The organism is Roseobacter sp. AzwK-3b (genome assembly GCF_000170875.1).
In the GTDB taxonomy this organism is placed as follows: domain Bacteria; phylum Pseudomonadota; class Alphaproteobacteria; order Rhodobacterales; family Rhodobacteraceae; genus Roseovarius; species Roseovarius litoreus.
On the sequence record NZ_ABCR01000009.1, the window covers coordinates 1 to 56093 of the forward strand.

Sequence of the window (56093 nt, forward strand, 5' to 3'; positions counted from 1 at the left end):
GGATGCACGTTCACATCCACCAGCATGGGATCGCACTCGACAAACAGCGCCGCCGCCGGGTGCCGATCCCGGCTCAGCACATCCATATACGCCGCGCGCAGCGCGCCGATCATCATCCGGTCGCGCACCGGCCTGCCATTCACGAACAGGTATTGCGCCACCGCCGATCCCCGTGAATAGGTGGGCAGCGCGGCATAGCCCGTCATCCGCAGCCCGTCGTGCGTGGCGTCGATCCTCAGAGCGTTATCCGCGAAATCGCTGCCCAATATCCGCCCCAGCCGGCCATGCAGCGCATCGAACATATCGCCCGTTTCGGCATAGGCGCGAAACACCATCCGCCCCTGGCCGCCGCCCGACACATCGCGCAGGGTAAAGCCCACGAAGGGATCGGCCATCGCCAGCCGTCTCACGATATCGCCGATGGCCTGGGCCTCGGCCCGATCCGAGCGCATGAATTTCAGCCGCGCAGGCGGGGCAGAGCCCCCTAATCCACGATCTCCGCGGTCTCGACGACCGCATGCATGAGTACATCCGTTCCCGCCGCGGCCCAGTCCCTGGAAATCTCTTCGGCCTCGTTATGGCTCAGCCCGCCGACACAGGGACACATGACCATGGCCGTCGGGGCCACGCGATTGATCCAGCATGCGTCATGCCCCGCACCTGAGACAATGTTCATATGGCTGTATCCCAGCCGTTCGGCAGCGTTGCGCACGGCCTCGACGCAACTTTCGTCGAATTCCACCGGGTCGAAACCGCCCGCCTTCTCGAAGGCCACCTCCAGTCCCATGGCCTCGCAGATTTCCGTTGCCGCCGCTTTCAGACGTGTTTCCATGTCCTGAATGACGGCAAGGTCCGGTGACCGGAAATCGACGGTGAAAACCGCCTTGCCGGGGATCACGTTGCGCGAGTTGGGGAAGACGTCGATGTGACCCGCGGCGCCGACCGCATGGGGCGCGTGGCTCAGCGCGATCTCTTCCACCTTCTCAAGCACCCGCGCCATGCCAAGACCGGCGTTGCGGCGCATCGGCATTGGTGTCGATCCGGTATGCGCATCCTTGCCGGTGATCGTGACTTGCGTCCAGCTCAGGCCCTGCCCATGGGTGACCACGCCGATATCCTTGCCTTGCGCTTCGAGGATCGGTCCCTGTTCGATATGCAGCTCGAAAAACGCATGCATCTTGCGCGCGCCCACCGGCTCTTCGCCGCGCCAGCCGATGCGGTCCAATTCGTCGCCGAAGCGCTTGCCTTCGGCATCGCGGCGGTCCTCGGCCCAGTCCTGCTCATGCACGCCTGCGAACACCCCCGAGGCCAGCATGGCCGGGGCAAATCGCGTGCCTTCCTCATTGGTCCAGTTGGTCACCACGATGGGGTGTTTTGTCCGGATGCCCAGATCATTCAGGGTCCGGATCACCTCCAACCCTCCCAGCACGCCCAGCACGCCGTCATATTTTCCGCCCGTCGGCTGGGTGTCGAGATGGCTGCCCACATAGACCGGCAGCGCCTCGGGGTCGGTGCCCTCGCGCCGCGCGAACATATTGCCCAGGCTGTCCAGCCCCATGGTACAGCCTGCGGCCTCGCACCAGCTCTGGAACAGCGCGCGGCCCTCGGCATCGGCATCGGTCAGGGTCTGACGGTTGTTTCCTCCCGCCACGCCGGGACCGATGCGCGCCATCTCCATCAGGCTGTCCCACAGCCGGTCGCCATTGATCCTGAGGTTCTCGCCGGGTGCGGCCATGATGCATGTCTCCCTGTGTCATCCTGGATACGGGCCTTGTCGCAGGCCTCTTGCCAAGGGTCTTATCCTGACCATATGGTCAGGTTGATCGCATCACACGTTGACCAACCGGTCAAGAAATTTCTGGAACCTGCCCGGCATGACCCCGTCCGCCCGACCCTCCAGCAAAAAAGACATTCGCCGCGAGAATGAAAAGCTCATTCTTGAGGCAGCGGAAAAAGTCTTTGCAGAGGCGGGGTTTGGCGGCGCCACAATGCAGTTGATCGCCGATATGGCCGGTCTGCCCAAGGCCAATCTGCATTATTATTTCCCAACCAAGGAATCTCTCTACCGGCGCGTGGTGCAGAATATCTTTCACGATTGGCTCATGGCGGCGGATGTCTTCGATGCTGCTCCCGGTCCGGTCGAGGGCTTGGGCGCCTATATCGACGCCAAGATGGAAATCAGCCGCCGGCATCCCGCCGGCTCCAAGGTCTGGGCCTCCGAGGTGATGCACCGCGCGCCGGTCATCCAGGACTATCTGGAAACCACCCTCGTCGCATGGACCGAGGGGCGCATGGCCGTGATCCGGCGCTGGATCGACGAGGGCAAGATGGACCCGATCGATCCGCGCCATTTGCTGTATATGCTCTGGGCGACCACGCAGCATTATGCCGATTTCGGCCATCAGATCGAAACCCTGAATGGCGGGCAGCCTCTGTCCGATCGCCAGTGGGAGGCGGCAAAACAATCCGTCAAGACGGTGATCCTCAAGGGAATTGGCGCGCTCCCCGAAGGCTGATCGGGGCATGACGGGCCTTTCGTCTTTGCCGGAAATGCCGCAAGCTGCGTGGGGGTGACAGGGGCAGGGGACCGCATGACCGATATGAACGCAGCGAAAAAGCCGACGCGCATTCAGCTGCGCAACCGCAAACGTATTCTCGATGCGGCGCTGGATGTGTTCTCGCAGCACGGCTATCGCGGTGCGACGCTGGATCAGATCGCCGCCGAGGCGGGGCTGTCCAAGCCCAACATCCTCTATTATTTCGAGGGCAAGGAAGACATCCATGTCACGCTGCTCAACAAGCTGATGGACGCCTGGCTGGACCCGCTGCGCCATATCGACCCGGCAGGCGACCCGCTCGAGGAAATCCTGCGCTATGTGCACCGCAAGCTTGAGATGAGCCGCGAATTTCCTCGTGAAAGCAGGCTCTTCGCCAATGAGGTGCTGCAGGGCGCGCCGCGCATGGGGCCGCATCTGCAAACCGGTCTCAAAGAGTTGGTGGATGACACTGCGCGCGTGATCGAAGACTGGATCGCCCAAGGCCGGCTGGCGCCGGTCGATCCGCGTCACCTGATTTTTTCGATCTGGGCCACGACCCAGCATTATGCGGATTTTGACGCGCAGGTGCAGGTGCTGATGGAGGGCCGGGATGTGCACAAGGGCGCATCCGAGTTTCTCGATACGCTGTATCGACGGATGCTTGCGCCTTAAGCGGTTTTTAACCGTTGTCGGTCAAGCTTGTCCGATGCAGATCGTGACCCGCCATACCAATCCCGATATCTGGATCGATCAGATGTTTTCCGCGCAGGCGGCCCGTAAGGGCGGCGTTGTGCGCCGATCTTTGGCCTGGGTCGATCGCGAGGTCGGACGCGACCGTTTCATGCAGGAGGTGCGCCGCCGCGGCTTTCACCTGATTGAAACTGCGGATCAGTTCCTTGTGGTCTGCCACAATGGACCGATCCGCATCCTGTTTTGATACAGAATCAAAAGGGAGAAAATTCGCAGAATTTTCTCCCTTGATGATTTTTCGCGAAAAATCTCACTCGGCGGCGCATTTCATCGGGTTGTTGGGATGCGTCGTCCAGTTGGCATGGCTGTCCGACACGGTCAGCCCGGTGCGTGGATCGACCTCGCCAGCCGCCAGCCGCTCCATCGTGATGCAGCCATCCACCGGACAGACATTCACACACAGATTGCACGCCACGCATTCGGCGTCGATCACCTCGAACACGCGATCCTCGGACATCGAAATCGCCTGATGGCTGGTATCCTCGCAAGCCGCATAGCAGCGACCGCATTTGATGCAGGCGTCCTGATCGATCCGTGCCTTGGTGACATAGTTGAGGTTCAGATCCTGCCAGTTCACGACATTCGGCACCGCACGCCCCACCAGCTCGTCAATCGAGGCGAAGCCCTTTTCGTCCATATATTGCGACAACCCCGAGATCATCTCCTGAACGATCTTGAACCCATAGGTCATCGCCGCCGTGCAGACCTGCACATTGCCCGCGCCAAGCGCCATGAACTCGGCCGCGTCGCGCCATGTGGTGACCCCGCCGATCCCTGAAATGGGCAGGCCCCGGAGGTTCGGATCACGGGCGATCTCGGCCACCATGTTGAGCGCGATCGGTTTGACCGCCGGGCCGCAATACCCGCCATGTGCGCCTTGCCCGTCGATCATCGGCTCTGGCGAGAACAAATCCAGATCGACCGAGGTGATCGAATTGATCGTGTTGATGAGGCTCACCGCATCCGCGCCCCCATCCTTGGCGGCCTGCGCGGGCTTGCGGATGTCGGCGATATTCGGCGTCAGTTTCACGATCACCGGCAGGTCCGAGTGTTTCTTGCACCATTCGGTCACCTGCTGGACATATTCGGGAACCTGCCCCACGGCGCTGCCCATGCCGCGCTCACTCATCCCGTGCGGGCAGCCGAAATTCAACTCGACCCCGTCGCAGCCGGTTTCGATCACCCGCTCCAGGATCGATTTCCAACTGTCCTCGTTCACCGGCACCATCAGGCTCGCGATCAAGGCGCGGTCCGGATAGTCGCGCTTCACGCGGGTCATCTCATCCAGATTGGTCTGGAGTGGCCGGTCGGTGATCAACTCGATATTGTTAAGCCCCAGAAGCCGCCGGTCCGCGCCCCAGATCGCCCCATAGCGCGGCCCGTTCACATTGACGACGGGCGGGCCGTCCTCGCCCAGTGTTTTCCACACCACGCCGCCCCATCCCGCCTCAAAGGCGCGGCGCACGTTGTATTCCTTGTCCGTGGGCGGCGCCGAGGCCAGCCAGAACGGGTTGGGTGACTTGATGCCGACAAAGGTCGTTTCGAGATTGGCCATCTTGCTGATCTCCCTGTGATCCGGTGCGTTTCAGCCCATCAGGCTGGCATGAATGTCTTCTGCGGCGTCGCGGCCTTGCGCCACCGCCGTCACGGTCAGGTCATCGCCGCCCGCAGCACAGTCGCCCCCGGCCCAGACCCCGTCCAGACTGGTGCGGCCTGCGCCGCTGACCTTGATCTTGCGACCCTCTAGCTCCGGCAGATCGCCGCCTTCAAGCGTCTGGCCGATCGCCTTGAACACCTGATCGGCGGCCAGACGGAAGGTCTGGCCCGTCGGGGTCAGATCGTTGTCGGTATATTCGAACTCGATCTCGCGGACTGCGCCATTGCCATGGATCGCCACGGGCTGCGCATTGGTGATGATCCGCACCCCTTTCGAGGCCGCCAGATCCTGCTCATAGGGGCTGGCGTTCATCCGGTCGCGGCCCCGCCGGTAGACAAGACTGACGTTCAGTGCGCCCAGCAGTTTCGCCTGTACGGCGGCATCCACCGCCGTCATGCCCCCGCCGATCACCACCACGTCGCGGCCTACGGGCAGGCTGGTCAGATCGCTGGTCTGCCGCAACTCTGCGATGAAATCCACCGCGTTGGCGATGCCGTCCTTGTCCTCGGCCTCCAGCCCAAGCGCGTTAACGCCGCCCAGACCAATACCGAGGAACACCGCGTCATGCGCGGCCTTGACCTCGGCCAGCGTCATGTCGCGCCCAAGACGTTTGCCGGTCTCGACCGTGATGCCACCGATCTTGAGCAGCCACTCCACTTCGCGCTCGGCAAAACCCTCCACGGTCTTGTAGGCGGCGATGCCGTATTCATTCAGCCCGCCGGGCTTGTCGCGCCCGTCATACATGGTCACGTCGTGGCCCTTCATCGCCAGCCGATGCGCACAGGCCAGTCCTGCCGGCCCCGCGCCCACCACCGCGATCCGCTTGCCCGTGGGCGCGGCACGGGTAAACGGATGTGTCCCCGCCTCCATCAGCGTATCGGTCGCATAGCGCTGCAATTGCCCGATCAGCACCGGCTTGCCCTCGGCAGCCTCGCGCACACAGGCCTGTTCGCACAGCGTTTCGGTGGGACAGACGCGCGCGCACATGCCGCCGAGGATATTCTGGCTCAGGATCGTTTCGGCGGCCGCCTCGGGTGTGCCGGTCGCGATCTGCCGGATGAACAGTGGTATGTCGATCTCGGTGGGGCAGGCGGCGATGCAGGGTGCGTCATGGCAGAAATAGCAGCGATCCGCCGCGACATGCGCCTCATGCCCCTGCAGCCTTGGATGCAGGTCCGAGAAATTCTCGGCATAGGCCTTGGCGTCAAGCCTGCCCGCGACGATACCGGGGGTCAGCGAAGTGTCACTCAAAGGAACCTCCACAAGTTGGTGTGTATTTTCCTCAGTATTCCACGATTTAGTTTTTTATCAAACGGTAAAAATATAGCGAAAAAGGTATTGGAATCCCAATGGCTTGGCTTGCCAATCGGCGTGGGTGTGCACAGGATGGGCTTGCCTTCGGCCTCGGCCCTCGGCCCTGTCAGCGCGATTTTTCGTGGTCGAACCGCTGGCGCGCGATGGCCTCGTTGCGCTCGGCCTTCTGCTGATCGGCCAGCGCCTTTTCGACATAGTTCATATGCGCGATCACCGCGTCTCGGGCGCCTGTGGCGTCGCGCGCCTGCAATGCGCTGTTGATCTGGCGGTGCTGATCCAGCAGCGCGCCGCGCGTGGTGCGCTGCTTGAACATGACCTGACGATTATAAAACACGCCCTCCTGCAACAGCTGATACATCGAGCGCATCATATGCAGCATGACCACGTTGTGACTGGCCTCGATGATGCCCATGTGAAATTCGGCATCCAGACGGGCTTCATCCTTGGGGTTGGGCTTGTCATGCGCCATTTCCATCTTTTCGAACACCGTCTGGATCACCTTGAGATCGGTATCCGATGCCAGCCGCGCGGCCCGTTCCGCCGCCAGCCCCTCCATGTCGCGGCGAAAGGCGATGTAATCGAACACCGCCTCGTCATGACCCGCGAAGAGGCGAATCAGCGCCGGGGAAAACGCACTGCCCAGAACATCGGCCACGAAGATGCCCGCACCAGCGCGCGTGCTCAGAAGCCCCTTGTCCTGCAATTCGGCCACTGCCTCGCGCAGCGACGGGCGCGAGACGCCAAGCCGCTCGGCCAGTTCGCGTTCGGATGGCAGGCGCTCGCCGGGGCGCAGGATGCCGCGAAGAATCAGCTTTTCGATCTGGCGCGTGACCGCGGTCGACAGTTTTTCTGGCGTGACTCTTTCGAATGGCATGGGGCTGTCCTGAACCAACTGGTCAGATCATATGACCGGATCATTCATGCGGCAAGCGTCGCGGTGGTCAGGTTTTCGACAACCGCCAGCGCCCGATCTGTTCGGGCAGAAACGCCTCGACCGCCGCGGTCGCGATGACCAGGGTCTCGCCGGTTTCGGGGTTGGTCACGTTCTGCCCGCCCTTGACCGCGCGCACCTCGGCCCTGCCGCGCGGCAGCCCCTGCGCCAGAGCCGTCGTGTCCAGCCGGTCGGGGTTCTGCACGCCCACGGTGACCTGTACCCGCATCTGGCCATGCTCCAGACCCGTCGTCTCGAAGATCGGCAGGGTGGAATGGCGGATCGCGTCCTCGATGGCCCGCGCTGCGGCCTTCTGGTAATCCATGCCGTGCAGATCGTTGCCCATGCCCATCTCGATGATCACACGCCGCTCAGTCATCTGCCCGCTCCATGTCGAAACTCACCGAGATCGCGGCATTGGCGATGACCGTGGGGTTGCCGTCGCCATCGGGGCGCGGGATATCCAGCCCGCCATGGGCGGCCCTGACGCTGATTTGTCCATAGGGAAAGACCCTGGCCACCGCCGCGCAATCGACCGCGTCGGGGTCTTGTACCGCGATGTCCACGTCGATCATCATCGCCGATTTGTCGAAGCCATAAAGCTCGGCCATGTTGATCGAGTTGCGCCACAGCGCATCCTGCACGGCGCGCGTTGCGGCCTGCGTGTAATCGCGCCGGCGCAGGGACGTGCCCATGCCGAATTCTGTCAATACGCGGTGCTTGGTCATGTCACCCCCCTTGGCGATTGCCCTGACTGATTGCCCGTTTCGCCTGCCCTCGTCAATGCGAGGCAAACAGCGCCACAGCCCCCACCACGATCAGGCTCAGTGCCCAGACAACATCCAGATTGAACCAGCTTTTCTTCAAAAAGGCCAAGCCCAGCCAATAATAGACGCCCACCGCGATCAGCCCCCCGGATGCCGCCATCGCCAGCGTATGCGCCAGCGCCACAAGCCCTGCGCGCAGTGCGTCGCTGCCCATCAGGCGGGCGGCGGCGACATGCCCGGCCTCTTGGGCCGCCGCATCGCACAGGCCCAGATAGATCGGCACCAGCATCAGCCCCGCGCCATGCGCCATCGCCGCCAGGAACGACCACAGCATCAGCCGCGAGGGGGGCACCCGCGCCAGAAACCTCGGATGCCGTCTGTTGATCAGCAGATAGACCCCAAGTCCGATCACCAGAACCGCCGCGCCGATGCGCAATTCGCGCTGCCACTCGACCAGCGTCACCATCACCGAGAACGGAAACAGCACCATCGCCATCGCCAGCAGATGCCCCGCCGCCAAGGCCAGCAGCGCCTTGTAAAGCGCCCCCGCCCCGCGCTCCATAAGAGCTGCGGACACCGCCAGCGGCCAGCCCATGCCGGGATTGATGCCGTGATATATCCCCGAGGCGACAACGGCCCACCAAAGGGCCGTTGCCGTGCTTGCGTCCTCCACGCCTCAGACGGACGGGTAGCAGAAGCTGTCGGTCGAGCAGTCCCCGCCTTCAAGGCGGATCTGATGTGCGCGATAGCCCTCGGGGAACTCCACCCAGAAGTCCTTGTCCAGTGTCAGCCCTCCATCGGCGCCCACATCGGCCTTGACCATCGCCGCCCCGCGCTCGCCGGGATAGAACTGATCGTCCCATGTCGAATAAAGCGAATTGGTCCAATAGACCCGCTTGCCGTCGCGGCTGATCTCGACCATCTGAGGCCCATAGCCGAACGCCTTGCCGTTGGGGTGCTTGGTGCCCTTCACGATCCCGCCAAGCTCCACCTTGCCGGCCAGCTTGGGCGCCATCGGATCGCTGACGTCGTATTGATGCATCTCGCCCGTGCCCCAGCAGGCCACGTACAGGAACCTGTCATCAAGGCTCAGGTCGATATCGGTGACCAGCGGCGGCACCGCCTCGAACCCCTTGAGCAACTCCGGCAGGTCATCGGCGGCGGCGGGCTGGGGCGGGATGGTCACGGTTTTCTTGGCCTCGAAGGTGCCGTCCTCCTTGCGCCACCAGGTCCAGATCGACCCTTCGAGATTGGTTGTGTCCACGACCACGCCACAGAACCCGTATTCCTTTGCCGGGTCATGCGCCGGGCGAATTTCGAGCGCCATCTGATGATTCTCGCCGAGATCGATGGTCTGCACGTTCTTGCGTGCCCGCAGGTCCCAGAAATGGATGCTGTGGCCGTATTTGTTGGACAGCAGGTCCTCGGGCACGATGCCGTTCTCGTATTGCGGCGGAAGGCCCCATTCGGAACTGACCATGTAATTGCGCGGCAGGTTCCACCAGAAATCATACTGCTTGTCCTGCGCGCCCCGGTCCATCTCGTAGCGCCCGAGGATCTCGAAAGTTTCGCAATCCATGATGAAGATGCCCGGTGGGCCATCGGTGCCGTCCGGGCCACCGCCGCCCAGTGTGCTGACATAGATGCCCTCCGGGCCGCAATGGATGGTGTGAGGGCGCGAATAGCCGGTCTTGGCAAAGACCTCTTCGGGTTCGATGATCTTGTGGATCTTGGCCTTGAGCGGCTCTTTCACATCGATGATGTAGATCCGGCTGGACCGGATGCCGGGAATAATCAGGTAGCGCCGTTCCAGAAAGGCATGACCACTCAGCGGCGACAGCGACGAAGAACAGGCGTTCCAACCGAAATGGTGAAACTCGTCGCCCGTATTGGGCATGATGACCTGATGCACGATCTGGCCATAGGTCTTGGATGTGGGGTCCACATCGACAACCGCCAGCCCGTCGGGTCGGCTTCCGTCAGGGCTCAGCATCAAGGTGAAGGCCAGCGTTTCGGCGGGCGCCTCCATGGCCAGTTTCGGTGTGGCGTGGAATGTCGGATCCGGGCGTAAATTCATTGTTGTTTCCTCCCTCTGATGACGCGTGTCGGCGCAATGACCGCGACGCGTCCAAGGGAAATCCTGCCACGGATTTTCGAATCCACCAACGGTTTCCGGATCGTCGCCCTGTCAGGAAGCGGAAAACCGGCTTCATTTACCTGAAGTTTCAGGAATTTTTTCTTAGAATTCGACGCCGATCTGGGCCTTTATTCCGGATCGGAACGGGTGCTTGATCAGCTCCATCTCGGTCACCAGGTCCGCGATCTCGATCAGGTCGTCCTTGGCGTTGCGGCCCGTCAGCACGACATGTGTCATATGTGGCTTTTCCTCGGCCAGAAACTGCACCACTTCGTTGATATCCAGATAATCATAGCGCAGCGCGATGTTGATCTCGTCCAGCAGCACCATCTTGTGGCTCTCGTCGCGGATCAGCTCCTTGGCCTTTTCCCATGCCGCCTGTGCCATTTCGATGTCGCGGTCGCGGTCCTGCGTCTCCCAGGTGAAGCCCTCGCCCATGGTGTGAAACGCGCAGATATCGCCGAATTTCGACAGGATCAGATCGCGCTCACCGGTGCTCATGCCGCCCTTGATGAACTGCACGACCGCGCATTTCATGTCATGCGCGATACAGCGGAAGATCATCCCGAACGCAGCCGAGGATTTGCCCTTGCCCTTTCCTGTGTGGACGATGATCAGGCCCTTTTCATCGGTCTTGGTGGCCATGATCTTGTCGCGGGCGGCTTTCTTCTTGGCCATCTTGGCGGCGTGGCGGTCGCTGTCATCGGTCATCTGGCGCGCGTCTCCCTATTGGAACAGGCCCAAGACATAAGGCGCAATGAGGGCGGTAAGCAAGGCATTCAGCCCCATTCCGATCCCCGCAAAGGCGCCCGCCGTCTCATTCACCTGAAACGCGCGCGCCGTGCCGATGCCATGCGCCGCCGTGCCCACCGCGAAACCGCGCGCGCGCCAGTCGGTGATGCGCAGCGCGTTCATCAGCGGCGTCACCACCACCGCCCCGATGATCCCGGTCAGGATCACCAGAGCTGCGGTCAATGTCGGCAACCCGCCCAGCTGTTCCGCGATGCCGATGGCCACCGGTGCCGTCGTCGATTTCGGCGCAATCGATGCCAGCGTCGCTCCCTCGATCCCAAGCGCCGAGGCGATCCACAAAGCCGACGCCACCGCCGTCACCGACCCCACGATCAGCGCGCCCGCCATCGGCAGCAGCGCCCGACGTACATGGTGCAGGTTCGCATAGAGCGGCCCCGCCAGCGCCACGGTCGCCGGTCCCAGCATGAAATGCACGAATTGCGCGCCCTCGAAATAGGTGGCGTAGGGCGTCGCCGTCGCCCACAGCACCCCCGCCAGCACCAGCATCGCCACCAGCACCGGATTGACCACCGGATTTTGCCCGCTGGCCCGATAGGCCGCATCCCCCAGCAGATAGGCCACCAGCGTCGCTGTCAGCCACAAAAGCGGTCCCTCTCGCAGATAGGACCAGATCTCGGGGAACTCGGTCATGCGCTGTCCTTTCCGCCATCGCCGGTCAGCCGTGCCAGACCCACGAAGGTCAGCGCGCCGGCGGCCAGCGCCAGCACCGTGCTGCCCACCAGCGCCGCCAGCAGGGCAGGGCCGGACTGTCCAAGCGCCTCGGCATGACTGATGACGCCCACACCCGCTGGCACGAACAGCAAGGACAGATGCTTCAGGATGCCTTGCGACGTGGGCAGAACCCGCTCGGCCAGCTTGGGCCGGATCAGGAACCCCGCCAACAGCAGCGCCATTCCGATCACCGGCCCCGGCACCGGCAGGGCAAGCGCGCGGGCCAGCACCTCACCGGCCAGCTGAAACCCCAGTATGATTGCGATATTCAGGATCATGCGCGCCCCTTCTCTGTCTTGGCTGCGGCAAGCATAATTTGGCCCGCCTCCCTTGCAGTGCCGCTTGTCAATCGGCCCTTCGTCAAGCCCTTAACCCTTCCTTAACCCGATTTGGATCAAGCTTCGGCCATGTATCTGATCCGCGTCATCGCTGTCCCGGGCCTGTTGGCCCTTGCCGCGTGCAATACGCCCGGTCCCGCCTTTCGCGGGATCGATCCGGTGCGTGTCACCGTGGCGCAAAGCACCTTCGATGTGCGTGTCGATGGGCTGCGGGCTCAGGCGATTCGCCTCAACATGGAATGGGCGCCGCGCCGCGATGCGGTGGCGCCGCGTGCGGTTGCGGCCATCGAACAGGTCAGCGGCTGCAGCGTCAGCCGTCTTGACGGCGACCAGGCGGTGATCGTCGCGCGGCTGGACTGCGGCGGTGGCGCCCCTCCTGCCTTGCCGGACCCGACCAGCCTCGATTGCGAAGTCGTCTTCGTCGGTGGCACCGAAGCCGACCTTTTCTGCGACCCGATACGCTGAGCGCCTGCGGGTCCCGCGACACCGTCCGTCAGGACGCAGGAGCACCACCGCCCCGCAAGGCCTCGATCCGCGCCCGCGCCGAGTTCGAGCGCGGCATCCAAAGCCCGCGCTCGATCGCCTCGGCCAGCCGTTCCGCGATCTCCCGCAGGGCGGGCGCGTTGTGCTCGGCGATGAAATCGCGCGTGTCCTCATCCTCGACAAAGGCCGCCTCGACCAGATCGAAATGATGGCTGCGCACCGCGCCTGTGGTGGCCGCGAAGGCAAACAGATAATCCACCGTCGCCGCGATCTCGAACGCGCCCTTGTAGCCGTGTCGCTTCACGCCCTCGATCCATTTCGGATTGACCACGCGTGATCGCACCACGCGCCCGATCTCGTCCTCCAGCGTGCGGATCACCGGGCGTTCGGGCCGCGAATGATCGTTGTGATAGATCGGCCGATCCTGCCCCTGCAGCGTGCTGACGGCGGCCGCGGCCCCGCCCTCGAACTGGTAGTAATCGTCGCTGTCCAGCAGGTCATGCTCTCGGTTGTCCTGGTTCTGCACGATCGCCTCGGTCTGCCGCAGCCGCGCCTCGAACCCCTCGCGGTCGGGCCGGCCCTCTTCGGCGGCGCCGTATGCATAGCTGCCCCAAGTCAGATAAGCCTCCGCCAGATCGGCCTTGCCCGCCCAGAGCCGCTCGTCGATCAGCGCCTGCAGCCCCGCGCCATAGGCGCCGGGCTTGGCGCCATAGACGCGCGCGGTCATGCCCTCGCTGCGCGCGCGGGCAGCGGCGGGGTTCAGATCCTCAGGCTCGTCCATCTCCATCACGGCGCGCGCGGCACTGTCGAAAAGCGCGATCAGCTGCGGAAAGGCGTCCCGGAAAAACCCCGAAATGCGCAGCGTCACATCCACCCTTGGCCGTCCCAGCACCCCTTGCGGCAAGACCTCGAAGCCGGTGACGCGGCGATTGGCGCTGTCCCATCGGGGCTTCACGCCCATCAGCGCCATGGCCTGCGCGATGTCATCACCGCCCGTGCGCATGTTCGCCGTGCCCCAGGCGGTCAGCAGCATCGTGCGCGGCCAGTCCCCATGTGTCTGAAGGTGCTTTTCAATCAGCAGGTTGGCTGATTTCCACCCCAAGGCCCAGGCCGTCGGTGTCGGCACCGCGCGGCTGTCCACGCTATAGAAATTCCGCCCCGTCGGCAGGGTGTCGAGCCGGCCGCGCGTCGGCGCACCCGATGGGCCGGGCGCCACAAAGCGCCCCGCCAGCGCGGTCAGCAGCCCGCGCCCCTCCTCCGGCCCGCAGGCGCGCAGGGCAGGGCGCACATGCGTCTCCACATGCGCCATCACCGCGCCGCTTTGCGGCCCTTGCGGGCGCGCCTCGCCCTCCATAATCCGTGCCGCCAGCGCCTCCAGCCGTTCCACCGTATCGCCCGCGCTGCGCCATGCGCCCTCGGCCAGCCCTGCCAGCACCTCGGGCCGCGGCTCGTCCCACGCTGCTGCCATATCGCAGTCCAGCGGATCGAAGCCCAGCTCCAGATCCTCCGCCAGCGCCCGGATGATCGAGGCATCTCCGCCCTTGCCCTGCCCACGTGGCACCCGCAGCAGGGCAATCATCAGGTCCCGCTCCAGCCGCCCCTCGGGCGACTGGCCGAACACATGCAGCCCGTCGCGGATCTGCGCCTCTTTCAACTCGCACAGATAGGCGTCGAGCCGGGCCAGATCGCCGTCCTCGTCCTCGCCGGTCAGGCCCACATCCTTGTCGAGCCCCGTGGCGGCACTCAGGCTCAGGATCTCGCGCCGCAGATGGGCGATCCGTCGCGGATCGACGCCCGCCGCCTCGTAATATTCATCGACCAGCGCCTCCAGATCGCGCAGCGGCCCATAGGTTTCCGCGCGGGTCAGCGGCGGGGTCAGGTGATCCACGATCACCGCCTGCGCGCGCCGCTTGGCCTGCGTGCCCTCGCCGGGATCGTTGACGATGAACGGATAGACATGCGGCATTGGCCCCAGCACCGCCTCGGGCCAGCACCCCGCCGACAGCGCCACGGCCTTGCCCGGCAGCCATTCCAGATTGCCATGCTTGCCCATATGCACGATCGCCTGCGCGCCGAACCGGTGCCGCAGCCAGATATAGAACGCCAGATAGTTATGCGGCGGCACCAGATCAGGGGAATGATAGGTGTCGGTCGGATCGATATTGTAGCCGCGCGCCGGTTGCACGCCCACCACGACATTGCCGAATTCCAGCACCGACAGCGCGAAATGCCCGTCCTCCCTTGCGCCGGGGATGAAGAACGGATCGGCCTCGGGTGGGCCCCAGCGGGTTTCCATCGCCTCGCGCAAGGCCCATGGCAATTGGCCATAGGCGTGTCGGTACTCGGCCAAGGGCAGACGCACGCCCCCCCGGCGCTCGGCCCGGTCGGTCAGCCAGTTGGTCGGCCCCGCCATCACCGCGCGCATCAGCGCGTGGCTGTCCTCGGGGGCGTCCGTCACCCGGTATCCGGCCTCCTCCAGAAGGCGCAGCACATGCACCGTGCCCGCAGGTGTATCAAGCCCCACGCCATTGGCCAGCCGCCCGTCCTTGTTGGGGTAATTCGCCAGCACCAGCGCCACCTTGCGCTCTGCCTCTGGTGTGGTGCGCAAACTGGCCCAGTTGCGCGCCAGCTCGGCCACGAACTCCACCCGGTCGCCCTGCGCGCGGTAGGTCGCGATCGGGCATTCCGTCGCCTCATCGAAGAACGCCTCGCCCTTGAAACTGACCGCCCGGCTCAGGATCCGGCCATCCACCTCGGGCAAGGCCACGTTCATCGCGATGTCGCGCGCCGATAGCCCGCTCAAGCCCTCGGCCCATGCCTCTTCGCTCGATCCCGCCAGCACCACCTGAAACACCGGCGCCGCCTCTGCCGCCGCCATCGTCAGCGGGTTTGCCGGGCCGCTGTCGCCCTCATGCGGCGATCCTACCGCGAACGAGGTGCAGTTCAGGATCACCGACGGCGGCGCTTGGGTGAACAGATGCTCCAGCGTCGCCACCGATACCGGATCCTTGAGCGAGGCGACGAACACCGGCAACGGGTTCAGCCCCGCGCGCAACAGCGATTTCACCAGACGGTTGATCGGATTGAGCCCCGCGCCCTGCACCAGCGCCCGGTAAAACACCAGCGGCACCACCGGCGCGCCTGTGCTCCAATTGGCCTGCGCCGCCGTCAGATCGGCGACACCGGCACCGGGCCAATAGACGCCGGCCCGCAGTAGGGGCCGCGCCGCCTCGGGCTTCGGCCCGTCCTCCAGCATCGCCTTTGCATAGCTCAGGAAATTGGCCGCGTTCTCCGGCCCGCCTTCCACCAGATAGCCCCAAAGCGCATCGTAATCTTCATCCTCTACCGTCGACAGGTCGCGCAGCTCGGCATCGGGCTTGTCATCGCCGGGCAACAGCGCCAGCGGCACCCCCGCTTCGGCGCAGCGGGCGGCATATTGCTCGGCGCCGTATTTCCAGTAGCCCACGCCGCCAAGCACCCGCGCGATCAGCAGCCGCGAGCGTGTGGCGCATTGATCCAGATGCAGATCGACCGACATCGGATGTTGCAGATGTGTCAGGTTGGCCAGCCGCAGACCGGGAGGTGCTGCCATCTCGGCGCGCGCCGTGCTCAATGCCGCCAATTCGGTATCGGCGGCCGAGATGAAAATCACATCTGCCGGGCTTTGGCCCAGATCGACCGGTTCCTTGCCATCGTCGATCGAGCCGGGTGTGGCAGCGAGCAGATGCATCTGTCTTGGGCCTTTCTGTTGCGGCGGTCGCTCCGCCTGTCTGGTGGCATGCAGACCGGGATCGGATCAGCACGCGCTCAGGTGTTTTTCCATGAACACGCTTGTGGTGTTGGGCCTGTAGTCGCCGAAAATCCCGCAGGGCGCAAACCCGTGCCGCTCGTAAAGCCGCATCGCGTCATCAAGCCCCTCGCCGGTTTCCAGCCGGATCATCGGCAGAGCGCGCGCGCGCGCCTCATCCTCGATCCGCCGCAGCAGCGCCGCGCCCACACCCTGTCCCCGGGCCTCCGGTGCAGTGAACATCGCCTTCACCTCGCCATAGCCGGGCCGGATCGCCAGCGCACCGACCCCAAGGATCGCCGTGGCGCGATTGGCCCGCGCGGTGAAGAACGCCACATCCTCGCCGCACAGATCGTCGATGGGCAAGCCATAGCACTCCTCGACCGGAAAGAGCGCATGCATCAAAGCATGGCTCGCCTCCAGCAGGGCGCGCGGGCCGGGCGCGCGCGGATCACCCGGCTCGACGATCAGCATCAGGCCGACAGCGCCTGTTCGATCGCGGCTCGGTCAAGCCCTGCCTGACCGATCACCACCAGCCGCGTTTCGCGGGCCTCCGTGCCGAAGGGGCGGTCGAAATAGCTGTCCACCCGTGGCCCCACCGCCTGCAGTGTCAGGCGCATCGGCTTGCCCTCGACCGCGGCAAAACCCTTGAGGCGCAGGATATCATACGCGCGGATCACCTCGGCCACCTGTGCTGCGAAACGGGTCGGATCGGCAATCTCGGGACGGGTCACGACAAAGGATTCGAACGCGTCGTGATCGTGGTCATGGTGATGATGGTCATCGTGCTCATGATCGTGATCGTGATCGTCGTGATGATCGTCATGATCGTCGTCATGCGCGTGGTGATGGTGGATCTCGTGGCGCGCCTCCATATCGGTCTCGGCGCCCACACCCTGACCCAGCAGAACATCCAGCGGCAGTGCCCCCATCGTGGCCTTGATCACCTGCACCCCGTCGCGGCTGTCGCGGCGCAGCTTGTCGACCAGACCGGCCGCCTCGGCCTCGTCAAGAAGATCGGCCTTGTTCACCACGATCATGTCGGCGCAAGCCACCTGATCGGCGAACAGCTCGGACAGCGGCGTCTCATGGTCCAGGTTCTCGTCCTGTGCGCGCTGCGCATCCACGGCGGCCACGTCATGCGCAAAGCGTCCCTCGGTCACGGCCTTGCCATCGACCACCGTCACCACCCCATCCACCGTCACGCGGGTGGAAATCTCGGGCCAGTTGAACGCCCGCACCAAGGGTTGCGGCAGGGCCAGCCCGCTGGTCTCGATCACTATGTGATCGGGCGCATTCTCGCGGTCCAGCAGCTTTTGCATGGTGGGGATGAAATCATCGGCCACGGTGCAGCAGATGCAGCCGTTGCTCAATTCCATCACATCCTCTTCGGCGCAGCCCTCGATGCCGCAGCCCTTGAGAATGCCGCCATCGACGCCAAGATCGCCGAATTCATTGATGATAAGCGCGATGCGCTTGCCGTTGGCGTTCTCCAGCATGTGCCGGATCAGGGTGGTCTTGCCGGCCCCAAGGAAACCGGTCACGACCGTTGCGGGGATCTTGGCGGGCATCAGGGTCTCTCCTTGATAAATGGACATGCGCGATCTGCGTTCAGTCGATCACCACGGGTATCGTGGCCTCGATGGGCTGGCCGTTGCGGGCCAGCTGTGAATGGTCGTTCGCGTTCAGCGTGACGCGGATTTCATGTGTCCCTTGCGGCAGCGCCAGAAGCTGCACCCAAGGGTTGTAGGCGCGGGGCATCTTGACCCCGTTGACATAGACATGCGCGTGGCCGTGACCCGGCACATGCGGGCCGTTCACCCCCTCCGGATCAAAGATGAAGCCGGTCACACCGATATGGAGGTTCCGGCTTTGCGGCCCGTCGGGATGAATGCTCAGCGTCAATACCGGCGCCACGTCCCCCTCTTCGGTGAGGGTCTTGTGATCGTGGCTGCCATCCTGTCCATGATCGTGGGCCGCGTGGTCATGTGCGATATCCGCCGCCGCCGAAGGCATGGTCTGGGGTTGTGATGCAGCCCCCAGCACAAAGCCCAGCCCGACCCCCAGAAACAGACCTGTCGCCAAAAGGATCACGCTCCGCGGCATGGCTCTCTCATCAAACGGGTCCGGGTGGGTGCGGACCGATCAAGGCCCGCACCCGCCCGTGGCACATCCTTGTCAGCCGGCGATCATGCCCACCAGCGGGCCTTCCGCGATCTCGAGGCACAGGAACACGCCGACACCGGCAATCATCGCGCCGACAAGGCGCGCATTCACCGACGCGGCCTCGGTCGCGCCAAGCAGCTTTTCAGCCGCCCAGCCCGCGGCGATTGCGACGGCATACTGGATCACGCCCAGACCGATCAGGTATCCGCTCAGCACGGCGGCGTTCACGCCGCCTTCCTGTGCTGCGATGCTGTCGCCAAAGGCCGAGCCGTGGAACAGGCCGAACGCCGCGAACAGCGCAACCGCCGTGCCTGCGCCCAAGCTGCGCCCCGACAGCACGATGCCGCCAACCGCCAGCAGCGAAACCGCGATCATCGCTTCCTTCACCGGCATGGCGATCCCGGCATACATCAGGCCGCAGCCCGCCAGCATGGCGGCGACATAGGCTGCCGGCGCCATCAGGCGACGTGTGGTGAACAGCGCCGCAATGCCCATGGCGATCACGAAAAACAGATGGTCAAAGCCCAGAACCGGATGCCCGACGCCCGACATCAGGCCCTGCACGAACGTGTCCATGGGCTGTCCGGCCAACGGGTGATGCGCCAAGGCAGGTGTCGCGGCAAGCGTTGCGGCGGCGATGGTGATGTATTTCTTCATGTCTGTCCCCTTCGGGTCTTTGCTGAAGGGGGGTAGCGTCCGAAGGTCCGCCAGACGCACTGCGCCTGTCTCGGTCCCTCAACGGCACACCCCGTCCGTTGTTTGTGGGCCGGGCGCGAACGCCCGTTGTATGGCCGGTCTCCTGGCTCGCGGGTCACTACGGGCATCGGCCTTCCCGGGACACGCCCAGTGGCAAAGTGATGCCCGCTCTCCGCACACAGTCGCGGGGGCGGCTGACGATTGGGCGCCCGACATGGGTCCGCCATCACGTCATTCCCTGATTCATCCCTGATGCTTTGCACCATTAGTGGGAACCATACGCTATCCGGTATGACCGCGCGGGTCATTTCCGTCAAGAACGATTCCGACCGCTGCCGGCCCATCCGCGCCATGCGCCGCCGCGCGCGGCCCGCTTCCCGATCCCTGTCGCCCTCGGGCGGAAATCTGCCATTCGAGGCATATATCTTGTGGATAACTGCCTCTTGCCACCCATATGGTGGGGTTTGCCGTTGACAGACGCGCCAACCGCCCTCCACACTTTACCCCATATCGCGGAATCATCCCCCGAGGTGCCCTTGCAGTTCACCAAGCTCAGACTGACCGGCTTCAAAAGCTTCGTCGACCCGACCGACCTGCATATCAAGCATGGTCTGACCGGGGTGGTGGGGCCGAATGGCTGCGGCAAGTCGAACCTGCTCGAGGCGCTGCGCTGGGTGATGGGCGAAAACCGCCCCACGGCCATGCGTGGCGGCGGGATGGAGGATGTGATCTTCGCCGGCGCCGCTTCGCGCTCGGCGCGCAACTTCGCCGAAGTGTCGATCCATATCGACAATTCCGACCGTCTCGCGCCCTCGGGCTTCAACGACAGCGATCACCTCGAAATCGTCCGTCGCATCACCCGCGACGTGGGCAGCGCCTACAAGGTCAACGGCAAGGACGTGCGCGCGCGCGATGTGCAGATGCTGTTTGCCGATGCCTCGACCGGCGCGCATTCTCCCGCTCTGGTGCGTCAGGGCCAGATCTCCGAGCTGATCAACGCCAAGCCGAAATCCCGCCGCCGCATCCTCGAAGAGGCCGCGGGCATCTCGGGCCTCTACCAGCGCCGCCACGAGGCCGAACTCAAACTGCGCGGCGCCGAACAGAACCTCGCGCGCGTCGATGACGTGATCGAACAGCTCGCCAATCAGCTTGCACAGCTTGCCCGGCAGGCCCGCCAGGCCGCCCGCTACCGCGCCATCGGTGACGAATTGCGCCTCGCCGAGGGCCTTTTGCTCTATCGCCGCTGGAAAGAAGCCGATGAGACCCGCGCCCGCGCCGAGCAGGAACTCCGCGAGCGCACCTCCGCCGCCGCTCAGGCCGAATCCGCCGCCCGTGCCGCCGCCAAGGCCCGCGCCGCCGCCGATGACGCTCTGCCGCCCCGCCGCGAGGAAGAGGCGATTGCCGCCGCGATCCTCCAGCGCCTTCAGGTCCATCGCGACACGCTCAACGAGCAAGAGGAAAACGCCCGCGCCCGGATCGAAACCCTGCAGGGCCGGATCGAGCAACTGACCCGTGACATGGAGCGTGAAGCCGGGCTCAACCGCGACGCGGGCGAAACCATAGACCGGCTCGAATGGGAAGCCCGCGAACTGGCCAAGGCCGGCGAGGGCCATCAGGACCGCCTCGCCGCCGCCGCCGAGGATGCCCGTGACGCTGCGCAAATCCTGCAGGACCGTGAAACCCATCTCAGCGAACTGACCGAGGATGTGGCCCGCCTTGCCGCCCGCCACCAATCGGCGCAGCGGTTCCTGTCCGACAGCCGCAAGACGCTCGAGAAAAGCGAAACCGAAGCCGCCCGCGCCCGCGATGCCGCAGGCACCGCCCGCGAAGCGCTCTCGCAGGCCGCCCGCGATTTCGAAACCGCCCAAGCCGCCGAGTCCAAGGCCGTCGCCAAGGCTGCCGCCGCCGAAGAGGCGCTCAATGCCGCCGACGACGCCCGCTCCGAAACCCAGAGCCGCGAAGCGACCGCCCGCTCGGAACGCTCCGAGGCCGAGGGCGAGCTGAACGCGCTCTCCGCCGAAGTGACCGCGCTGGCGCGGCTCGTGCAGCGCGACACCGCCGAAGGCGGCCAGATCCTCGATCTGCTGCAGGTGGCACCCGGTTATGAAAAGGCGCTCGGCGCGGCTCTGGCCGACGATCTTCGCGCGCCCCAGGTCGATGCCGATGGCCCCTCAGGCTGGGCCGTCCTTCCCGGCTATCCGCAGTCTCAGACCCTTCCCGATGGCGTCACGGCCCTCTCGGCGCATGTCAACGTGCCCGAAGTTCTGGTGCGCCGCATGTCCCAGATCGGCCTTGTCGACCCCGAGGATGGTCCCCGCCTGCAACCCCTGCTCAAGCCCGGTCAGCGCCTTGTGACCACCGAGGGCGATCTGTGGCGGTGGGACGGGTTCCGCGCCTGGGCCGAGGATGCGCCCTCCGCCGCCGCCTTGCGCCTCCAGCAGCTCAACCGTCTGGAAGAGCTCAAGCAGCAGATGGCCCATGCCTCCGCCCGCGCCGAAGGCGCCGTGCAAGCCCATGAAACCCTCCGCCAGCGCCTTGCCGATCTGACCGAGGCCGACAGACAAGCCCGCGAGGCCCGCCGCGCCGCCGATGCCGCGATGACACAGGCCAACCGCGCCCTCAGCCGCGCCGAGGCCGATCGCAACCTCGCCGACTCCAAGCTCGAATCCTTGGGCCTTGCCGTCACCCGCCACGAGGAAGAGGCGCTTGCCGCCCGCACCCAACTGGCCGAGGCCGAAAAAGGCGTCAAGGATCTGGGCGATCTCGATGCCGCCCGCGCCGAGGTCGAAGATGTCAAGATGACGGTCGAAGCCGCGCGCATGACCATGATGGCCAAGCGCTCCGCCCATGACGAACTGCGCCGCGAAGGCGAAGCGCGCATCCGGCGCTCGCAGGAAGTCACCAAGGAAATCAGCGGCTGGCGCCACCGTCTGGACACCGCCGAAAAGCGCAGCGCCGAACTGGCCGAACGCAAGGAGGCCGCGCAGGCCGAGCTGACCGAAGCCTCAGCCCGCCCCGAGGAACTGGCCGCCAAACGCGCCGAACTGGGCAGCGAGATCGACAAGGCCGAAGCGCGCCGCGCCGCCGCCGCCGATGCACTCTCCGTCGCCGAAGGTGCGGCCCGCGACGCCATCGCCGCCGAACGCGAGGCCGAACGGCAGGCCTCCGAGGCCCGCGAGGCGCGCGCCCGTTCTGAGGCCCGCGCCGACGCCGCCCGCGAAGGCGTCGCCTATGCCGCCGAACGCATCGCCGAGGATCAGGACACCACACCCGACAAGCTGCTGGAACAGCTCGGGGCCGATCCTGACAGCATGCCCGCCTCGGATGCGATCGAAGCCGATGTGAACCGCCTCAAACGTCAGCGCGACGCGCTCGGCGCCGTGAACCTGCGCGCCGAAGAGGATGCCCGCGAGGTGCAGCAGGAACACGACACCCTCGTTGCCGAGAAAGACGATCTCGAACAGGCGATCCGTGAATTACGCAACGGCATCGCCGGTCTCAATCGCGAAGGGCGCGAACGCCTTCTGACGGCCTTCGAGCAGGTCAATTCCAACTTCGCCATGCTCTTCACCCACCTCTTTGGTGGCGGTGAGGCGAATCTGGTGATGGTCGAAAGCGATGACCCGCTCGATGCCGGGCTCGAGATCATGTGCCAGCCGCCGGGCAAGAAACTGGCCACGCTCTCGCTTTTGTCGGGGGGTGAACAGACCCTCACGGCGCTGGCGCTGATCTTCGCGGTGTTCCTCGCCAATCCCGCCCCGATCTGCGTGCTGGACGAGGTCGACGCCCCGCTTGATGACGCCAATGTGGGCCGCTTCTGCGATCTCTTGGACGAAATGTGCCGCCGCACCGAAACCCGCTTTCTCATTATAACGCACCACGCCGTCACCATGAGCCGCATGGACCGCCTCTTTGGCGTGACGATGGCCGAACAAGGCGTCAGCCAGCTGGTCTCGGTCGATCTCCAGAAGGCCGAGGCGATGGTCGCCTGACCGCAGGATCACCGCCTGTCATTTGCAAAATTTACCTTTCCTTCACTTCCGTGATGTTCCGTAATGTTGCTGCAATCCTTTGCAGCGAAAGGAGGTGGTGGACCTGACCGAAAAAAACTTTCGTAAATGGATGGTGGCCATTGCAGCGGGATCGCTGTTGATCGCCATCATCCGGCTTTGGATAGGGCGATGACCCCTTGAAAAAGTCAGGCCCGGCAGAGTAGCAGCTCTGCCGGGCCATCTGGTTCAGTGGTGAAACTGACCAAACTTTCGTATACCCAGCATCCTGTACAAACCTTACCAAAAAGTAAACCCGTCCCCGCGCCCTTGCTTCGTCACGGCGCACCGGGGCGCGTTAAGCGTTTCTTCACCGCCTTGTGCCCCCCTCATGGGGCTGCAATCCGTTGCAGTGGAATGAGGTGATCGATCTGAAGGAAACCACTTTCTGAAAATGGATGGTCTGGCTTGCGGCAGGCTCGCTGCTGGTGGCGATCATCCGTCTTTGGATAGGGTAATCCACCCTTGAAAAAGAAAAGGCCCTGCGGAGCAGCAACTCCGCAGGGCCACGTTTTCGGTGATGATCCGAAACACTTTCCGCATGAGTAATATCCTGCACAAACCTTGCCAAAAAGTAAACCCGTCCCCGCGCCCTTGGTTAACCGCCTTCTGCGGCCCAACCGGCTGTCTTTCCCGTGCCACATCCGCCCGGTCTTCCATCCGGATAATCTCGACAAGAAGAGCCTCTCGGGCTAGCACCTTGACCTATCGCACCCATGCCGGAGACTGCGCCCCGATGACCCTTCTGATCCGCCTTGTCGCGCTACTGGCCCTGCCGTTGCTCGCCGCCTGTGCCGCGCATCCCAACGGCCCGCCCCCCGGCACGCCGCAGGACACGGCGCGTCTTGAACAGGCCATCCTCGCCATGGGGCCCGGCATCGACCCCGTCGAGGCCAGCCGCGCCGCGCAGATCGCCTATGACCACACCCATCAGCTTGCCCAAAGCTATCAGATCACCGATCCGCCGCTCGTCCATAACACCAAGGTCAATATGGGTCTCAAGCCGCGCGGCCTGTGCTGGCACTGGGCCAAGGATATCGAAGAGCGGCTCAACCGCGAAAACTTCGCCACGCTCCAGATGCACCGCGCCATCGCCAATGCCGACAATATCCGGCTCGAGCATTCCACCGCCATCATCAGCCGCGCGGGCCACAGCATGTATGACGGCCTTGTTCTCGACCCGTGGCGCAAGGGGGGCGTGCTGTTCTGGGCGCGCCTGCCTGACGACACCCGCTACGACTGGTATCCTCGCAACGAGGTTCTGGCCGCCAAGCTGGGCCATGACCGCGCGCAGGCGCTGCTGGCGACGATCGGCGAAACCATCGACACGCCGCGCGTCACCGCGCCCCCGATCAACTGACCGGACCGCTTCAAAGCCGGTTCAGCAAGTCCCGCGTCGGCCAGGCATCGGCGGGCAGGCCCAGCTCCTGCTGGACATCCTGCACCGCGGCGCGTGTGCCCGCGCCGAGGATCCCGTCGATCCCGCCCACATCATACCCGCGCGCCGCCAGCTTACGCTGCAGCGCTTTCATGTCCTCGCCAGACAGTCCTTCGGCGGGATTGCCCGCCTCGAACACCGGCGCACCCTGCAGCCGATTGGCGAAATAGGCGGCGGTCATCACATAGACAAAGCTCTGGTTCCACTCGAAATAGACGCGGAAATTCGGATAGGCCAGAAAGGCCGGACCGCCGCGCCCCTGTGGCAGCAACAGGCTCGCCTGCAGGCCCCCCGCAATCTCGCCATGCCTCGGGCGCAGGCCCATCGCCGCCCAGTCGGCCCCCGGCATTTGCGTGCGCAGCCCGCTCTGCGACCAGTCCATGTCGCCCGGCACCGTCACCTCCTGCAACCACGGCTCATTGGGCCGCCAGCCAAGCGCGCTCAGCATCCGTGCGCCCGACAACAGCGCATCCTCGGGCGAGCTGGTCAGGCTCACATGCCCGTCCCCATCCCCGTCCGAGCCGTGCTCGATGATGTCGCGCGGCAGCATCTGCACCATGCCGATCTCACCGGCCCAGGCGCCTGTGGTCGTCGCCGGGTCCAGATCGCCGTTTTCAAATAGCTCCAGCGCCGCAAAGACCTGCGGCCGGAACAGCTCCGGGCGCCGGCAATCATGCGCCAGCGTGACCAGCGCGTTGACCGTGTTGTAATCGCCCTGAAACGCGCCGTAATCCGTCTCGAACGCCCAGAAGGCCAGCAGCACACCCCGGTCGATCCCGTAATCGCGCTCGATCCTGTCGAAGATCGCATCATGCCGCTGCGCCAGATCGCGACCCTTGGTCATGCGGTTCTGACTGATCAGCCTCCGGGCGAAATCCGTGAAGGGCATCTGGAACACCCCCTGCCTCCGGTCCGCCTGAAGAACCGCAGGATCCTGCCGGACCCCGGCAAAGAACCTCTCGACCGTAGCGGGCGCATGGCCGCGCGCCACCGCCTCTTGCTTCATCGCTCCGACGAAACCGGCAAAACTGCCGCCGCACTCCTCGGCGCTCAGCGGCCCCGCAGTCAGGGCCAGAACACAGATCAGGGGCAAGATACGCATGACAGGACTTTCCTTTAACCGACACGGCACACCCTAAGCCAACCGGATACGCCCGCAAACACTCGAGAACATCACAAAACCGACAGGCCGCTCAGCCCGCGATCACCCCGATCACCACAACCAGCGCCAGCGCCGCCGCCCATGTCCGCCACAGGGCGGCACAGGCCGCCTCGATGCTCGGCGCGCCGATCTCTTTCTCACCAAAACCGTGCACATAGTCGAAATGCTGCAACCGCCCGTCATAGGATCGCGGTCCCGACAACGCCACATTGAGCGCGCGCGCCATCGCCGCCTCGGGCCAGCCTGCATTGGGCGAGCGGTGCTTTCGGGCATCCGCCGCAATCCCGCTCCAGTCTGCCCGCACGCCCGATAGCCCGCCATGCGTCACCGCGATCAGCACCGTGGTCAGCCGCGCGGGGATCACGTTCAGCACATCGTCCAGCCTTGCTGCCGCCCAGCCGAACGCCTCGTGGCGCGGCGTGCGGTAGCCGATCATCGAATCGGCGGTGTTGGTGATCTTGTACAAAAGCAGCCCCGGCAGCCCCGCCACCAGAAACCAGAAGGCCGGCGCGATCACCCCGTCGCTCAGGTTCTCGGCCGCCGATTCGATGGCCGCGCGGGCGACATCGGCTTCGCCCATCTCCGCCGTGTCGCGCCCCACGATCATCGCCACCGCGCGCTTGCCCTCACCCAGCGACAGCCGCAGCCCATCGGCCACCGCGCGCACATGATCCACCAGCGATCTTTGCGCCAGCAGCACCGCCGCCACCAGCACCTCCACGGGCCAGCCCGCCAGCCCCAGCACCCAGCCCAGCACCATGGCACCGCCCGCAAGCGTTGCCATCGCCGCGATGCCCTTGGCGCGCCGCGCAGGCCCGCCGTTCAGCCGCGCATCCAGCCAGCCCACCGCGCGCCCCATCAGGACCGCCGGATGCGGCGCCCGCGCCCACAGCCAGCGCGGCTCGCCCAGCAGTGCGTCCAGAACCATCGCCAGCGCCAGCACGAGTGCCGTGCTCATAGCGCCGCCTCCACTTGTGGCCATTGGTCCGGTCCGGGCAGACCAAGGCGCAGCCACCTGTCCGAATAGGGAAACACCCGGCTCCAGATGTGATGCCGCGCCAGCCGCTCCTGCCAGCCTGCGGCGTCGCCCACATCATAGAGCCGAAACAGCGCGCAGCCGCCGACAAGCTCTGCCCCGGCCTCCGTCACCAGCCGATCGAGACGCGCCGCATCCTCGGTCAGCCGCATGCGCGTGTCCTGAGCCCAAGCCCTGTCGCACAGCGCCGCGCGCCCGATCCGAAGCGCCGGGCCAGACACCGGCCACGGCCCCAGCAGCGTCTCCAGCCGGGCGATCAGCTCCGGATCGCCAATCGCGAACCCCAGCCTCAGCCCCGCCAGACCCCAGAACTTGCCAAAGCTTTTCAGCACGACGACACCGGGCCTTGCCGCATGGCCGATCAGCGACCGCTCGGGTGCGACATCGGCGAAACTTTCATCCACCACCATCAGCCCCGCATCGAGGCTTGCCGCGTCATGCCAAAGCCCAGTGGGATTGTTGGGATGCACGATCACCCGTGCCTGCGCTGCCGACCCATCGGTGTCGATCACCTCCCAGCCATGCGCGGCAAAACCGGCGGCATGTTCGTTATAGGTCGGTCCCGGAACATGCACCCGGCCTGCCGTCATCAACCCCGGCAGCCGCGCAATCAGCGCCGAGGCGCCGGGTGCCGCCAGCACAGCCGCCCCCTCGGGCACATCCCAGAAATCGCGGGCCGCCGCGATCAGCGCCTCCTGCGCGCCCCGGTCGGGCAGGGCGGTCCAGACGTCGTTCGGCAGATCGGGCAGCGGATAGGGCACCGGGTTGATCCCGGTCGAGAGATCGACCCAAGCCTCCCGCGTGCCACCATGGCGCGCCACGGCCGCATCCAGACCTCCGCCATGATCGCGCGGGGTCGTCACGCCGGTCAGTCTCCGGTGTGCGGCAGCGGCGGGTGGCGGGTCACGAAATGGCCCTTCACCCCTTGGGGCCACTGCTTGAACGGCACCTGCCCGGTTTCGCTTTGCGCGTGCAGCTCGGCATAATCGACGATCGCCGCCGCGGCCTCGTCATCCGGGGTGAAGCGGCCCAGCGTATAGGCCAGCTTGCCCTCGGCCTGAACAGCCACGTTGCAGCCATGCCCGCAGCCCATCAGGCACGACACCCGCCGGGTCCTTACATTGCGCCCTTCGGCGTGGCGCTCGACCCTCTCGGCCAGGTCTTCGCCATGACTGCGCGAATGTGTCGCCTCGTCCCAATCGTCGCGCTTGCAGGTGTCGCAGATCGTGATCCAGGTGGTCATGTCATGCCTCTTTTGCGGTTCGGTGCCTTTCAAACCCGGATTCGGGCGCGGTGACAAGCGGGGTTTGGCCTCTACCGGCCTCCTCCACGCCCGCGTTAACGATTTGTTAATACTTTGGGCAAGACAAGAGGGGGGACCGCGTCGCACATACCCGCGGGGCAGGGGGAAAAATGCAGATTCTGATCGTCGAAAGCGATCCGGCGCTCGGCGCGCTCTGGCAGCGCCATATGCAACGGCAAGGCATGGCCGTGCGCCTTGAAACCAGCCAGTCAGGTGCTGCATCGGCGCTTGGCGCGCGGCGCTTCGATGTCATCATCCTCGATCTGATGCTGGATCAGGGCAGCGCGCTCGCGGTGTCTGACCTGGCCAGCTACCGCCATCCCGACACGCGGGTGATCTTCGTCACCAACAGCGCCTTTTTCTCGGATGGCTCGATCTTTGCGATCAGCAAGAACGCCTGCGCCTTCCTGCAATCCGACACCCCGCCCGAAGATCTGACGGCGATGGTCGAACATTACGGGCGTTTTGCCTGAGCCTTGCTGCGTCGCGCGCGCTCTCAGCCCGCTTTCGTCACGATTTCCGAATGGCGCTCCAGCGTACGATGCACCGGGCAACGATCCGCGATCTCGAGGAGCCTGTCGCGCTGCGCGTCATCCAGATCACCCTTCAGACGCACCACCCTCGTGAACCGGTCCGCCTTGGCCTCGCTGCGGGCATTGGCATCCTGCGCATGGACCTTGTCATGGCTCACATCGACGCTCACATGCGTCAGCGGCCAGCCCTTGCGCCGCGCATACATCCGTATCGTCATCGACGTGCAGGCCCCCAGCCCCGCCGCCAGAAACCCATAGGGCGACATGCCCCGGTCGGTCCCGCCATAGGCTTCGGGCTCGTCGGCCTGCACATGGTGCCGCGGGCCGGACTGGATATCCTGCAGGAACCCGCCCGGATCCGCCTCGGTCACGCGCACGATCCCCTCGGGCGCGCCGGGCGGCGGGGCAGGGGCCTTGAGCTCGAGATAGCGGGTGGCCCAGGCGGCGATCACCGAGGCGGCATATTCGGCATCCTGTGCTTCCGAGATCAGGTGATCGGCATCGTCCAGCGTGACAAAGCTCTTGGGGTGGCGGGCGGCCATGAAGATCTCGGTGGCATTGTCGATGCCCACCACCGTGTCGCGCGGCGCGTGCAAGACCAGAAGCGCGCGGTGCAGATGCGCGATCTCGTCGGTCAGGCTCTCGGCCTTGACGCTCTCCACGAACTCGCGCCCGATCGTCACCTTTCGCCCGCCCAGATCCACATCGGCGCGGCCCTCGCTGTCGATCTGCTCCAGCGCATCGTGGAAATTATGCATCACATGGCCCGGATCATAGGGCGCGCCGATGGTGACCACCGCGGTGACACTGTCGATCCGCCTTGCCGCGGCCAGAACGGCGGCCCCGCCAAGCGAATGCCCGATCAGCAGCCCCGGCGCCATGCCACGCGCCGCCAGCGCCTTGGCGGCCAGCTCCAGATCGGTGATGTTCGAGGTGAAGGAGGTATTGGCGAATTCGCCCTGCGAATGGCCGAGGCCCGTGAAATCGAAGCGCAGCACGGCGATCCCGGCCCCGGCCAGACGCGCCGCGATCCGGCGCGCGGCGGGAATGTCCTTGGAGCAGGTGAAGCAATGCGCCAGTACGGCGGTCGCCAGATGCGGCCCTTCGGGAAGGTCGAGCCGCGCGGCCAAAGCCTCGCCGGAATGGCCGGTGAAGGTGAAACGCTCGGTCGGCATGGCGCATCCTTTCGTGCTCTTTCCCCTCAACCTAGGTCCTGCCACCGCCCGCTGCCAGCCATGTGACGGATCCGTCACGCAGTGGTGAAGTCTCGCTTTATCCGACAGGGGCGCGTCTTCGTCGCGCGCGGCGGCGCGTTCGGCACCGCGTGATCCGCCGCGGCAGGGCTGCCCCTTGCCGATCCTGCCGGATCGTCGCGGCGATCCGGGGTGCTGGGGCAGGGCGGTGTCGCGAAGGGCCATTGTCACAGGAATTTGTCCAAAACGTCACATGACGGTCGACATGGCCCTGTCGTGTGAAACCCCATGGATCAACACCACTCGGAGAGATTTTCATGCGCTTGATATCCGCCACGTCCACCGCCATGGCCCTTGCCCTTTGCGCCAGCGCTTCGCTTGCCGCGGACGGCCTTGGTTATGGGCCGCGCCCTGCCTATCTGATCGACCGGATGGCCGATGGCCCGCTCAAGGACAAGCTCGCGTCCTGCATGGGCCAGACGCCCGAGCGTTCGGATTTTTCCATCGGACATCGTGGCGCGCCGCTCATGTTTCCCGAACATACGGTCGAATCCAACCGTGCCGCCGCGCGCATGGGGGCGGGCATCCTTGAATGCGATGTGACCTTCACCGCCGATCATGAACTGGTCTGCCGCCATGCGCAGAACGATCTGCACACGACGACCGATATCCTCGCCTCGGATCTGGCCCAGACCTGCGTAACACCCTTCACGCCAGCAAATGGCGACATGCCGGCCCGTGCCGAATGCCGCACGTCCGAGATCACGCTGGCGCAATTCCGCACGCTGACCGGCAAGATGGACGCCGCCGATACCAGCGCCACCACGGCCGAGGGCTACATGGACGGCACCGCCAAATGGCGCACCGATCTTTACACGACCGAAGGCGGCACGCTGATGACCCATGCCGACTCGATCACGCTCTTCAAGGCGCTCGGCGCGAAATTCACGCCCGAGCTGAAATCCCCGTCGGTCGAGATGCCGCATAACGGCTTCAGTCAGGCCGATTACGCCCAAAAGCTGATCGACGAATACAAGGCCGCAGGCATCCCCGCCGCCGATGTCTGGCCGCAAAGCTTCAATCTCGGCGATGTGCTCTACTGGATCGAGAACGAGCCTGACTTCGGCGCTCAGGCCGTCTATCTTGACGGGCGCTATGATGTGGAGGGCTTCGACTACATGGATCCCGCCACGTTCGATCCCTCCATGCAGGCGCTCGCCGATATGGGCGTTGTCTATATCGCGCCGCCGATGTGGATGCTGCTCACCACCGAGGGTGACGAGATGGTGCCGTCGCCCTATGCGCTGGCGGCGAAAGAGGCGGGGCTGAAGCTGATCACCTGGACGCTGGAACGCTCGGGGCCGCTCACATCGGGGGGCGGGTGGTATTTCCAGTCGGTCAAGGACGTGACCGACACGGATGGCGATTATTTCACGATCCTGCACGCCCTGCATGACAAGGTAGGCGTCGAGGGCGTGTTCAGCGACTGGCCCGCCACGACGACATATTACGCCAATTGCTTCGGTCTGGACTGACCGCAGCGGTCGGCTCAGCGGTGCGCGCGCTTTGGGCGCGCGCGCTGTTTTCAAGCTCAGGGGGCTCTGCCCCCGCCGGTGAAATCCGAAGGGGGATTTCACCGCCTCCCCCGGGATATTTCCGGCCAGAAGAAACGCCGGCTTCACAGAAGCCCATCCCGAAGCATCCGGAATTCGCGCATCCGTTCGGCATGGCGCTGTTCGAGAAAGATCTCGCGGTTTTGCTCGACCGATTCGAGCGCGGCAAGATCCGCCATCCGCACCAGCGCCGCGACGCTGCGCCCATGCCGGGTCAGGATCAGCCGTTCGCCAGTGGCGAGCAGATGATCGACATGCGCCGAAAGCTGGCTGCGCAGCCTGTCGCTGGAAACTTCGATGACCATGGCGTGACCTCCGGGTGTCGGGAAAGGTCAGCTTGGGTCAAAAAGGTTAGGATTGTCTGAAGGCGGCGCACGGCGGGGCTGGATCGGCGATTTGCGAACGGGATGGACACAAATCCGGGCCGAGGCGCCGGATTTGGTCCCAAAGACGTGTAGGTTTCGTACGATCCGTACGGGCTCAGGCGCCGCGCACCGTGTCGATCATCAGCTGCACGTTGTCGGGATCGGCCTCGGGGGTGATGCCATGCCCCAGATTGAAGATATGCGGCCCGCCCCGGAACGCCTCGACGATGCGGCGGGTCTCGCGCACGAGGTCCTCACCCCCCGTCACCATATGTTTCGACGCCAGATTTCCCTGCACGCAGCCCGAGACCTGCACATGTTCGGCGGCCCATTCAGGCGTGACCGAATCATCAAGCGCGACACAGTCGGCGCCGGTTTTTGCGTGGAATCCGATATACTTGTCACCGGCTTCGCGCGGAAAGGCGATGATCGGGATATCGCCATGACGCGCCTTGAGTTCGGCGATGATGCGTGTGGCGGGGGCGGTCGCATAGGTATCGAAATCTTCACCCTTGAGCGATCCGGCCCAGCTGTCGAAGAGCTTGACGCATTCGGCGCCGGCCTCGATCTGGGCCGAGAGATATTCGATCGTGGCCTCGGTGATCCGCTCCAGCAGGGCTTCGAAAACCGCTTTGTTTTCAGCCTTGAGCGCATGGGCGGGGCCTTGATCGGGCGTGCCGCGCCCGGCGATCATGTATGTGGCCACCGTCCAGGGCGCGCCGGCGAATCCGATGAGTGTGGTTTCGGGCGGAAGCGCCTGCGACAGATTGCGCACGGTCTGGTAAATCGGATTTAGGGTTTCATGGATGTCGCTGGCCGGTTTCAGAGCGTTCAGCCCGGATTGGTCGGTGATCGTCGACAGGCGCGGACCTTCGCCGGTCACGAACCAAAGGTCGGCGCCAAGCGCTTGTGGAACCAGCAGGATATCGGCAAAGAGGATGGCTGCGTCAAAGCCGTAGCGGCGGATCGGCTGAAGCGTGACTTCGGTTGCCAAGTCACTGTTATAACACAAAGAAAGGAAATCTCCGGCCTCGGCGCGGGTGGCGCGGTATTCCGGCAGGTAGCGGCCTGCCTGGCGCATCATCCAGATTGGAGGGGTGGTCTGTTTTTCCCCTGCAAGTGCCTTGAGTATCGTCTTTTCCGCAGCCATATCGCCCTCCGTTTGCCTTGGTGGTCACCCCAAGGCGACACAATGTCAAGCACCCTGCGCTTGTCAGGCGCGGTTTACACGTCTAGACCGTTGTCATGACACGTGATTTACCCACACCCGACACACCGATGAAGCTGGGCACGCGCGGCTCCCCGCTGGCGCTTGCGCAGGCGTATGAGACACGCAGCCGGCTTTCCGCTGCCTTCGATCTGCCGCCCGAGGCATTCGAGATCGTCGTCATCAAGACGACCGGTGACAGGATCATCGACCGCCCTCTCAAGGAGATCGGCGGCAAGGGCCTGTTCACCCGCGAGATCGAGGAGGCGATGCTGAGCGGCGAGATCGACATCGCCATCCACTCGATGAAGGACATGCCGGTGCTGCAGCCCGAGGGGCTGGTGCTGGACACCTATCTGCCGCGTGAGGATGTGCGCGATGCGTTCGTCTCGCCGCATGTGGGCGGGCTGGCCGATCTGGAACCGGGCGCCAAGGTGGGGACCTCGTCCTTGCGGCGCAAGGCCCAGGTTCTGGTCGCCTATCCGCATCTCGATGTGGTCGAGTTCCGGGGCAACGTCCAGACACGGTTGAAGAAACTCCAGGATGGCGTGGCGGCCTGTACCTTCCTGGCGATGGCCGGGCTCAATCGTCTTGGCCGGTCAGAAGTGGCCACCGCCGCGATCGAGACCGACGAGATGCTGCCCGCCGTCGCACAGGGCGCCATCGGTATCGAGCGGCGTCGCGACGATACCCGCACCGCCGAAATGCTCGCGGCGATCCACGACACGCCGACTGGCCAACGCCTTGCGGCCGAGCGTGCTTTCCTGGCGGCGCTCGATGGCTCTTGCGAAACCCCGATCGCCGGTCTGGCCGAGTTGGATGGCGGCACGCTGCGTCTGCGTGGTCAGGTGCTGCGCCCCGATGGCAGCGAGGCGCTCGATGACGATCAATCCGCTCCGATAGAGGACGGCGCAAAGCTGGGCCACGAGATGGGGCGCAAGCTTCTGGAGCGGGCCGGGCCGGGCTTCTTCGACTGGCGCGGCTGATCCGCAGCGTTTCGCGAAAAACCTGACTCCCGGTCTTTCGCGGAACACTGCGCTGCATCTCATCGTTGGACACGTTCCAACTTGCGCCGATGTCTCAGGTTGAAGGCGGAACGCTTTGATCCCCGGCGGGAAGCACCTTGCCGGGATTCATGATGCCCTTGGGGTCCAGTGCCTGCTTGATCGCCCGCATCGCCATCAGCGCCACAGGATCCTTGTAACTGGCCATCGCAGGGCGTTTCGCCAGCCCGATGCCATGTTCGGCGGATATGCTGCCGCCCAGGCGGATCGCCTCGGCGTCGACCGCTTCCTTGACGGCCTTCTGCACCGCCGGATCCTCGGTCGAGGGCCAGCCTGCGAAATGCAGATTGCCATCTCCCAGATGCGCCACGCAGATCGGGCGCAGGCCGGGATCGATCTCGAGCGCGCGGGCGGTCACCCCTTCGACCAGCGCCTGCATCTTGTCCAGCGGCACGGCGATGTCATTATCCACCACATTGGGCCGGAGCCGCGCCACACTGGCCGAGGCTTCGCGCCGCGCCCACATTTCCTGACGCTGCGTATCCGATTGCGCCACGACCGCATCCAGCAATTTGCCCTCCTCGAACAGCCCTTCCAGAACCTCCTCCAGATGGGCTGCGACAGGCACCTTGCCATCTGGGCCGGGGGTGGCATCGCGCGGCGACAGCGCACCAACCTCGACCAGAATATTGACGTCATGGGGCGTATCGAAGGGCGCGCGCGCCTCGGGATAGCGTTCCAGATACGCCTCGATGAAGGTGCCGGGCATGAATTCGAAGGCCTCGACCGCGCCGCCTGTTTCGCGCTGAAGCCGGTTGAGCAGCGCCAGTCCGTCATTCAGCGACAGCACCGCCACCATCGCCGTGGCATAGGCCAGCGGCTTGGGATGCAGCTTGAGCACGGCGGCGGTGATGATCCCCAACGTGCCTTCCGCGCCGATCAGAAGATCGCGCAGGTCATAGCCCGAATTGTCCTTGTGCAGCTCACTCATCAGATCGACGATTTCGCCCGTGGGCAGCACCGCCTCGATCCCCAGGCACAGATGCCGCGCGCTGCCATAGCGCACCACGTTCGAGCCGCCCGCATTGGTCGACAGCGCGCCGCCGATCATCGCTGAGCCGCGCGCGCCGAAAAACAGCGGAAAGATCAGCCCCTCCTGCTCGGCGGCGTCATGGATGCGCGACAGGATCGCGCCTGCCTCCACGATGGCGATCCGCGCATCTGCGCGCAACTCGCGAATGGCCGACATCCGGTCCAGAGACAGCATGATCACATCTTGGGCCACGGTGCCTTGCACCAGACCCGTATTGCCCGAGACCGGCACGATGGGGGTTCCTGCGCGGTTGGCGAGCTTGACGATCTCCGACACCTGCTGCGTGTCGGCGGGGCGCACCACGGCAAGCGGCGTCCATTGGGCCTGCCCTGTCCATTCCTGGCTCCAGGGGGCGGCATCCGGGCCGGTCGCGACATGGCCCGCGCCAACGATCTCGATCAGGTCCCGGAGAATATGTGAGGATGTCGTTTCGGTCATGTCGGCGAAGATGCGCCAGCCCCGGGATGGATACAAGGCCTCATCACCGGCGCATCTGGACCTTGCCGCAGGCTGGCCTAGATCACAGGCACGCATCTCGCCACGGAGTTTGATGGAATGTCGAATATGCTTCGCCGCAAAGTTCTTTTGGGGATCGGCCTTGGTGCCGGTTTGCTGGCTTTGCCCGCCTTGGCCGCACAGCAGGACTGGCAGTTCGAGTCGATAGATGGCGGCACGCTGTCGCTGAAACAGTGGCAAGGGCAACCCGTGCTGGTGGTGAACACCGCCTCGCGCTGCGGCTTCACACCGCAATATGACGGGCTGCAGGCGCTTTATGATCGGTATCGTGATCGCGGACTGGTCGTGCTCGCCGTGCCGTCGCAGGATTTCAAGCAAGAGCTGTCCAGCAACGAGGAAGTGGCCGAGTTCTGCGAGATCAATTTCGGGCTCGATCTGCCGATGACCACGATCACCCATGTGCGCGGCCCGCAAGCGCATCCGTTTTACAAATGGGTGGCCAGCACATCGGGGTTCGAGCCGGCGTGGAATTTCAACAAGATCCTGCTCGGCCCGGATGGGTCGGTCGTCGAGACGTACGGATCGGTCGTCAAACCGGACTCGGCGAAAATCACCACCCAGATCGAAGCGCTTTTGTCCGGGGGATGATCTGCCGGATCGGATCGGGCTTTTTCGCCTTGACCTGATCCAGCGGCTGTCATAACTAGCCTCTCGTTCTGGCGGAGTAGCTCAGTTGGTTAGAGCAGCGGAATCATAATCCGCGTGTCGGGGGTTCAAGTCCCTCCTCCGCTACCAAAAACCCCCTAAAAACAAAGACTTAATATTTTGGTTGACGCATTTTACGCGTAGCGCACCTGTAGCGCACTTTTCCGTCGCGCAGCTGCGCTTTTGAGCGTAGAATCGACTGTGTTGAACACAGTGTTTGCAACAGAGTTTTCGAACACAGTGTTTGGCAACAACGTCACGAACACAGTATTTGGAAACACTGCCGCAACCCGAGGCCATGCCCAAACTCAGCACCCAAACTGTGACACTGCTGGATGGCGATGTTCGCCTGTTCAAGCGTGACCGCAGCAGGGCATGGCAGGCGACTTTCAAAATTGATGGGCGTTGGGTGCGTGTTAGCACCAAGTGCAAGCAGCTGGCCGAGGCCAAGACGCGGGCTCGCGAGCTTTATGTTGAATACCAAGTGCGCTTGAAAAACGGCCTGCCTGTGATCAGCAAGCGGTTTGCCGATGTTGCTGCCGTGGCCATCGCCGACATGGATAAGCAGCTTGAGGTAGGGGCAGGCAAGAAGAGCTACCGCGATTACAAAATCGTGTTGGAGAAGTATTTCATTCCATACTTTGGCGATCGTTTCATCACCAGCATCACCTACGAAGATCTTCAGCAGTTCGCTAAATGGCGTGAACAAAAGATGGGCCACGAACCACGTGCCTCGACGCTGAATACGCATAACTCAGCGCTGAACCGAGTGTTCGATGAAGCCGTAGCCCGTGGCTATATGAACCGCACCCATGTGCCAGTGCTGATCAATAAAGGCAGGGACAGCGAACGCCGGCCAGACTTTCGACGTGAAGAATATCGCAAGATGATCGCCACATTGCCCTCATGGATCAACCGGGGGCGTGACGGCAAATCGCGCGATATGCGCCATCTGTTGCGCGACTATATTTTGATCTTGGCCAACACAGGTATTCGGCATGGCACAGAGGCGCAGAACCTTCGTTGGAAGCACATCCATCTGTTCAAGGAAGATGGGCTGACCTATCTGGAAATGCACGTGAACGGCAAAACAGGGCCACGCGATCTGATGTGTCGGATCGGTGTGATCAACTACCTCAAGCGCATTCAATCCCGCTCGCCTGATATTGCGGATATGACGTTCGAAGAGCTGCTCAAAGCACAGGTGGACAAGCCCGTGTTCCGCTTGCCCGATGGCACTGTGACCAAAAACCTGCGTCAGACCTTTCGGCTGCTGATGGAAGACACTGGGCTGCTCAAATGCCCGCGTACAGGGCAGAGCAGGACACTGTACAGTTTCCGGCACACCTACGCTACCTTTGCGCTGCTGAATGACGGCATGGATGTGCATACGCTGGCTATCCAAATGGGCACGTCGATCCAAATGATTGAGCGTCACTACAGCCATCTCACCCCACGTCTGCGCAAGGACATGCTCACTGGCAAACGGCATGATCTGCCTGCAGACGAATTCCGTAAGCGTTACAATGTTCAATCACATGCTGTGTCCCAAAAAGAATTGAGGGATGCAGATCCTGACGCCGTGATTGAAGCTGAACTGCCGGAAGAACCCCAAGGAGAGGAGAGCGTTGATCCGCAGGGTGCTGCTGCCGTTCAAAACCCCTCCAAGCCAGTTGACGAAAACCAGCCAACACCATCGGAGCGAGCTTTTGATCTGTTCGATGCTGGCAAGCTCGGAGAGGCGGGTTTGTTGGCGGCAGTTGGTGTGTCGCGCGATGGCTACGTGCCCAGCGATATCATCACACATCGCGCGCTGGATGCCGTCGAACAAGGGCGGCTTAGCGAAGAAGGGTTGGTCAAACTGCTGGGTTGAATTCGGCCAATATCGGACATTCGTGTAGCTTGTGGTAAAAGGCGGTATCTAGCCCATTAGCGGCCTATCCAAGCCAAAAGGGGTTGTTTATGTGCTTGCACATTTGAGGAAAAGACCTATCCAATCAAGCCCACGGTAGGCAATATTAACTTGGGGTGGATAAATGCGTAACTTACAGCTCGGTTTTAGATTGGCAAACCAATACCTGAAGCTTTTCCAAAAATCGCCTGAGAAAGATCCGTTAACCAAGCACAATGCAGAGGCAACTGAGATTCTTCGAAAAATAGAAAACGCAAGCGTATTAGAGATTGGTTCTAGAGATGTTTCAGGTAATATCGATCGTGGAAGATTTCCAAATGCCGCCGAATATGTTGGCTTTGATGTACTTGATGGTGACAATGTGGATTATTGTTGGTGATGTGCATGAACTATCCAAATTAGTTCCCAATAATCACTTTGATATTGTCTATTCTACGTCTGTTTTTGAGCATCTTCTGTTTCCATGGAAAGCCGCGCTTGAAATTAACCGGGTCTTGAAGCCGGGCGGTTTTGTGTTGACGCAAACGCACCCTGCTTGGCCAGAGCACGAGATGCCTTGGGATTTTTGGCGGTTCCCGCACCAATCGTTCATATCAATTTTTAACGAGTACACGGGTTTTGAAATTGTTTCGAAAGCTGAAGGCCGGCCAATGAGGGCATTTTCCCTTGTGAAAGATGCTCCCATGGCAAAGATGTATAGATTTAATTTGAATGGCGCGGTCCAGTGTTTGGCACAAAAATCTGGACCTTATCGAGAGGATCTAATTAAATGGGATCTCGTTGCAAATGACGTGGTTGAAAATCTTTATCCCGAGAAGGACCGCTGACCGCTATCTGTACGAATTTATTTCAAGTGCTCAATTCATTTGGCATATTCCCATTTCTCCTTTCGGCTGAGAGCATTGTTTGATTTTCTCATTGCAACACTAGATTGGAAGATAATTGGCTTGTACCAAGCGATAATGCCAGCCAAGTTCTAACTAAGATTGGCTCATGTCCGTCGCCGCAAAGGTACGTCGTGCGGTCATTGACCGACGATGCGGCGAATGGCGTCTCAGTCCGCTGAGCGAACCTTCGTGGTGAGCGCGGCGAAAGACCGCTTCCCGCCCAACTTTACAGCAGCTCAACCGCGGCACTCAGTTGCTCGGCGTTCACATCGATGTATCTTTGCGTAGTTGAGATGTGTGAGTGCCCCGCCAGTTCGGCCAGCAACCTGACACCCACACCCTTATTCGCCAACCTTGTGATGTAAGTGCGCCGACCTGAATGGCTGGATGCATCTTTCAGGCCAACAGCCCGGTAAATATCCAAAAACAACTGGCACATGGTGTTGGCTGAGAAATGTCCGCCCTTTTGACTTTCGAACAAGGGCCGATTGGGATCGTGTAAATTCAAGTCTGCAGCATATTCCGCCAATGCACGACGCAAGCGCTGGTTCACGTACACTGTGCGTGTCTTACCGCCCTTGCTCTGCACGGCTGACAGGATGAATTGTTCACGCACAGCGCCCGCTTCGTCGAACACGTCCCCACGTTTCAGCGCAGCGATTTCCTTGGCCCGCAGTCCTGCGTAGAAGCTGAACAGCACGATGGTTTCGTCACGAGTTGGATGACGACGACTGCGGCAGTACTGTATAACGCGACGCAGCTGAGCTTCGTTCAATGTCTGTGCTTGGCGCATGGTGCGATCCCCTAAAGCATCCGACTTTTAACCTGAGACATATCCGGCAGCCTTGAAGTAATTCCAGCACTCGTCTGGGGAGAAGAGGTCACATATTTCGGCGAGAGCGCTGAACATGTCAGTAAATGTTCTCGCCCCTATCCTGCGCAGGTGCGCCTTGAGCTTCGAGAAGGCCATCTCGATCGGGTTCAGGTCTGGGCTGTATGGTGGCAAGAACAGGAACCAGCATCCGGCTTCGCGCATGGCTTTGGCAGCGGCAGTATTCCTGTGTGTGGCTAGGTTGTCCAAGATGACGACGGTGCCTGGCTCCAGTTCGGGAAGCAGGACTTGCGTGACGTATGCTGCAAATGCTTCGCCGTCCATCGCCCCCTTGATGACCCACGGTGCGATCAAGCCATTGGCACTGAGGCCTGCGATGAAGGTTTGCGTCCCCCATGATCCGAACGGAGCCTCCATCACCAACCGCTCACCGCGCTGTGACCAACCTCGTTGGCGGGTCAGGTTGGTTTTGACGGAGGTTTCATCAATAAAGACAACGCGCTCTGGCTGGGCTGTGACGGCTGGAAGGCGGTGCCTGCACCACTCGTCACGCAGCTTTCTTACCCGTGCGTGGCGCCGTTCGGTGGCGACCAGTGTCTTTTTTTATACGTGTAGCCAAGTTTGCGGAGGAACCGGCCAATCGCATCGGGGTGCGCCTGCACACCGGTTGCATCAACCAAAGCTCCCGCCAGTTCGGGCATGGTCATGTCGCCGTCCTGATCAATCAGCTCAATCAAAAAGGAGCGATGCGGATCAAGCTTGCCCCTTCCCCGAGGCCGACCCTGAGGCGCAGCCCTTGCCTGACCCGTCCGCCGGATCGCGAGCCCCCAACGCGCCCCGGTGGCTGGCGAAAGTTTCAGGCGCAACGCTGCCGCACGACCGCTTAACCCTTCCTCAATCAACTGCTGAAACCGCGCCCGGAGCGCATCCGGCAAAGGTGCTGACATGATCCATCCTCCCAAACAGGATGAATCACAGATCAGCGATCAAAGGAATCCCAATGATTCAGGTTTTGGGTCGAACGCTCTAAAAACCTCATGCTTTCATATGCTTGACTATAAAGTCTGAGGTTTTGGATGGTCGACCAGAAATGGCACTGATTGGTCATGCAATGAATTCAATGACTTAAGCCAAAATCTCATACAATGCATGTTCTATGAGGTTTTGGCAGCTGCTGCGCAGCACAATGAAAACCACGCGGCAGTTGCTGCTTACAGCTTGCTGTGTGCGCCGTCGCAAAGGGGTTGCTTGCTGCTGTGCTTGCATCCGCAGAAGAAGACCCGCTTGCTGGCCTTGGCCGTGTATTTGACGGGTGCGATGCCGGTGTCTTTGTGGCTGCCGTCGCAGAATGGTTGTTTGCTGCTCTTGCCGCAGGCGCACCAGAAATAGCTTTTGCCTTCTTCAACTTCGACAGGGTAAGGCGCTTTCTGCGCGACAATAGGTGCTGTCATGGGTTCTGTCCTCGTTTGTTTGACCGATTTTTCACGAGGTAGAGTGCGCTCCGCTGTCTGCAACGCTCTCCTCCCAAATCGCGGAGACAGCGGAGCTGCACGACAACTGAGTTGCCGTGAATGCGCGGCAACGTGGCACATCATAAGAATGCCGCCAAGCGGAAATTCGTTGGACTACTCGTTTGAAACAAGACGCTTACAGGCTCGCGCGATCCGGTATGCTGCAAATGCATTGCTGCTCTGCAGCATGGGTGCTTGCGGGTGTGATATGTCATACCCATATCGTCGCCAATGGCAGCTTCTATCCTCCTCCCTGGAGTTGCCGACACTTTCAAGGCGGCGCACATCTCCTCCCTTTGTGCGTCGCCTTTAGTTTTGCCCAGCACGTTCTACGCCGTTTTTGCCGGTTTTTCGCTCAAGTTGATAAATAAACATGTAAGGCAAGACGCAACTCAAGGCACCAGAACAGGCTACAAACGAGATCAAGGTTGGCACGCCGACGATAATTGTGCTGCAAATCCGTCCTGATGTGAGGGGGTGAGTAAATCCGAACTGCTCGTTGTTCGTCTTCTTCGCACTACCCTGTGCTCAGCGCAGGATGCCTGAAACGCAATCCCACTGGAGAGACATCCTTTTATCCTGAAAAATTGGAAGTGATATGACGTTTGCGAAGTCGTAATGGTTAGCCGGGAACGCTCGGCGCAAAGTGACACGGGTGTCAACCTCGCAAGAGAACCGTGATGACATAGGACAGCCCTGCTGTGTGGGTCCTATGTTTGCGTGGTAGCTGGTAATAGAGATGATCGCAAAACCTGCTCTTCCCAATTTTGGGTTCAGTTATACAGCCTGATGCGCGACTGCAGATTGCAGCGATGCGCTTTTAGACCAACGCCCAAAGGGGCGTTGGTCTGATGGCTCATTGCAGATGCCAAAAGAAAATAATCAAACAAATTCAATCACGTAATTCATTCGATGTGTTTGAGCTCTTCGAGTTGAAAACAAACAGCGGCGATTGACCTGTGAGGCGCAGCGACAGCAAGTACGAACAGCAAGAGCAGCACACAGATGCGTAGCAGATGTGTTATAACTCCAAAAAAACGACAATTGAGGCCAGACAAATGGCGAGATGACCTATTCGAATGAGGTTATTTCAATATTCGTCGGCCAACATCACAGTTAAAACTCGAGCCGTGACAGCTGGATCGCTTGCGTCAGGTGAGTGCATCGTGAAGTCCAGATCGAAATAGTCAAACTTCCAGAATACAGTTTCTCCGCTGTGGCGGAACGAGCCGAAGTCATGCTCGCCATAAGGGTCATTGTTTTCGGTGAATTCATCGAACAGCTGCACCGCACGCAACACAGCATCGATATCCGGCAATGCTTGTATGCCGGGGGTGATCATGACCCGACAGCCTGTGAAGGTCTGCCGAGCCAGATCGTTCAATTCGCGAATGCGGCTTGTCACCTCGTCTGTCATTTTGCCGCTCGCTTGCGCTCAGCCGCACGAGCGATAACTGCGTCCAGCTCGCCTGCTTTTGCCGCAGCGCGAAAGGCGTCCAGTACAGCGCTAACCTGTTCCAGCTTACCGACGAAGACTGCATTGTTTTCGCCGTCCACCAACAGCACCCGAGCGCCATACCGGCACTGCACATACCAACCGCCATCTTGTTCAAAAAACCACGGTTTGACCTGCCGCTGTTTTTTCACTTGCACGCGGTCGCCTGTTGGTTGGTCATCCATTTGGCATGCTCTTTGGCGTAGGTTTCGCCTTTGAGCTTGGCGGTGAGTACCAGTTTCTGTTCATCCAGTGCTGCCACCAGTTTGTTGCGTCGATCCAGCACGGGGTCTTTGGTTGCCCCCACACGTTCCACGGTCTTGAAATTCAACTTTGTGATCTGGGTCATTGCTTGCTCCTGTGTTTGTCTACACAGCAAGCGTATGGTCTCACCAACAGTATGGTCGGCCGAAAACTGTTTTATATCCAACCTTTGGCGGTTTCGGGCAGGCGATGCGACTATCATCGCGCAATACTTGGCGAACACTTTTGTAAAACTGCTGCTCGCTAACACTGTGTTCGTTATTCGTGGTTTTCCAACAGCGTTTGCAAATACCTGCTTTAAAAACAAAAAGGGCACACCGTTTCCGATGTGCCCATGTGTTTTCGTGTTTCGCTGTGCTTAGATCGCGCGCGGGTATCGCAACGCGGCATCCTGTAGTGTACGCAGCAAGTCGCGTATGCTGCCATCGCAAGTATCTAGTAATGCTTTCAGCTTCGCATCGCTCATTCGCACACCTTCCTGCTCCAACATCCACCGTGCGCGATCAAACCAGTGATCTGCATTTACAGCCGGCAGCTCGATGACATCGCACCGATCCACCAAACCTTTCTCCACATTATGCAGCTTGTTCGTCGTAAAAATAAAGCAGCCCTGATCACTACGCATGTCTACTTCCCATCGCAACTTGTACTGTATTTCAGGTGGGATCTGATCGACCTCATCGATAATGGTTACTGGCATTTCCATAGTACTCAGACGCAGTAGCGTTTGATCGTTGTGAATGTGATCAAAGCTGTCAAATGTCATATCGCACCCCTTGTAAAAGCTAAAGTTGTTGTAGTCGTCACCCGTTGCTCGCGTTTTGTCCACAATACGTGCCGTAGTGGTTTTTGCCGTCCCGTAAGGGCCATGCAAAATCAAACTGTCATGCCGCTCGTTGTTGGCATATTCCCAAACGCGCTGCTTCGTGCTCGCGTCCGGGAAAATCAAATCCCCAAACGTCTTCGGGGCGTACTTCTTTTCAAAAATCATCATCTTTTCATTCCTTGTTTTGTGTGGGTTATGGTGGAGCGGCACGCAGCCGCTCCTGCCTGTGTCACATTACGCAGCAATCGTTTGATCAAGTTCGAGATCATCAGCGTCTTCCAGCAGCGCGTCGCGTTCCTTGCGCTTTGTGCTGTGCTTGCTTTGCTCGTCATCTTCAGCTTTACGTTCCGCCAGTTTCTTGCCAGCCTCCGTAATCACTGCTTTCACAAGCGCGTTTTTGTTCGTGCCAAACACCAAGCTTGCTTTGCCGTCAGCATCCACGCGCACCAGCGCCACCGTGTATGCGTAGTCGCCACCGTCATCCGGTTGTAAGCTGTCGTCCGGAGCGAACCGCTTGCCAATGTGCGGTGCATTCGCCAACTTTGCTTCAGCAAGTTCCCTGTACTGCTTCGCTTTTTCAGCTGCTGTTGGTCCTGCTTTTGGCTTGCGCCGCACTTCCTCAATACCACCGTGCTCTTCAATCCATTCCGGCAGTGTCCAACCTTTCGGCATGTCCGTCTTAGCAAGTTGCAGTACGCGCACATAAGCTTGTATGCGCTTGTTCTCTACGCCGAACACAGCGCGCACCACTTTCAGCTCAATGCTTGTGTTGCTGCGTACTGTGTAGCCTGCTGCTTCAATCGCATCGTTCAGCTTTTTGCGCAGCTTAATTTCGCCGCGCAGCTGCACCAGCAATGTGTGGCATTCTGCCAAAATCCCATACAGCTCATCGTTGCTGCGCTTGTACGTGCCGTTCTGCCACGTCGTGCGCTTGTCGTGCAGCCGCTGCAGTGCAGCAGACAACATCTCAACGTTTGCTCTTGCTTCGCTTTTCTTGCCATTTTTCAGTTTCTTAGTCATTTTTACTTCCTTTTCTAAAGTTTAAGTTCATGTCGTCATCGACAAGAATGGGTATAGGCCACAAAAACACACAGCATGGATAACAGTGATGTTTTGAATATTATATGTTAGTGTTTTGGGTCTCGTGCTAGAACAAGCTATGTTGCTGCGCTTGCCAAACACGATTGGGGAACTCACCGCCAAAGACCGTCGAAGTGGCGGGCTGTGGGTGAAACAGATCAGCATGTATTTGCTGTGGTTTGAGTACCTGGCCATCAGCCCCAGCTACGAGCTGGCTCGCCGTCATCGCTCAGGCGAATCTATTCCGTCAGACCTGCTGCCTGCGGACTTTGACGCTGTGCTGCGCGTGTATGACGACTTGGGTGACGTACAGCAGGCGCTGTTCCGGCTGTGGTGGAAGGACGTGGGCCTCAAGCATTTTGGCCATCAAGGCTCACCCCCCGCAGTGACGCAGGTTGCATATGCCAAGCATGATACAAAACGTGTTCCAAACGTAACAGCAGAGGTGGCGCAGTACTTCGATGAGGATTGGATCGACCAAGGTCGACAGCGTGTGATGTTGCTGGCTGTGCCGGTTGGCTTGCCAGAGGGCAAGATCAATCGACAAATCAAAAAGCAGCTGGCACGGGTCAAAGCAGACCGCCGAAAACTGATCGACCCAGTTGTGAAATATCCGCTGGTCGGTCAGCGCCACCACAAAGATGCTCTGATGCGGTATCTTCGAATGACATGGTTGCGCAGCGCAATGTATCGCAAGTCACTTTGGCGGGCGGGAGCGCAAGCGCGTGTAAGCTTCACGTATAGTCCGGTCTTGGACCCGAATATGACAGGGGTCGGTGTCGAAGATCGCTACGACCGAGAAATGCTAACCATCATTGCCAGCCGTGCGCTGTTACGATCGCGTATGATTGCAGAGAATGCAGCACGTGGCCGGTTTCCCACACATGAGAAATGCGAGACGGCGTTGGACTTCGATTTTACAGAACTGCGCCAGCGTATCCATCGGCGCAACAGATGGCAGGAACGTGAGATCAAACGCCTGCAAAAACAGTATGGTGAATAACGCTGCCGCAAAACCGCCTTCGGCCAACACTGTGTTCGCAAACACTGCGTTTCAAAACGGTTTCGTAAAACGCAGGTTCCGCAACGGTTGGGATAAATACCTGTATTGCAAACGGGAGTATGAGTATGTCGAGACAGATATTGGAACAGGTGCGTGATGAATTGACCAGCTGCGGGGTGATCAGCTCCAACAGGGAGTTTTGCGTCAGCTGGTTGGCCAAAGACCCCAGTTATATGCGTGGTTTACGGTTCCGCGATCTGCCGCCAAGTGCGGATGCATTGGCCACCTGTGCCAGCAAGTTGGGGTATTATGCTTATCACTTCAACAAAAGCAGCCAGCCGGAACAGCGTGACTGGAGCGAACGCTTCTATCGTCTGCGCAGTCTGTGCCAGCACGCCATGGAAACCCAAGCCCGCGCCAAATGGATGACCGTGGAGCGCATGGGATTATGACGGGGAAATGCTGGGTGAAATTCCCCCTGCACGTCAAAACCTGTGCCGCGCGAAATCTTGTGGCCAGTTACTTATCGTTTCAGGGTGGTCGTTTGCTGCCCCCCCCAAGCTATGGGGAACCCCGTATGCGTGTGAGCGAAGTGGTTGTTGGGCAGTGGAGCATACCCAAGCCCAAGAAGTTGCCCATACCAAAACCTGCCAAGCCCAAGCCACGCAAGTCGCCAGATGCGGATAATTTCAAAAAGCCCAAGCGCAAGCGACCGTTTAACAAGCCAAAGCCAGATGAGTTGAGCTGACGGTGTCAGCGAAGCGCTGTGCTGCGCCTGTAGCGCCTGACTACATCCAGCCTGCACACAGTGTAGCGGGCAACAACCGAACGTTGCTGTGTGTGCGTATTTCCGTCGAAGTATCACAGACTTGGATGGTGTGAGGCTCTCTGACAGAGCTTGACAGAACGACTGGCATACAAAGCGCAAATACCCTTACCAGCTGCTCAAAAAGATGACATGAGAAATGGGTGAGGCTCATGGAGCAAATTTTGAAGCAGGATTTGGTAAAGCCCACCAATAAGCGATCGGCAACTGCCCTTCATCCACAGCATAGCACAGGCTGTTACTACCGCGCACAGGCGGGCAGCGGCCCAGAACAGTTTTTTAACACCTCCCTCTCATCCTGAAGCATGCGGTTCTCTTTCCGCAGCTCGGCGACCTCGCGCTCGAGATCAGACTGGGCGGACGGCACTTGCGGATCGCACAGCAATACATAGACAATGTGGTGTGGTGTGAATTTCCCAAACGGACCAATGGTTAGCAACTCAAAGTTGTTCCTTATTTTTTAAATACAGCCCTGATACCTAAAATGTTCCACGAGGAACAGGAAAACGAAGATGGTTTATTATCAGCTATTGTTTTTGGGTCGCCCTTAAAGTGTTATCAGCGTAACCAAGGGCTGTTTTGAGAGATAGGCGTCCATAAACTGTAAGTGGGAACGGAGAAGTATAATGAAGATTTGGAAGTCGTTTTTGGCATATTTTCAATTGATGCCTTCCCGCTGTATGGTGTGTGGCAAGCAAGATAGCGAACTCCAATCTATGCCAGACGGCGGAGCTGGTGCTTGTTGTGCTGAGTGCCGCGCTGCGTTATAAAATTCGATACTACTTGTTAGACGGCAGGTTAAAATGAACTGTTCCTTAGAGTGACTAATTTTTCATGATTTTATGAGGCGTTTTTTAAGATATAGTATAAGCAAAGGATTATCGATAAAATAAATTATTGTGCATATTAGGACAGCACCTGATATGCTGGGTACATACATTAAAAACCAAAGGCCGCTGTCGTTTAGCACGTGCGCGGACACAGCGCTCTCAACCAGTTTTAGGCCTACCAACAAGAAAAATGCTATTCCGATTTGACGCCAAACACCAAATCGGCTGTATGATCCGGTTAGCAGCGTTGTGGCGCCTAAGACAGCGGCGATTGCACACAAGATTGGCTGTGCAAAGCGATTATGAAGCTCGAAAGCAACTTCACCCAGCGTTGCTTTAGTAGAAGCGATCACTTCGCTTGGTTGCTTGATGAGTTCGACAGTTTTTGCCTGGGTTACCGTCTTTTGTGTGCTGTAAGTCGTTTCGACTAATTCACTTATATCCAATGCATATTCTTCAAACCGACCAACGAAAAGTTTGTTGTCGTTTTCTCGCAGGATTTGCGTTGTTCCGTCTACCATCAAAAGCTGAACAGTGGTTGGACTGTGCTCTGTATAAGCTTTTTCCGCCGTTATAATAATAGTTTCGCGTAGGTCGCGTCGATCAGAAAGAAATATGCGCCTCAGTTCTGCGTCTTGTGTGACCTTGCCTATAAATAGTGTCACACCCGGCGTTGGGTGCAGAAACTCACCTTCAGTCAAAAAGCTGCTTGTGATGTTTTGATCGACTTGAGAGCGTAGCGAGCTGAGCCTTTTCCCGCTTTCTGGAAGTATTGAATTTGTCAGCCACGCCATTAATGATGTAGTCAGTATACCAAAAATAAAAATAGGACGGATTATCCTATAGGTTGAACAGCCTGAGGCTTTCATGATGGTTATTTCGGCCTCTGAGCTCAAGCGATTGGTCACGGATACAGCTGATGCAAAGCTTGCTATTGGGAGGATGGAAGCAACCACTGGCGGTAAGGTTAGCAATATTAGCTCTAGTAGAAGCCAATTTGACTGGCCCTTTCCTAGTAACCTCTCGAACATCCGTAACGCTTTGTCCAACCAAAAAATTGCAATAAGGATAAGCGCGAAAAAGGCAAAGAGGGTAATGAGTTTCCTAATCACATATTGGTCGAATTTGGTCACTTGTTTTCTCTGCCCAACTACACTCCGCAACATGACTATCAAAACAACCGCTGGGGACAAGTACTATGAGTTTGAATGTATGAGCTGCTGCCGGTTTGGTTTGGTCGGCGCTGATCGCAATCGCCTTTTTGGCGTCCGTTAAGGTGCTAAGGTGCTTGCTACAAGCGCCTCGTTAGTCATTCCGCACGCCGAGTACAGAGCAACACCCAACCAGCACTGTGCGTGGGTTTTTGAGAGCTATGCCCAAAAGTTGGTGACGGCCTTGGTCAGGCGGCGACTTGAAGTTGCTTGATGCCGTCTTTGAAGGCAACCCCCTGAATGACCTCGGGCAGACGGTTTGGCCCTGAGATTTTCCGCCACTTCTTCTTGGCTGACATCATCAGTCTGAAGACCATGGCGAGGGCGGTTTTGCGGTTCAGGCAGCCCTTGGTTTTCCGGGTGCGATTGCGGACCGTGGCGAAGACGCTCTCGATCGGGTTCGTGGTCCGGATGTGCTTCCAGACCTTATGATCGCGTCCAACGTCAATTAGACCGGTGGCCTCTCCTGCGGCATTCTGTTGCGAGGGTTGTGCCGATTGTTCTGGCGCAGAGCCTCAAGAATGGAGGAGAGACCACATGAAGGATAGCATGTTTATTGGGCTGGACGTCCACGAATCGACAATATCTGTGGCTGTAGCGGATGGCGAGCGCGGGGGAGAAGTGCGAGACTGGGGCAAGCTACCCAATCGACCAGATCGTGTGCGCAAACTTGCGGAGCAACTGGGTTCCAAAGGTCATCAGTTGTATTTCTGTTATGAGGCGGGACCTTGTGGTTATGGCCTTTACCGACAGCTCGTCGAGCTTGGCCATGATTGCTTAGTTGTCGCCCCCTCGCTGATTCCTGTGAAAGCTGGCGACCGTGTGAAGACCGATCGTCGTGATGCACGCATGCTTGCCAAATTACATCGCGCCAACGAATTGACCGCTGTTTGGGTTCCGGACGTCGAGCATGAAGCGATGCGTGACCTAGTGCGCGCACGCGCGACGGCTGTGCGCGTCGCAAACCAGGCCCGCCAACATCTTCAGAGCTTTCTGCTGAGACATGGCCGCCAGTACCCCGGAAAGAAGAGTTGGACCAAGGCCTATCGGCGCTGGTTGTCGACAAACCGGTTTGAGCATTCAGCTCAGCAGATCGTTTTCCAGGATTACATTCACGCGGTGACGGACGCCGAAGCACGCGTCGTGCGGCTTGAGGCGCAGATTGCCGAGCTGCTCCCGGATTGGAGCCTCGCGCCCGTTGTTCAGGCAATACAGGCTATGCGTGGTGTTGCCTTCATTGTCGCGGTCACGGTGGTGGCAGAAATTGGAGACTTCCGCAGGTTCCCAACGCCTCGCCAGCTAATGGCCTATCTCGGCTTAACCCCGACCGAGCATTCCAGTGGCAACACAGTTAGGCGCGGCGGCATAACGAAAGTCGGTAGCAGCCTCGCGCGCCGCGTACTGATCGAAGGCGCCTGGAGTTACAGGATGCAACCACGTGTCGGTCGCAAGCAGGTAGATCGAATGGAAGAGCTCCCTCAAGCCGTTCGCGACATCGCTTGGAAAGGCCAGTTGCGCATGTGCCAACGCTACAAACACCTGGTGGGGTCCGGTAAACCGCCGGTGGTGGCGAACACAGCAATTGCACGAGAAATGGCCGGCTTCATCTGGGCGATTGCGCAGGAGGTCACCCCCGCCTGACGCTCATTCATCACAAACGCAACACCCCGTTCAGCTGATGTGCAAATCTGGGGGTGGAACACGGTGGAGAATCCTTGGGAAGCATTGTGAGCCAGTCCTTGAAAGGCTGACGCTCGTTTCCAGAAAGAGGCAGCTCCAAGACGCAACCACGGTCATGCGGTATCCAACCCGCGCATGAGAGTATGCTCAACCGTCGTCTCAGTTCCACCTCCAGCCTTGCACATCTATACAAAATACCCCCGGCGATTGAGCAGGTTGATCCAGCGTGACAAAATCATTGACTGCGATCATGAGAGTGCTCAGCCGGGAAGTCGTAGAAGGCCAGCAGCTCGTCGCGGTCTTTCACCAGCTTGCCCACGGCCTTCTCATACTTCACGCCGTAGGTTTCGACGAAGAGATCGAAGGCGGCTGTCGCCTCCTTCTTGGTCTCGGCCATCCAGATGTCTTGCAGTTCCGCCTTCGCCTTTTCGTGCAGGGATTTGGGCATGGCACCCAGAACGTTCGCTGTCTTGTGGACCCAACAACGCTGCTCGCGCGTATTGGGAAAGACCTCGCGTAGCGCCGTCCAGAACCCAAGCGCGCCGTCGCCAATGGCCAGTTCCGGGGGCACCGTCAGGCCACGCTTCTTCAGTCCCTTCAGCAAATCGAGCCAGCTGTCCGCGTTCTCGCGGAACCCGTCCGTGATCGCCAGGACATCCTTCTCGCCGTATTCATCCGCGCCAATAATCACCAACATACATTGACGATCGCCGTCCAGGCGCGGCGTGAAGTAGACCCCATCTGCCCAGATGTAGACATAGCGCTTGCTCTTCAGATCACGCTTGCGCCAGGCCTCGTACTCTTCCCACCAGGTCGCCTTAAGGCGCGTGATCGTCGAAGACGACAACCCCTCGGCATCCGGCCCCAGAAGCGCCGCCAGCGCCTCACTGAAGTCGCCGGTGGAGATACCCTTCAGGTACAGCCACGGAAGAAGCTCCTCGACCGACTTGGCCTTGCGCAGATAGGGCAGGACCAGCGACGAGCGGAACCTGATCTTGCTGCCATCGGCATTCGACCCGCGATCACGGACGCGCGGAACCTGAACGGGGACCGTCCCGATCCCAGTCATCATCTCCCGCTCGGGAAGAAATCCGTGGCGCACCAGACGTTGGCGTCCTTCTTCGTCCAGCAAATGCGCGTGCTCGGCGATGAACGCCGACACCTCGGCTTGGACAGCCGCGCGCAGCAGTTCCTTGGCGCCTGCCTGGATCACCTCGGTCAGTGGATCAGGCGAAAATTCCGATGGCAGTGCGAACGGGACAACGGTAGATTTGGCCATGGTGGCATATCCTTTCTCTCTGAGAACGACGGCGTCTTGAACACCGCCATGATATGCCGCCTACCTCAGCCCATCACCAACTTTCGGGCATAACTCGTTTTTGAGCGGTGTATGCGCAGTGGTCTGACCCCGTAGCCTACAATGTATTAACGATTAAACTGGACCACCCGATGGGGGCACGCCATACTTTGTGACATCAATTTGATTGTTCGTGTGTTCGCCCTCAGCTTTGGAGCGTTGACGGATTGATCGGATCCGCTCTGGGTTGGCGAAAGCGGTTAAGCTAGCTTTTTAATTGTGGACGTGTTCTCGCGAGTGTTCCAGGAAACTGTGTTCAAACACTGTGTTTGGTTTACTGTGTTGAACACAGTGTTTTGTGTTCAGCGCTGCAATAATAAATTTAAATAATGCGCCGTAAGCGTAGCGCACTATGTAGCGCACCGTAAAAATAATTGATTAAGTTATTGATTTTGAGAAACTAAATTATGTGTGTTGAAATCATAATCCGCGTGTCGGGGGTTCAAGTCCCTCCTCCGCTACCATCACTCCCCCCGCATGGCCCGGCACAATCCCGATCAGGGACTGTAGCCACCCTGTCACTTCGATGGTAACCCCTTGATCTGTAGCAGGAAAAACCGTGATCCTCGCGATGATCTTGTGAAGCGTTTCGACCAGCTCGCGGTCAAATTGGGGGTTCAAGTCGGTTAGCTTCCAAATAAGGGTGTCAATCGTTTCGAAATACCGCTTCAAAGTGGCTGGATGAAGTTCGACCACTTCGGGCTCTTCCTGCTCTGCGAGTCGGGCTTCGAGAGCTTTTCTTTTGGCAGTTGCCTCCGCGATGTCCTTTTCTGCGGTAGGGCCGTTGGACCTGTCACGCTTTCGTGCCGCTCCGATTGCTCACTTATGCAGCCTTTGCTTTGAAGGCCAAGGGGCTTTTCCAGCCGAGTGCTGAATGTCTTCGTCGCGGATTATAGAAGCCATTGATGTATTCAAAGATGGCAACCTGATGGTCGACACGTCAACGCAATGACACGCAGTCAATCGTAGCATGGGTCAGACCATCAAGCCGCAATACCACATTCACAGTCGTGGCAGTTGCCGGATCGCCGAACAGCTTCATCCACTTGTAGGGCGAATGCGTGCTGACGCCCAATCGACGGGACACCTCCCAAACCGGATAGCCCCGCACCGTGATCTGATGCACCGCATCGCGCTCGAACTCGTCACTGTAATTGCTCGTCCCCATGTCGGCCTCCTTGCCTCAAAGTTAGGGGGCAACGCGTCTACAAATCTAGCGGCACCTCACTCGCCCTTCTTCTTGTGTCGTAGATGGCAAAACATGCCGAGTGATCTGGTGAATACCTTTGAGCCGGCATTCCCCAGGTGGCTCGCAACGATCAACTCACCGGCTGGGCACAGGTTGCTTCGATCAAGGCAATATACGCCTCGAGTTCTTCGGCGGTACGCCCGCTCACGATATCCGTCTTGTCGCGGTTCTCACCCTTGATCGCGCCGGTAGCAAGGCCAACAGGTGTGACGAGACGCACCGCGCTTACAGCGCGTTCGCCGCGCTTTGGCATGGCGGCTTGCAGGGCCGCAATATCCGCCTGGGCGGTCATGCAATCCACCGGCTGTTCAAGCAGTTGCGCGCGCTTTTCTGTCTTGGACGTCCCGCAACCGGCAAGCAGTGCGACACTGAGCAGGACAAGCAGTTTATTCAGAGCCATCTTAATCTCTTTTCAATTGATCCATTTGCCCAGGGGAACGCCGCGGCGCGAGGGGCAACTTGTTTTTGGGGTTACTGTTTCATCGCCGCGCTAAGTTTCCTGACCGCAGTCACGCAGACCGCCTCGATCTCTGCCGCGTTCCGCATGAGGCAGGCCATGATCCGACCATCGCCCTGCGCCACATCCGCGCAATGGGTTTGGATATCGGTCGCGCAGGTTTCATAGGTCCGGGCGACAACATCGAAGAACGCCTCTATGATACTGTCAGTTGCCGTGGTCGCCACATGGCAGGTCCCCGTCACGCGGTCGCTGTGGGCGTAGAGGCAAGCTGCCGGCCGGCCATCTCGCGGCGTGACAGAGTTGCAATAGGTGGCGATGTCAACCTCGCAGGGCACTACAAAAGTTTGTGCAGAGGCGAGCGGTGCCACAGCCGGTGCGATGACAAGGGCAAGGGTTTTGGAATACATAAAGCTGCCTTAACGAGTGACGATGATGTAAGCGGTTTTGCCGGTTCCGTCGGTCACGGGCTGGTAATAGACCCCGCCGCAATAGGGATAGACCACACCGCTCACCGTGCGCGTTACGCAGCTTCGCGGTAGGGAACAGTAATAGTTGCTCCGGCGCACCTGCCGGCGGGTCGTACGAATGATCCGCCCGGTCGCTGCCGCGCTGATACCCAACGGTAGCGCGACCGAAACACCCGCTATTCGGATTTCCCCGGACCCGTCCCCATCAAAAGGCCCATGGCGACTGCAGCGCAAAAGGCGTTTTTGATTTTAAATTGCTCATCCCCATCGGCCTTTCAAGATCAGAGTTTCTCTAGACAGGCTATCACCGCCTTGGCATTGGCGCGGGCATCCACCTGTGTCAGACTACCCGACTGCACCATGGGCTTGAGGATGCCACGCATCTCACTTTTCATGTTGTCCCCGGACGAGACACTCGGTGCCACGGCGGCATACATGGTCTGGCCCGTTGCCGTCAGGGAGGCGGCGCAGGCATCGGCTTCGGCCTGACCGGCGATAGCGGCTTGTCCCGTGGCGGTTATCAGGAATGTCACGGCGGCCGTGCGAATGGCGTTTCTCATCTCGAAGGTCCTTTCAAGGCCAATGGAACCGGGTCGGTATGCCTGACCGCCCCTTCCTGAATTGTTCGTCAAATACATCTCTCGATGACGGCGCAGGATGTGTCAGGATCGTGCCGTGCGCTGATCGCGCCGAAATATGCACCGGATAACATCTTGTAGCTTTACGACGCCGCTAGAAACCTATCTTGCGAGTTTCTTCTGCCCAAAGCGCTGCTTTACGCTCTTTGGGGTAAATTCTGGCTGAGTGCAGGATGACACGCTACAGGCATCGTCCGAATGCTAAGAGTATTAGGGGGAGATAACGCGCTCAATGAACAGGCCAGCGTAATGTCAAAAAGGGCGATCCAAAGGCCGCACCTTTCGTTCTCGTGGGTTGCGTTTTAGGGTCAGGACCCATTGAATTCAGCACCTGAGCGTGGTTCACCGCGCAAAAATGGACCGGTGATATGTCTGATATTTTCTGGCTGACCGATGCTCAGATGGTGCGTCTGGGGCTTTATTTTCCGAAGCCCCACGGCAAGCCATGGGTGGATGACCAGCGTGTGTTGAGTGGGATTATTTTCACAAATCGCAATGGCTTGCGCTGGCGTCATGCCCCGAGGGAATACGGGCCTCACAAGACACTCTACACTCGATGGAAGCGATGGAGTGATAAAGGCATCTTTGCCAAGTCATGATCGGTCTGCCCGCCGAGCAAGGCGAGAAAAAGACCGTGATGATCGACGCTACTTATCCAAAGGCTCACCGGACAGAGACCAGCATGGGCGTAATAAGGGTGGCAATGATCAACCGGGGCGCCTGATCGGTCGCACCAAGGGCGGCATGAACACCAAGCTACAGGCTATCTGCGACAGCAAAGGCTGCCCGCGTTACCTCTTCGTCACTGCCGGTCAGGTCAGCGACTACATGAGTGCCCGGGCAATGCTCAAAGGTCTTCCTCTCCGCCACCGCTCTTGCAGAAATCGTCATCTATTGGCTATGAATCCTGCCCCTAAGCGCCCTGTTTGTGTTGGTTGAGCACGAGCACGCATCCATCTACCGGGCAACGATCAAGACTTGCTGTGTGTGCAGATTTTTGGCGAGGGATGTGGTGGGTGTGAGGTCCCTTTCTAGAGCTTGACACTAGGGCTGTGACACATAGCCCAAATGGCCTAACGTGCTTGGCGAACTGTGAAGCACAGCAAGCATCAATCAGCCCAAATCGAGTTTTCCTAGCCAGACCCTACCGCGCAGCGCCAACTGAACACTCTATCTGCGTCACATTACATACGGTGAAAAAGGCTTTGGACCCGACCAAATGATGGATCACCTGAAGATCGCTCATGCAGGACGACGACACCGCAAAAGACTGCCCGAGGGCAGCTTACTTGGGGCGGGGCATCCATCCGAACGGAAACGG

Annotated in this window: 53 protein-coding genes, 1 tRNA gene, 5 pseudogenes and 1 riboswitch (1 of these 60 running past the window's edge); of the genes and pseudogenes, 18 read left to right on the plus strand and 41 right to left on the minus strand. The window is 60.7% G+C overall.

The window, feature by feature from the left end; genetic code table 11:
* Together RAZWK3B_RS14905 and RAZWK3B_RS14910 are read right to left on the minus strand one after the other, a co-directional pair.
* Positions 1 to 476, minus strand: a pseudogene (locus RAZWK3B_RS14905) (DNA mismatch repair endonuclease MutL); the annotation flags it as partial.
* An 8-nt stretch (positions 477 to 484) separates the two neighbouring features.
* Positions 485 to 1735: a Zn-dependent hydrolase gene (locus tag RAZWK3B_RS14910; protein ID WP_007816578.1), complete on the minus strand. Its 1251-nt coding sequence runs from the start codon at positions 1733 to 1735 to the stop codon at positions 485 to 487.
* A gap of 139 nt (positions 1736 to 1874) precedes the next feature.
* On the opposite strand from RAZWK3B_RS14910, the gene RAZWK3B_RS14915 reads away from it, so the two are divergent.
* The 3 genes from RAZWK3B_RS14915 to RAZWK3B_RS14925 all read left to right on the plus strand — a co-directional run bounded on the left by RAZWK3B_RS14915 (position 1875) and on the right by RAZWK3B_RS14925 (position 3474).
* Complete coding sequence (locus RAZWK3B_RS14915; protein WP_007816580.1) at positions 1875 to 2516, plus strand: TetR/AcrR family transcriptional regulator; 642 nt, start codon at positions 1875 to 1877, stop codon at positions 2514 to 2516.
* A 75-nt stretch (positions 2517 to 2591) separates the two neighbouring features.
* Positions 2592 to 3209, plus strand: a complete 618-nt coding sequence (locus RAZWK3B_RS14920; RefSeq protein ID WP_007816582.1) for a TetR family transcriptional regulator C-terminal domain-containing protein — start codon at positions 2592 to 2594, stop codon at positions 3207 to 3209.
* 34 nt (positions 3210 to 3243) lie between these two features.
* Complete coding sequence (locus tag RAZWK3B_RS14925) at positions 3244 to 3474, plus strand: hypothetical protein (protein ID WP_007816584.1); 231 nt, start codon at positions 3244 to 3246, stop codon at positions 3472 to 3474.
* A gap of 63 nt (positions 3475 to 3537) precedes the next feature.
* Here the strand turns inward: RAZWK3B_RS14925 and preA are convergent, their stop codons facing one another.
* From preA to RAZWK3B_RS14975, 10 genes are all read right to left on the minus strand, one after another.
* Positions 3538 to 4842: an NAD-dependent dihydropyrimidine dehydrogenase subunit PreA gene (gene preA / locus RAZWK3B_RS14930; protein WP_007816587.1), complete on the minus strand. Its 1305-nt coding sequence runs from the start codon at positions 4840 to 4842 to the stop codon at positions 3538 to 3540.
* A gap of 30 nt (positions 4843 to 4872) precedes the next feature.
* Entirely contained in the window at positions 4873 to 6195 is a 1323-nt protein-coding gene (locus RAZWK3B_RS14935) for an NAD(P)-dependent oxidoreductase (RefSeq protein ID WP_037295999.1), read from the minus strand.
* Between the two features lie 169 nt (positions 6196 to 6364).
* Positions 6365 to 7132: a FadR/GntR family transcriptional regulator gene (locus tag RAZWK3B_RS14940; protein ID WP_007816591.1), complete on the minus strand. Its 768-nt coding sequence runs from the start codon at positions 7130 to 7132 to the stop codon at positions 6365 to 6367.
* A gap of 67 nt (positions 7133 to 7199) precedes the next feature.
* Positions 7200 to 7568: a Lin0512 family protein gene (locus RAZWK3B_RS14945; RefSeq protein ID WP_007816593.1), complete on the minus strand. Its 369-nt coding sequence runs from the start codon at positions 7566 to 7568 to the stop codon at positions 7200 to 7202.
* On the minus strand, positions 7561 to 7917 hold the full coding sequence (locus tag RAZWK3B_RS14950; RefSeq protein ID WP_007816595.1) for a Lin0512 family protein: 357 nt from the start codon (positions 7915 to 7917) through the stop codon (positions 7561 to 7563). The genes RAZWK3B_RS14945 and RAZWK3B_RS14950 overlap by 8 nt, the downstream gene beginning before the upstream one ends.
* 52 nt (positions 7918 to 7969) lie before the next feature.
* Entirely contained in the window at positions 7970 to 8629 is a 660-nt protein-coding gene (locus RAZWK3B_RS14955) for a hypothetical protein (RefSeq protein ID WP_037296001.1), read from the minus strand.
* A 3-nt stretch (positions 8630 to 8632) separates the two neighbouring features.
* On the minus strand, positions 8633 to 10033 hold the full coding sequence (locus RAZWK3B_RS14960; RefSeq protein WP_007816599.1) for a selenium-binding protein SBP56-related protein: 1401 nt from the start codon (positions 10031 to 10033) through the stop codon (positions 8633 to 8635).
* Between the two features lie 162 nt (positions 10034 to 10195).
* Positions 10196 to 10804 carry a cob(I)yrinic acid a,c-diamide adenosyltransferase gene (gene cobO, locus RAZWK3B_RS14965; RefSeq protein ID WP_007816601.1) on the minus strand — a complete coding sequence of 203 codons (609 nt, stop codon included), beginning with the start codon at positions 10802 to 10804 and terminating at the stop codon, positions 10196 to 10198.
* Positions 10805 to 10819: 15 nt separating this feature from the next.
* On the minus strand, positions 10820 to 11536 hold the full coding sequence (locus RAZWK3B_RS14970; RefSeq protein ID WP_007816603.1) for an LrgB family protein: 717 nt from the start codon (positions 11534 to 11536) through the stop codon (positions 10820 to 10822).
* Complete coding sequence (locus RAZWK3B_RS14975) at positions 11533 to 11895, minus strand: CidA/LrgA family protein (protein WP_007816605.1); 363 nt, start codon at positions 11893 to 11895, stop codon at positions 11533 to 11535. The genes RAZWK3B_RS14970 and RAZWK3B_RS14975 overlap by 4 nt, the downstream gene beginning before the upstream one ends.
* A gap of 129 nt (positions 11896 to 12024) precedes the next feature.
* On the opposite strand from RAZWK3B_RS14975, the gene RAZWK3B_RS14980 reads away from it, so the two are divergent.
* Complete coding sequence (locus tag RAZWK3B_RS14980) at positions 12025 to 12420, plus strand: hypothetical protein (RefSeq protein WP_007816607.1); 396 nt, start codon at positions 12025 to 12027, stop codon at positions 12418 to 12420.
* A gap of 28 nt (positions 12421 to 12448) precedes the next feature.
* Here RAZWK3B_RS14980 and cobN read toward each other — a convergent pair whose 3' ends face one another.
* The 5 genes from cobN to RAZWK3B_RS15005 form a co-directional block, all read right to left on the minus strand.
* A complete protein-coding gene (gene cobN, locus RAZWK3B_RS14985) occupies positions 12449 to 16168 on the minus strand; it encodes a cobaltochelatase subunit CobN (protein WP_007816609.1) in 3720 nt (1239 codons plus the stop codon).
* A gap of 66 nt (positions 16169 to 16234) precedes the next feature.
* Positions 16235 to 16699 carry a GNAT family N-acetyltransferase gene (locus tag RAZWK3B_RS14990; RefSeq protein ID WP_007816612.1) on the minus strand — a complete coding sequence of 155 codons (465 nt, stop codon included), beginning with the start codon at positions 16697 to 16699 and terminating at the stop codon, positions 16235 to 16237.
* The gene (cobW, locus tag RAZWK3B_RS14995; protein WP_007816613.1) at positions 16699 to 17796 is read right to left on the minus strand and encodes a cobalamin biosynthesis protein CobW; all 1098 of its coding nucleotides are present in this window, start codon (positions 17794 to 17796) and stop codon (positions 16699 to 16701) included. The genes RAZWK3B_RS14990 and cobW overlap by 1 nt, the downstream gene beginning before the upstream one ends.
* Positions 17797 to 17836: 40 nt before the next feature.
* The gene (locus RAZWK3B_RS15000) at positions 17837 to 18331 is read right to left on the minus strand and encodes a hypothetical protein (protein ID WP_007816615.1); all 495 of its coding nucleotides are present in this window, start codon (positions 18329 to 18331) and stop codon (positions 17837 to 17839) included.
* A gap of 72 nt (positions 18332 to 18403) precedes the next feature.
* Entirely contained in the window at positions 18404 to 19048 is a 645-nt protein-coding gene (locus RAZWK3B_RS15005; protein ID WP_007816617.1) for a HupE/UreJ family protein, read from the minus strand.
* 115 nt (positions 19049 to 19163) lie between these two features.
* Positions 19164 to 19382, minus strand: a riboswitch (cobalamin riboswitch).
* A 241-nt stretch (positions 19383 to 19623) separates the two neighbouring features.
* Here RAZWK3B_RS15005 and smc point away from each other — a divergent pair.
* Together smc and RAZWK3B_RS15015 are read left to right on the plus strand one after the other, a co-directional pair.
* A complete protein-coding gene (smc, locus tag RAZWK3B_RS15010) occupies positions 19624 to 23079 on the plus strand; it encodes a chromosome segregation protein SMC (RefSeq protein WP_007816618.1) in 3456 nt (1151 codons plus the stop codon).
* A gap of 793 nt (positions 23080 to 23872) precedes the next feature.
* Positions 23873 to 24496: a hypothetical protein gene (locus tag RAZWK3B_RS15015; RefSeq protein ID WP_007816620.1), complete on the plus strand. Its 624-nt coding sequence runs from the start codon at positions 23873 to 23875 to the stop codon at positions 24494 to 24496.
* Positions 24497 to 24506: 10 nt separating this feature from the next.
* Here the strand turns inward: RAZWK3B_RS15015 and RAZWK3B_RS15020 are convergent, their stop codons facing one another.
* From RAZWK3B_RS15020 to RAZWK3B_RS15035, 4 genes are all read right to left on the minus strand, one after another.
* Positions 24507 to 25676 (minus strand): lytic murein transglycosylase, encoded by a 1170-nt coding sequence (locus tag RAZWK3B_RS15020; RefSeq protein ID WP_007816622.1) that lies wholly within the window; start codon positions 25674 to 25676, stop codon positions 24507 to 24509.
* A 91-nt stretch (positions 25677 to 25767) separates the two neighbouring features.
* Complete coding sequence (cbiB, locus tag RAZWK3B_RS15025) at positions 25768 to 26694, minus strand: adenosylcobinamide-phosphate synthase CbiB (protein ID WP_007816624.1); 927 nt, start codon at positions 26692 to 26694, stop codon at positions 25768 to 25770.
* Positions 26691 to 27635 carry a threonine-phosphate decarboxylase CobD gene (cobD, locus tag RAZWK3B_RS15030; RefSeq protein ID WP_007816625.1) on the minus strand — a complete coding sequence of 315 codons (945 nt, stop codon included), beginning with the start codon at positions 27633 to 27635 and terminating at the stop codon, positions 26691 to 26693. Before cobD ends, cbiB begins: the two co-directional genes overlap by 4 nt.
* A 5-nt stretch (positions 27636 to 27640) precedes the next feature.
* Positions 27641 to 28015, minus strand: coding sequence for a DUF1636 family protein (locus RAZWK3B_RS15035; protein ID WP_007816626.1), 375 nt, complete (start codon positions 28013 to 28015; stop codon positions 27641 to 27643).
* Between the two features lie 170 nt (positions 28016 to 28185).
* On the opposite strand from RAZWK3B_RS15035, the gene RAZWK3B_RS15040 reads away from it, so the two are divergent.
* Complete coding sequence (locus tag RAZWK3B_RS15040) at positions 28186 to 28548, plus strand: response regulator transcription factor (protein ID WP_007816627.1); 363 nt, start codon at positions 28186 to 28188, stop codon at positions 28546 to 28548.
* Between the two features lie 23 nt (positions 28549 to 28571).
* On the opposite strand, the gene RAZWK3B_RS15045 is transcribed toward RAZWK3B_RS15040, so the two are convergent.
* Positions 28572 to 29783, minus strand: coding sequence for a bifunctional alpha/beta hydrolase/OsmC family protein (locus RAZWK3B_RS15045; protein WP_007816628.1), 1212 nt, complete (start codon positions 29781 to 29783; stop codon positions 28572 to 28574).
* Positions 29784 to 30118: 335 nt separating this feature from the next.
* Between RAZWK3B_RS15045 and RAZWK3B_RS15050 the strand changes: the two genes are divergently transcribed.
* On the plus strand, positions 30119 to 31336 hold the full coding sequence (locus RAZWK3B_RS15050; RefSeq protein ID WP_007816629.1) for a glycerophosphodiester phosphodiesterase family protein: 1218 nt from the start codon (positions 30119 to 30121) through the stop codon (positions 31334 to 31336).
* A 143-nt stretch (positions 31337 to 31479) separates the two neighbouring features.
* On the opposite strand, the gene RAZWK3B_RS15055 is transcribed toward RAZWK3B_RS15050, so the two are convergent.
* Both RAZWK3B_RS15055 and hemE read right to left on the minus strand, forming a co-directional pair.
* On the minus strand, positions 31480 to 31719 hold the full coding sequence (locus tag RAZWK3B_RS15055; RefSeq protein ID WP_007816630.1) for a type II toxin-antitoxin system Phd/YefM family antitoxin: 240 nt from the start codon (positions 31717 to 31719) through the stop codon (positions 31480 to 31482).
* 175 nt (positions 31720 to 31894) lie between these two features.
* The gene (gene hemE / locus RAZWK3B_RS15060) at positions 31895 to 32929 is read right to left on the minus strand and encodes a uroporphyrinogen decarboxylase (RefSeq protein WP_007816631.1); all 1035 of its coding nucleotides are present in this window, start codon (positions 32927 to 32929) and stop codon (positions 31895 to 31897) included.
* A 95-nt stretch (positions 32930 to 33024) separates the two neighbouring features.
* Between hemE and hemC the strand changes: the two genes are divergently transcribed.
* On the plus strand, positions 33025 to 33972 hold the full coding sequence (gene hemC / locus RAZWK3B_RS15065) for a hydroxymethylbilane synthase (RefSeq protein ID WP_037296007.1): 948 nt from the start codon (positions 33025 to 33027) through the stop codon (positions 33970 to 33972).
* 94 nt (positions 33973 to 34066) lie between these two features.
* On the opposite strand, the gene RAZWK3B_RS15070 is transcribed toward hemC, so the two are convergent.
* Positions 34067 to 35557, minus strand: coding sequence for an FAD-binding oxidoreductase (locus RAZWK3B_RS15070; RefSeq protein WP_007816633.1), 1491 nt, complete (start codon positions 35555 to 35557; stop codon positions 34067 to 34069).
* 81 nt (positions 35558 to 35638) lie between these two features.
* Between RAZWK3B_RS15070 and RAZWK3B_RS15075 the strand changes: the two genes are divergently transcribed.
* The 5 genes from RAZWK3B_RS15075 to RAZWK3B_RS15090 all read left to right on the plus strand — a co-directional run bounded on the left by RAZWK3B_RS15075 (position 35639) and on the right by RAZWK3B_RS15090 (position 38983).
* Entirely contained in the window at positions 35639 to 36187 is a 549-nt protein-coding gene (locus tag RAZWK3B_RS15075; RefSeq protein ID WP_007816634.1) for a glutathione peroxidase, read from the plus strand.
* 70 nt (positions 36188 to 36257) lie between these two features.
* Positions 36258 to 36334: transfer RNA gene (locus tag RAZWK3B_RS15080), tRNA-Met, on the plus strand.
* 232 nt (positions 36335 to 36566) lie between these two features.
* Positions 36567 to 38117 carry a tyrosine-type recombinase/integrase gene (locus RAZWK3B_RS15085; protein ID WP_232279546.1) on the plus strand — a complete coding sequence of 517 codons (1551 nt, stop codon included), beginning with the start codon at positions 36567 to 36569 and terminating at the stop codon, positions 38115 to 38117.
* A gap of 163 nt (positions 38118 to 38280) precedes the next feature.
* Positions 38281 to 38535 carry a hypothetical protein gene (locus RAZWK3B_RS21230; RefSeq protein ID WP_157132279.1) on the plus strand — a complete coding sequence of 85 codons (255 nt, stop codon included), beginning with the start codon at positions 38281 to 38283 and terminating at the stop codon, positions 38533 to 38535.
* Positions 38516 to 38983, plus strand: a complete 468-nt coding sequence (locus RAZWK3B_RS15090) for a class I SAM-dependent methyltransferase (protein WP_198133297.1) — start codon at positions 38516 to 38518, stop codon at positions 38981 to 38983. The genes RAZWK3B_RS21230 and RAZWK3B_RS15090 overlap by 20 nt, the downstream gene beginning before the upstream one ends.
* A gap of 286 nt (positions 38984 to 39269) precedes the next feature.
* Here the strand turns inward: RAZWK3B_RS15090 and RAZWK3B_RS15095 are convergent, their stop codons facing one another.
* From RAZWK3B_RS15095 to RAZWK3B_RS15130, 8 genes are all read right to left on the minus strand, one after another.
* Positions 39270 to 39836: a tyrosine-type recombinase/integrase gene (locus RAZWK3B_RS15095; RefSeq protein WP_007816637.1), complete on the minus strand. Its 567-nt coding sequence runs from the start codon at positions 39834 to 39836 to the stop codon at positions 39270 to 39272.
* Positions 39837 to 39863: 27 nt separating this feature from the next.
* Positions 39864 to 40822, minus strand: a protein-coding gene (locus RAZWK3B_RS20675; protein ID WP_085977124.1) for an IS630 family transposase whose coding sequence is annotated in 2 segments (ribosomal slippage) — positions 39864 to 40478 and positions 40481 to 40822 — 957 coding nt in all. Because the reading frame shifts where the segments join, the coding sequence is not laid out codon by codon here.
* A gap of 264 nt (positions 40823 to 41086) precedes the next feature.
* Entirely contained in the window at positions 41087 to 41326 is a 240-nt protein-coding gene (locus RAZWK3B_RS15110) for a CDGSH iron-sulfur domain-containing protein (protein WP_007816638.1), read from the minus strand.
* A gap of 1150 nt (positions 41327 to 42476) precedes the next feature.
* Positions 42477 to 42803: a DUF3768 domain-containing protein gene (locus RAZWK3B_RS15115; RefSeq protein ID WP_007816639.1), complete on the minus strand. Its 327-nt coding sequence runs from the start codon at positions 42801 to 42803 to the stop codon at positions 42477 to 42479.
* Positions 42800 to 43066 carry a hypothetical protein gene (locus tag RAZWK3B_RS21715; RefSeq protein WP_232279547.1) on the minus strand — a complete coding sequence of 89 codons (267 nt, stop codon included), beginning with the start codon at positions 43064 to 43066 and terminating at the stop codon, positions 42800 to 42802. The genes RAZWK3B_RS15115 and RAZWK3B_RS21715 overlap by 4 nt, the downstream gene beginning before the upstream one ends.
* The gene (locus RAZWK3B_RS21720; protein WP_007816643.1) at positions 43030 to 43230 is read right to left on the minus strand and encodes a hypothetical protein; all 201 of its coding nucleotides are present in this window, start codon (positions 43228 to 43230) and stop codon (positions 43030 to 43032) included. The genes RAZWK3B_RS21715 and RAZWK3B_RS21720 overlap by 37 nt, the downstream gene beginning before the upstream one ends.
* A 273-nt stretch (positions 43231 to 43503) precedes the next feature.
* The gene (locus RAZWK3B_RS15125; protein WP_007816645.1) at positions 43504 to 44139 is read right to left on the minus strand and encodes an AAA family ATPase; all 636 of its coding nucleotides are present in this window, start codon (positions 44137 to 44139) and stop codon (positions 43504 to 43506) included.
* A 66-nt stretch (positions 44140 to 44205) separates the two neighbouring features.
* On the minus strand, positions 44206 to 44991 hold the full coding sequence (locus RAZWK3B_RS15130) for a hypothetical protein (protein ID WP_007816648.1): 786 nt from the start codon (positions 44989 to 44991) through the stop codon (positions 44206 to 44208).
* 139 nt (positions 44992 to 45130) lie between these two features.
* Between RAZWK3B_RS15130 and RAZWK3B_RS15135 the strand changes: the two genes are divergently transcribed.
* Together RAZWK3B_RS15135 and RAZWK3B_RS15140 are read left to right on the plus strand one after the other, a co-directional pair.
* On the plus strand, positions 45131 to 46054 hold the full coding sequence (locus RAZWK3B_RS15135) for a hypothetical protein (protein WP_007816651.1): 924 nt from the start codon (positions 45131 to 45133) through the stop codon (positions 46052 to 46054).
* 125 nt (positions 46055 to 46179) lie between these two features.
* A complete protein-coding gene (locus RAZWK3B_RS15140; protein WP_037296011.1) occupies positions 46180 to 46506 on the plus strand; it encodes a DUF6626 family protein in 327 nt (108 codons plus the stop codon).
* Between the two features lie 1206 nt (positions 46507 to 47712).
* Here RAZWK3B_RS15140 and lptF read toward each other — a convergent pair.
* Together lptF and RAZWK3B_RS21240 are read right to left on the minus strand one after the other, a co-directional pair.
* Positions 47713 to 48843 carry an LPS export ABC transporter permease LptF gene (lptF, locus tag RAZWK3B_RS15145; protein ID WP_007816655.1) on the minus strand — a complete coding sequence of 377 codons (1131 nt, stop codon included), beginning with the start codon at positions 48841 to 48843 and terminating at the stop codon, positions 47713 to 47715.
* A 266-nt stretch (positions 48844 to 49109) separates the two neighbouring features.
* Positions 49110 to 49343, minus strand: a pseudogene (locus RAZWK3B_RS21240) (IS256 family transposase); the annotation flags it as partial.
* Between the two features lie 115 nt (positions 49344 to 49458).
* On the opposite strand from RAZWK3B_RS21240, the gene RAZWK3B_RS15155 reads away from it, so the two are divergent.
* Complete coding sequence (locus RAZWK3B_RS15155) at positions 49459 to 50562, plus strand: IS110 family RNA-guided transposase (RefSeq protein WP_007816659.1); 1104 nt, start codon at positions 49459 to 49461, stop codon at positions 50560 to 50562.
* Positions 50563 to 50857: 295 nt separating this feature from the next.
* Here the strand turns inward: RAZWK3B_RS15155 and RAZWK3B_RS15160 are convergent.
* The 5 genes and pseudogenes from RAZWK3B_RS15160 to RAZWK3B_RS15185 form a co-directional block, all read right to left on the minus strand.
* Positions 50858 to 51880 (minus strand): annotated as a pseudogene (locus RAZWK3B_RS15160) (IS256 family transposase); the annotation flags it as partial.
* A gap of 1084 nt (positions 51881 to 52964) precedes the next feature.
* Positions 52965 to 53126 (minus strand): annotated as a pseudogene (locus RAZWK3B_RS15170) (transposase); the annotation flags it as partial.
* Between the two features lie 151 nt (positions 53127 to 53277).
* Positions 53278 to 53607, minus strand: coding sequence for a hypothetical protein (locus RAZWK3B_RS15175; protein ID WP_007816667.1), 330 nt, complete (start codon positions 53605 to 53607; stop codon positions 53278 to 53280).
* A gap of 71 nt (positions 53608 to 53678) precedes the next feature.
* Positions 53679 to 53891 (minus strand): cysteine rich repeat-containing protein, encoded by a 213-nt coding sequence (locus RAZWK3B_RS21245; protein WP_157132281.1) that lies wholly within the window; start codon positions 53889 to 53891, stop codon positions 53679 to 53681.
* Between the two features lie 524 nt (positions 53892 to 54415).
* Positions 54416 to 54694 carry a hypothetical protein gene (locus tag RAZWK3B_RS15185; protein ID WP_007816671.1) on the minus strand — a complete coding sequence of 93 codons (279 nt, stop codon included), beginning with the start codon at positions 54692 to 54694 and terminating at the stop codon, positions 54416 to 54418.
* A 446-nt stretch (positions 54695 to 55140) separates the two neighbouring features.
* On the opposite strand from RAZWK3B_RS15185, the pseudogene RAZWK3B_RS15190 reads away from it, so the two are divergent.
* A pseudogene (locus RAZWK3B_RS15190) lies at positions 55141 to 55633 on the plus strand (IS5 family transposase); the annotation flags it as partial.
* A gap of 424 nt (positions 55634 to 56057) precedes the next feature.
* Here RAZWK3B_RS15190 and RAZWK3B_RS15195 read toward each other — a convergent pair.
* Positions 56058 to 56093: the end of a TRIC cation channel family protein gene (locus RAZWK3B_RS15195; protein WP_007816676.1), read on the minus strand. It continues 1557 nt past the right edge of the window; 36 of the gene's 1593 nt are visible here — the last part of the coding sequence; its start codon lies off the right edge, out of view; its stop codon occupies positions 56058 to 56060.

Coding starts and splice junctions, on each gene's coding strand:
- RAZWK3B_RS14910 (WP_007816578.1), bottom strand. CDS start 1,735: ATGGCCGCACCCGGCGAGAACCTCAGGATCAATGGCGACCGGCTGTGG.
- RAZWK3B_RS14915 (WP_007816580.1), top strand. CDS start 1,875: ATGACCCCGTCCGCCCGACCCTCCAGCAAAAAAGACATTCGCCGCGAG.
- RAZWK3B_RS14920 (WP_007816582.1), top strand. CDS start 2,592: ATGACCGATATGAACGCAGCGAAAAAGCCGACGCGCATTCAGCTGCGC.
- RAZWK3B_RS14925 (WP_007816584.1), top strand. CDS start 3,244: ATGCAGATCGTGACCCGCCATACCAATCCCGATATCTGGATCGATCAG.
- preA (WP_007816587.1), bottom strand. CDS start 4,842: ATGGCCAATCTCGAAACGACCTTTGTCGGCATCAAGTCACCCAACCCG.
- RAZWK3B_RS14940 (WP_007816591.1), bottom strand. CDS start 7,132: ATGCCATTCGAAAGAGTCACGCCAGAAAAACTGTCGACCGCGGTCACG.
- RAZWK3B_RS14945 (WP_007816593.1), bottom strand. CDS start 7,568: ATGACTGAGCGGCGTGTGATCATCGAGATGGGCATGGGCAACGATCTG.
- RAZWK3B_RS14950 (WP_007816595.1), bottom strand. CDS start 7,917: ATGACCAAGCACCGCGTATTGACAGAATTCGGCATGGGCACGTCCCTG.
- RAZWK3B_RS14960 (WP_007816599.1), bottom strand. CDS start 10,033: ATGAATTTACGCCCGGATCCGACATTCCACGCCACACCGAAACTGGCC.
- cobO (WP_007816601.1), bottom strand. CDS start 10,804: ATGACCGATGACAGCGACCGCCACGCCGCCAAGATGGCCAAGAAGAAA.
- RAZWK3B_RS14970 (WP_007816603.1), bottom strand. CDS start 11,536: ATGACCGAGTTCCCCGAGATCTGGTCCTATCTGCGAGAGGGACCGCTT.
- RAZWK3B_RS14975 (WP_007816605.1), bottom strand. CDS start 11,895: ATGATCCTGAATATCGCAATCATACTGGGGTTTCAGCTGGCCGGTGAG.
- RAZWK3B_RS14980 (WP_007816607.1), top strand. CDS start 12,025: ATGTATCTGATCCGCGTCATCGCTGTCCCGGGCCTGTTGGCCCTTGCC.
- cobN (WP_007816609.1), bottom strand. CDS start 16,168: ATGCATCTGCTCGCTGCCACACCCGGCTCGATCGACGATGGCAAGGAA.
- RAZWK3B_RS14990 (WP_007816612.1), bottom strand. CDS start 16,699: ATGCTGATCGTCGAGCCGGGTGATCCGCGCGCGCCCGGCCCGCGCGCC.
- cobW (WP_007816613.1), bottom strand. CDS start 17,796: ATGCCCGCCAAGATCCCCGCAACGGTCGTGACCGGTTTCCTTGGGGCC.
- RAZWK3B_RS15000 (WP_007816615.1), bottom strand. CDS start 18,331: ATGCCGCGGAGCGTGATCCTTTTGGCGACAGGTCTGTTTCTGGGGGTC.
- RAZWK3B_RS15005 (WP_007816617.1), bottom strand. CDS start 19,048: ATGAAGAAATACATCACCATCGCCGCCGCAACGCTTGCCGCGACACCT.
- RAZWK3B_RS15015 (WP_007816620.1), top strand. CDS start 23,873: ATGACCCTTCTGATCCGCCTTGTCGCGCTACTGGCCCTGCCGTTGCTC.
- RAZWK3B_RS15020 (WP_007816622.1), bottom strand. CDS start 25,676: ATGCGTATCTTGCCCCTGATCTGTGTTCTGGCCCTGACTGCGGGGCCG.
- cbiB (WP_007816624.1), bottom strand. CDS start 26,694: ATGAGCACGGCACTCGTGCTGGCGCTGGCGATGGTTCTGGACGCACTG.
- RAZWK3B_RS15035 (WP_007816626.1), bottom strand. CDS start 28,015: ATGACCACCTGGATCACGATCTGCGACACCTGCAAGCGCGACGATTGG.
- RAZWK3B_RS15040 (WP_007816627.1), top strand. CDS start 28,186: ATGCAGATTCTGATCGTCGAAAGCGATCCGGCGCTCGGCGCGCTCTGG.
- RAZWK3B_RS15045 (WP_007816628.1), bottom strand. CDS start 29,783: ATGCCGACCGAGCGTTTCACCTTCACCGGCCATTCCGGCGAGGCTTTG.
- RAZWK3B_RS15050 (WP_007816629.1), top strand. CDS start 30,119: ATGCGCTTGATATCCGCCACGTCCACCGCCATGGCCCTTGCCCTTTGC.
- RAZWK3B_RS15055 (WP_007816630.1), bottom strand. CDS start 31,719: ATGGTCATCGAAGTTTCCAGCGACAGGCTGCGCAGCCAGCTTTCGGCG.
- hemE (WP_007816631.1), bottom strand. CDS start 32,929: ATGGCTGCGGAAAAGACGATACTCAAGGCACTTGCAGGGGAAAAACAG.
- hemC (WP_037296007.1), top strand. CDS start 33,025: ATGACACGTGATTTACCCACACCCGACACACCGATGAAGCTGGGCACG.
- RAZWK3B_RS15075 (WP_007816634.1), top strand. CDS start 35,639: ATGTCGAATATGCTTCGCCGCAAAGTTCTTTTGGGGATCGGCCTTGGT.
- RAZWK3B_RS21230 (WP_157132279.1), top strand. CDS start 38,281: ATGCGTAACTTACAGCTCGGTTTTAGATTGGCAAACCAATACCTGAAG.
- RAZWK3B_RS15090 (WP_198133297.1), top strand. CDS start 38,516: ATGTGGATTATTGTTGGTGATGTGCATGAACTATCCAAATTAGTTCCC.
- RAZWK3B_RS15095 (WP_007816637.1), bottom strand. CDS start 39,836: ATGCGCCAAGCACAGACATTGAACGAAGCTCAGCTGCGTCGCGTTATA.
- RAZWK3B_RS15110 (WP_007816638.1), bottom strand. CDS start 41,326: ATGACAGCACCTATTGTCGCGCAGAAAGCGCCTTACCCTGTCGAAGTT.
- RAZWK3B_RS15115 (WP_007816639.1), bottom strand. CDS start 42,803: ATGACAGACGAGGTGACAAGCCGCATTCGCGAATTGAACGATCTGGCT.
- RAZWK3B_RS21715 (WP_232279547.1), bottom strand. CDS start 43,066: ATGGATGACCAACCAACAGGCGACCGCGTGCAAGTGAAAAAACAGCGG.
- RAZWK3B_RS21720 (WP_007816643.1), bottom strand. CDS start 43,230: ATGACCCAGATCACAAAGTTGAATTTCAAGACCGTGGAACGTGTGGGG.
- RAZWK3B_RS15125 (WP_007816645.1), bottom strand. CDS start 44,139: ATGATGATTTTTGAAAAGAAGTACGCCCCGAAGACGTTTGGGGATTTG.
- RAZWK3B_RS15130 (WP_007816648.1), bottom strand. CDS start 44,991: ATGACTAAGAAACTGAAAAATGGCAAGAAAAGCGAAGCAAGAGCAAAC.
- RAZWK3B_RS15135 (WP_007816651.1), top strand. CDS start 45,131: ATGTTGCTGCGCTTGCCAAACACGATTGGGGAACTCACCGCCAAAGAC.
- RAZWK3B_RS15140 (WP_037296011.1), top strand. CDS start 46,180: ATGTCGAGACAGATATTGGAACAGGTGCGTGATGAATTGACCAGCTGC.
- RAZWK3B_RS15155 (WP_007816659.1), top strand. CDS start 49,459: ATGAAGGATAGCATGTTTATTGGGCTGGACGTCCACGAATCGACAATA.
- RAZWK3B_RS15175 (WP_007816667.1), bottom strand. CDS start 53,607: ATGGCTCTGAATAAACTGCTTGTCCTGCTCAGTGTCGCACTGCTTGCC.
- RAZWK3B_RS15185 (WP_007816671.1), bottom strand. CDS start 54,694: ATGAGAAACGCCATTCGCACGGCCGCCGTGACATTCCTGATAACCGCC.